The sequence below is a fragment of the Actinomadura hibisca NBRC 15177 genome, from assembly GCF_001552635.1.
GTDB lineage: Bacteria > Actinomycetota > Actinomycetes > Streptosporangiales > Streptosporangiaceae > Spirillospora > Spirillospora hibisca.
Genome location: NZ_BCRO01000108.1, coordinates 1 through 41,099, shown reverse-complemented (window position 1 = coordinate 41,099; position 41,099 = coordinate 1). Strand labels below are relative to the sequence as shown.

Annotated in this window: 38 protein-coding genes; 12 read left to right on the top strand and 26 right to left on the bottom strand. The window is 73.7% G+C overall.

Translation table 11 applies throughout. The features are described 5' to 3' along the window. Positions 1–295 precede the first annotated feature (295 nt). The 3 genes from ftsL to mraZ form a co-directional block, all read right to left on the bottom strand. Complete coding sequence (gene ftsL / locus AH6_RS46875) at positions 296–1,297, bottom strand: cell division protein FtsL (RefSeq protein ID WP_157431951.1); 1,002 nt, start codon at positions 1,295–1,297, stop codon at positions 296–298. Continuing rightward, positions 1,294–2,271 (bottom strand): 16S rRNA (cytosine(1402)-N(4))-methyltransferase RsmH, encoded by a 978-nt coding sequence (gene rsmH / locus AH6_RS37290; RefSeq protein WP_067490010.1) that lies wholly within the window; start codon positions 2,269–2,271, stop codon positions 1,294–1,296. The genes ftsL and rsmH overlap by 4 nt, the downstream gene beginning before the upstream one ends. Before the next feature lie 254 nt (positions 2,272–2,525). Next, positions 2,526–2,957, bottom strand: coding sequence for a division/cell wall cluster transcriptional repressor MraZ (gene mraZ / locus AH6_RS37285; RefSeq protein ID WP_067490028.1), 432 nt, complete (start codon positions 2,955–2,957; stop codon positions 2,526–2,528). 414 nt (positions 2,958–3,371) lie between these two features. Between mraZ and AH6_RS37280 the strand changes: the two genes are divergently transcribed. The 3 genes from AH6_RS37280 to AH6_RS37270 all read left to right on the top strand — a co-directional run bounded on the left by AH6_RS37280 (position 3,372) and on the right by AH6_RS37270 (position 8,250). Then, positions 3,372–4,352: an AAA family ATPase gene (locus AH6_RS37280; protein WP_067490007.1), complete on the top strand. Its 981-nt coding sequence runs from the start codon at positions 3,372–3,374 to the stop codon at positions 4,350–4,352. Between the two features lie 68 nt (positions 4,353–4,420). Further along, positions 4,421–5,689 carry a DUF58 domain-containing protein gene (locus AH6_RS37275; RefSeq protein ID WP_067490004.1) on the top strand — a complete coding sequence of 423 codons (1,269 nt, stop codon included), beginning with the start codon at positions 4,421–4,423 and terminating at the stop codon, positions 5,687–5,689. Beyond that, a complete protein-coding gene (locus AH6_RS37270; protein WP_083983836.1) occupies positions 5,686–8,250 on the top strand; it encodes a transglutaminase TgpA family protein in 2,565 nt (854 codons plus the stop codon). The genes AH6_RS37275 and AH6_RS37270 overlap by 4 nt, the downstream gene beginning before the upstream one ends. Before the next feature lie 314 nt (positions 8,251–8,564). Here the strand turns inward: AH6_RS37270 and AH6_RS37265 are convergent, their stop codons facing one another. The 6 genes from AH6_RS37265 to AH6_RS37240 form a co-directional block, all read right to left on the bottom strand. Beyond that, positions 8,565–8,957: an SCO2097 family morphological protein gene (locus AH6_RS37265; RefSeq protein ID WP_067490001.1), complete on the bottom strand. Its 393-nt coding sequence runs from the start codon at positions 8,955–8,957 to the stop codon at positions 8,565–8,567. Positions 8,958–9,091: 134 nt separating this feature from the next. After that, positions 9,092–10,450 carry a DNA polymerase IV gene (locus AH6_RS37260; RefSeq protein ID WP_083983835.1) on the bottom strand — a complete coding sequence of 453 codons (1,359 nt, stop codon included), beginning with the start codon at positions 10,448–10,450 and terminating at the stop codon, positions 9,092–9,094. Then, the gene (locus AH6_RS37255) at positions 10,447–11,253 is read right to left on the bottom strand and encodes a methyltransferase domain-containing protein (protein ID WP_083983834.1); all 807 of its coding nucleotides are present in this window, start codon (positions 11,251–11,253) and stop codon (positions 10,447–10,449) included. The genes AH6_RS37260 and AH6_RS37255 overlap by 4 nt, the downstream gene beginning before the upstream one ends. A 24-nt stretch (positions 11,254–11,277) precedes the next feature. Beyond that, a complete protein-coding gene (gene nusB, locus AH6_RS37250; protein ID WP_067489998.1) occupies positions 11,278–11,694 on the bottom strand; it encodes a transcription antitermination factor NusB in 417 nt (138 codons plus the stop codon). Continuing rightward, positions 11,694–12,251, bottom strand: a complete 558-nt coding sequence (gene efp / locus AH6_RS37245) for an elongation factor P (RefSeq protein WP_067489995.1) — start codon at positions 12,249–12,251, stop codon at positions 11,694–11,696. Before efp ends, nusB begins: the two co-directional genes overlap by 1 nt. Before the next feature lie 28 nt (positions 12,252–12,279). Beyond that, positions 12,280–13,359: a M24 family metallopeptidase gene (locus AH6_RS37240; protein WP_067489992.1), complete on the bottom strand. Its 1,080-nt coding sequence runs from the start codon at positions 13,357–13,359 to the stop codon at positions 12,280–12,282. A gap of 156 nt (positions 13,360–13,515) precedes the next feature. On the opposite strand from AH6_RS37240, the gene AH6_RS37235 reads away from it, so the two are divergent. After that, entirely contained in the window at positions 13,516–15,000 is a 1,485-nt protein-coding gene (locus tag AH6_RS37235) for a flavin monoamine oxidase family protein (protein WP_067489989.1), read from the top strand. A 55-nt stretch (positions 15,001–15,055) separates the two neighbouring features. Here the strand turns inward: AH6_RS37235 and AH6_RS37230 are convergent, their stop codons facing one another. The 3 genes from AH6_RS37230 to AH6_RS37220 form a co-directional block, all read right to left on the bottom strand. Beyond that, the gene (locus tag AH6_RS37230; RefSeq protein WP_067489986.1) at positions 15,056–16,102 is read right to left on the bottom strand and encodes an LLM class F420-dependent oxidoreductase; all 1,047 of its coding nucleotides are present in this window, start codon (positions 16,100–16,102) and stop codon (positions 15,056–15,058) included. Between the two features lie 80 nt (positions 16,103–16,182). After that, entirely contained in the window at positions 16,183–16,845 is a 663-nt protein-coding gene (locus AH6_RS37225; protein ID WP_067489983.1) for an enoyl-CoA hydratase-related protein, read from the bottom strand. 69 nt (positions 16,846–16,914) lie between these two features. After that, a complete protein-coding gene (locus AH6_RS37220; RefSeq protein WP_067489980.1) occupies positions 16,915–17,358 on the bottom strand; it encodes a PaaI family thioesterase in 444 nt (147 codons plus the stop codon). Positions 17,359–17,454: 96 nt separating this feature from the next. Here AH6_RS37220 and AH6_RS37215 point away from each other — a divergent pair, with 96 nt between their 5' ends. Next, complete coding sequence (locus AH6_RS37215; RefSeq protein ID WP_067489977.1) at positions 17,455–18,030, top strand: TetR/AcrR family transcriptional regulator; 576 nt, start codon at positions 17,455–17,457, stop codon at positions 18,028–18,030. 97 nt (positions 18,031–18,127) lie between these two features. Here the strand turns inward: AH6_RS37215 and aroQ are convergent, their stop codons facing one another. The 5 genes from aroQ to AH6_RS37190 all read right to left on the bottom strand — a co-directional run bounded on the left by aroQ (position 18,128) and on the right by AH6_RS37190 (position 22,768). Next, positions 18,128–18,586, bottom strand: a complete 459-nt coding sequence (gene aroQ / locus AH6_RS37210) for a type II 3-dehydroquinate dehydratase (protein WP_067489974.1) — start codon at positions 18,584–18,586, stop codon at positions 18,128–18,130. After that, positions 18,583–19,659: a 3-dehydroquinate synthase gene (gene aroB, locus AH6_RS37205; RefSeq protein WP_067489971.1), complete on the bottom strand. Its 1,077-nt coding sequence runs from the start codon at positions 19,657–19,659 to the stop codon at positions 18,583–18,585. Before aroB ends, aroQ begins: the two co-directional genes overlap by 4 nt. Next, entirely contained in the window at positions 19,656–20,180 is a 525-nt protein-coding gene (locus tag AH6_RS37200) for a shikimate kinase (protein WP_067489968.1), read from the bottom strand. Before AH6_RS37200 ends, aroB begins: the two co-directional genes overlap by 4 nt. An 8-nt stretch (positions 20,181–20,188) precedes the next feature. Beyond that, the gene (gene aroC, locus AH6_RS37195) at positions 20,189–21,367 is read right to left on the bottom strand and encodes a chorismate synthase (RefSeq protein WP_067489965.1); all 1,179 of its coding nucleotides are present in this window, start codon (positions 21,365–21,367) and stop codon (positions 20,189–20,191) included. 84 nt (positions 21,368–21,451) lie between these two features. After that, a complete protein-coding gene (locus AH6_RS37190; RefSeq protein ID WP_067489962.1) occupies positions 21,452–22,768 on the bottom strand; it encodes an FAD-binding oxidoreductase in 1,317 nt (438 codons plus the stop codon). A 130-nt stretch (positions 22,769–22,898) separates the two neighbouring features. Here AH6_RS37190 and AH6_RS37185 point away from each other — a divergent pair, with 130 nt between their 5' ends. Together AH6_RS37185 and AH6_RS37180 are read left to right on the top strand one after the other, a co-directional pair. Next, a complete protein-coding gene (locus AH6_RS37185) occupies positions 22,899–26,177 on the top strand; it encodes an ATP-binding protein (RefSeq protein ID WP_067489959.1) in 3,279 nt (1,092 codons plus the stop codon). Beyond that, a complete protein-coding gene (locus AH6_RS37180; RefSeq protein ID WP_067489956.1) occupies positions 26,174–27,187 on the top strand; it encodes a DUF2332 domain-containing protein in 1,014 nt (337 codons plus the stop codon). Before AH6_RS37185 ends, AH6_RS37180 begins: the two co-directional genes overlap by 4 nt. Positions 27,188–27,213: 26 nt before the next feature. On the opposite strand, the gene AH6_RS37175 is transcribed toward AH6_RS37180, so the two are convergent. The 8 genes from AH6_RS37175 to AH6_RS37140 all read right to left on the bottom strand — a co-directional run bounded on the left by AH6_RS37175 (position 27,214) and on the right by AH6_RS37140 (position 36,211). Next, positions 27,214–30,234: a glycine--tRNA ligase gene (locus AH6_RS37175; RefSeq protein WP_245679635.1), complete on the bottom strand. Its 3,021-nt coding sequence runs from the start codon at positions 30,232–30,234 to the stop codon at positions 27,214–27,216. 49 nt (positions 30,235–30,283) lie between these two features. After that, positions 30,284–31,051, bottom strand: a complete 768-nt coding sequence (locus AH6_RS37170; protein ID WP_067489953.1) for a phytanoyl-CoA dioxygenase family protein — start codon at positions 31,049–31,051, stop codon at positions 30,284–30,286. 56 nt (positions 31,052–31,107) lie between these two features. Beyond that, positions 31,108–31,803, bottom strand: a complete 696-nt coding sequence (locus AH6_RS37165; RefSeq protein WP_067489950.1) for an SseB family protein — start codon at positions 31,801–31,803, stop codon at positions 31,108–31,110. A gap of 73 nt (positions 31,804–31,876) precedes the next feature. Then, a complete protein-coding gene (bar, locus tag AH6_RS37160; RefSeq protein ID WP_067489947.1) occupies positions 31,877–32,983 on the bottom strand; it encodes a barbiturase in 1,107 nt (368 codons plus the stop codon). A gap of 106 nt (positions 32,984–33,089) precedes the next feature. Continuing rightward, entirely contained in the window at positions 33,090–34,202 is a 1,113-nt protein-coding gene (locus tag AH6_RS37155) for a CU044_5270 family protein (RefSeq protein ID WP_157431950.1), read from the bottom strand. Beyond that, positions 34,199–34,741, bottom strand: coding sequence for an RNA polymerase sigma factor (locus tag AH6_RS37150; RefSeq protein ID WP_245679634.1), 543 nt, complete (start codon positions 34,739–34,741; stop codon positions 34,199–34,201). Before AH6_RS37150 ends, AH6_RS37155 begins: the two co-directional genes overlap by 4 nt. Positions 34,742–34,814: 73 nt before the next feature. Next, positions 34,815–35,978 (bottom strand): pyridoxal phosphate-dependent aminotransferase, encoded by a 1,164-nt coding sequence (locus AH6_RS37145; protein ID WP_067489940.1) that lies wholly within the window; start codon positions 35,976–35,978, stop codon positions 34,815–34,817. 56 nt (positions 35,979–36,034) lie between these two features. Continuing rightward, positions 36,035–36,211: a DUF397 domain-containing protein gene (locus AH6_RS37140; RefSeq protein ID WP_083983837.1), complete on the bottom strand. Its 177-nt coding sequence runs from the start codon at positions 36,209–36,211 to the stop codon at positions 36,035–36,037. A 197-nt stretch (positions 36,212–36,408) separates the two neighbouring features. Between AH6_RS37140 and cutA the strand changes: the two genes are divergently transcribed. Further along, the gene (gene cutA, locus AH6_RS37135; RefSeq protein WP_067489934.1) at positions 36,409–36,744 is read left to right on the top strand and encodes a divalent-cation tolerance protein CutA; all 336 of its coding nucleotides are present in this window, start codon (positions 36,409–36,411) and stop codon (positions 36,742–36,744) included. Here the strand turns inward: cutA and AH6_RS44405 are convergent. Next, positions 36,707–38,017, bottom strand: coding sequence for an NsdA family TPR-like regulatory protein (locus AH6_RS44405; protein ID WP_157431949.1), 1,311 nt, complete (start codon positions 38,015–38,017; stop codon positions 36,707–36,709). The two genes, cutA and AH6_RS44405, sit on opposite strands and share 38 nt — an antisense overlap. A 223-nt stretch (positions 38,018–38,240) precedes the next feature. Here AH6_RS44405 and AH6_RS37120 point away from each other — a divergent pair, with 223 nt between their 5' ends. The 4 genes from AH6_RS37120 to AH6_RS37110 all read left to right on the top strand — a co-directional run bounded on the left by AH6_RS37120 (position 38,241) and on the right by AH6_RS37110 (position 40,847). After that, complete coding sequence (locus AH6_RS37120; protein WP_169807965.1) at positions 38,241–38,636, top strand: ATP-binding protein; 396 nt, start codon at positions 38,241–38,243, stop codon at positions 38,634–38,636. Positions 38,637–38,722: 86 nt separating this feature from the next. Continuing rightward, positions 38,723–38,848: a hypothetical protein gene (locus AH6_RS46870; protein ID WP_281180303.1), complete on the top strand. Its 126-nt coding sequence runs from the start codon at positions 38,723–38,725 to the stop codon at positions 38,846–38,848. A gap of 17 nt (positions 38,849–38,865) precedes the next feature. Continuing rightward, on the top strand, positions 38,866–40,080 hold the full coding sequence (locus AH6_RS37115) for a protein-L-isoaspartate O-methyltransferase family protein (RefSeq protein WP_083983833.1): 1,215 nt from the start codon (positions 38,866–38,868) through the stop codon (positions 40,078–40,080). Positions 40,081–40,490: 410 nt separating this feature from the next. Continuing rightward, on the top strand, positions 40,491–40,847 hold the full coding sequence (locus tag AH6_RS37110; RefSeq protein ID WP_067489923.1) for an ATP-binding protein: 357 nt from the start codon (positions 40,491–40,493) through the stop codon (positions 40,845–40,847). Positions 40,848–41,099: the final 252 nt, after the last annotated feature.

The window sequence follows — 41,099 nt, the reverse complement described above, 5'->3', positions numbered from 1 at the left end:
ATCTGGCGCGCGCCCCTTGTCGCGGGCGGAGCGGTCCTGGTCGCCGCGCGGCGGCGGGACCGTTCCGTTACGGGCCGGCCGCCGGGCGGCCGAACCGCCCGGCGACCGGGAGGGGTTGCCCGTCTGACGCCCGGACGCGCGCGCCGCCCCCGGGCCGTTCCTGTCGTCGCGCCCCGCCGCGCCCCGGGGCCCCCGCCCCTGGGGGCCGCGCCTACGACCGGGCGGCGGGCCCGCCGGCCGTTTCGTCACGGTGCACCTCTCTCACTTCCGCCGGCCTCCGGACGCGTGCGCAGCCTCACGGCCCTCCGGCCCCCACTCCGCCGCCCGGCGCGGCGGGCACGCCGTCACCGGGCACCACGACGCCGGGGACCCCGACCACGCCGGCCGCGCCCGCGGCGGCGGCCGCCGAGTGCGGCACCGGCCGCACCGCGCCGCCGGGGGTGGCCTCGCCGGTCAGCGGGTCGAGGAACGCCAGGTGCTCGGAGGGCCGCATCCCGATCGCCTCCGCCTTGCGGCGCAGCTGGTCGGGGGCCTCCTCCTCGGCGTTCTGGCGCTGGTACGCCTGGCGCTGCTGCTCCAGGAGCTGGGTGCTGCGCTGGAGCTGGGTCATGCGGATGGCGTCCTGCGCCAGCACGGTGTTGAGCAGCAGCAGGCTGACCAGCGCGCCGCCCAGCAGCCCGCAGATCAGCAGTACGAACGGGGTGCGCGGCGCGGGGGCCTGCCGGACGCGCGCGCGGGCGTAGGCGGTCGCGCGGGCGCGGCCCGTCTCGCGCTTCGCCTTGCTCGCGGCCGGGGCCTTCGCCGGGGTCGCGACCTTGGCCGTCGTCTTGGCCGTCGTCTTGGCCGCGGGCTTGGTCGACGCCTTGGCCGCGGTCTTGGGCTTGGCGGGCGCGGCGGCCTTCGCGGCGGGCTTGACGGTTCGGGTGGCCCTGGCCGGTCGCGGCGCCGGCTTGGCGGCGGGCCGCGGCGCCGGGACGCTCTTGGCCGTGGCCTTCTTCTTGGCGGGCTTCGCAGGCTTCGCCGCCTTGGCCGTCCCGCCCTTGGCGGCGCCCGGCTTGGCGGTCCTGGCGGCCTTGACCTTGGCCTCGGGGCGGCGCGGCTCGGGCGCGGGGACGTCCCCGCGCTTGGCGGGCCGGTCCTTGCGGGACTGCTTGGCCTGCCGCTTGGGCCGCCGCTCGTCCGGCCCGGCCTGCTCCTCCGCGTCGGGAGGGTCGTTCCGGGTGCGGCGCTCGCGGCGGGGCTGCGGGGCGGGCGGCGTCTTCTTCCGCGGCCCCGATCGGCGTGTCGTCGTCGTCATCTGGCCTCCCGGACCCGCTCGGCGGCGCGCAGCCGCACCGACCCGGCCCGTGGGTTGGTCTCGGTCTCCGCGCCGGAGGGCAGTTCCGCGCCGCGGGTCAGCAGCCGGAAGCGCGGCTGGTGCTCGGGCAGCGGAACGGGCAGTTCGGGCGGCGTGGTGTCGGCGGTCAGCGCGGCCAGGGCCTGCTTGGTGATGCGGTCCTCCAGCGAGTGGTAGGACAGCACGACGATCCGGCCGCCGACCGGCAGCGCGTCCAGCGCGGCCGGCAGCGCGCGGCGCCAGATCTCCAGCTCGCCGTTGACCTCGATGCGCAGCGCCTGGAAGGTGCGCTTGGCGGGGTTGCCGCCGGTGCGGCGGGTCGCGGCGGGGATGGCGGTGCGCACCAGGTCGGCCAGGCGCGCGGTGGAGTCGAGCGGGGCGCGCTCACGCTCGCGCACGATGGCGGCGGCGATCCGCTGGGCGAACCGCTCCTCGCCGTACTCGCGCAGGATGCGGGCCAGCTCGGCGGGCGGGTAGCCGTTGACCACCTCGGCGGCGGTCAGCCGCTGGGTACGGTCCATCCGCATGTCGAGCGGGGCGTCGTAGGAGTAGGCGAAGCCGCGCTCGCCCTCGTCGAGCTGCGGGGACGACACCCCGAGGTCGAACAGGGCGGCGTCCACGGCGGGGACGCCGAGCCGGTCGAGCACCGCGGGCAGCTCGTCGTAGACGGCGTGCTCCAGCGTCACCCGGTCGCCGAACCGGGCCAGCCGCCGCGCCGACCGCTCCAGGGCGGTGGTGTCGCGGTCCAGGCCGATCAGGCGCAGCTCCGGGTGGGCCGCCAGCATCGCCTCGGCGTGGCCGCCCATGCCGAGCGTGCCGTCGAGGTAGACCGGCGCCCGGCCGGTGACCCGCACCGCCGGCGCCAGAAGTTCCAGGACGCGGTCGAGCATGACCGGAACATGTCCGGCCTCGGCCGCGTGGTCGCCCACGGTCATGGTTCACCCCCTCGTGCCGTCACCGCTCGCGGACTGTGTGGCATCGGTGTGGCATCGTCGGCCCGCCCTGCTTCGGCACCCCCGGCGGCCTCGCCCGGCCAGGTCCCCATCCGCTGCCCTGAGGAAGTTTCACCGCGCGGTACGCGGGGGGTCGCCGTCTGGCGCCGGGGAAGCTGCGCCAGAGGGCCGGAGAGCGGCTGGAGACCTGGCCGAACGTGGGCCTTGTGCCGGTCAGCGGACCGACCAGTGGAATATCAGAGGATTCCGGGCAACACCTCCTCGGAGATGTCGGAGAAGGCCTGCTCCTCCTGCTCCAGGTAGGTCTCCCAGGCCTTGGTGTCCCAGATCTCCAGGCGCGTGTTCGCACCGATGACGGTGCAGTCGCGGGAGAGGTCGGCGTAGGTGCGCAGCGGCGGCGGGATCGTGATGCGCCCCTGCTTGTCGGGGACCTCGTCGGAGGCGCTGGCGAAGAAGACGCGGCTGTAGGCGCGGACCGCCCGCTCGGTGACCGGCGCGGCACGCAGAGCCTCGGTGATGCGCTGGAACTCCGCCATGGGGAAGACGTACAGGCAGCGCTCCTGGCCCTTCGTGATCACCAATCCCCCCGACAGCTCCTCGCGGTACTTCGCCGGCAGGAACAGTCGTCCCTTGTCGTCCAGGCGCGGCGTATGGGTGCCGAGGAACACCGGCCCCACCTCCCGCGCCGCATGAGGCGCTCCTGCTCCCCACGGCGCCCCACTCTACTCCACTCTTCCCCACCGTCAACTAGGAAAACGCGCCCCGCGCGCCGCTTTCGCGAACAAAACCGCAGGTCATGAAGGGTGGTGTGAAGTGGGGCGCGACGGACCCCTCCCGCGTGCCGCAAGGGGGTCGAAGCGCCCGGCGGAGCCCGCCGGGGCGGGGTGGGAAGGGGGTGCTCGGGCGGGAACGCGGCGGTGTGGAGCGAAGTGGCGGGTTCGCCGTGGCTGTGCGGACGACCCCGGTGCAGCACAATAAGCACCCGTTCCCCATGAACATCGCGACGGTGGTCCCGACGACGTACTGTCGTTGGGACGGGCGCACGGTCGCCGCGCCGGCCGGACGGCTGAGGAGGATTGCCAGTGGCAGTGGGCACGCACGGCGGACGGGCCTCGGGGCTCGACGGGCTGGCGCAGGTCGCCAACAAGATCCGCGACGCGGTCGAGTCGGTCGTGGAGGGCAAGCCCCACGCGGTGCGCCTGGCGCTGACGGTGCTGCTGTCGGAGGGGCACCTGCTGATCGAGGACGTGCCGGGCGTCGGCAAGACGATGCTGGCCAAGGCGCTGGCCCGGTCCATCGACTGCTCGGTGCGCCGCGTGCAGTTCACCCCCGACCTGCTGCCCAGCGACATCACCGGCGTCAGCGCCTACAACCAGGAGCTGCGCGAGTTCGAGTTCAAGCCGGGCCCGGTGTTCGCCAACCTGCTGGTCGGCGACGAGATCAACCGGGCCTCCCCCAAGACCCAGTCGGCGCTGCTGGAGTGCATGGAGGAGCGCCAGGTCACCGTGGACGGCACCAGCTACCGGCTGGAGCGGCCGTTCATGGTGGTGGCCACCCAGAACCCGGTGGAGATGGAGGGGACCTACCCGCTGCCCGAGGCGCAGCGCGACCGGTTCACCGCGCGCATCTCCATGGGCTACCCCGACCCGGCCGCCGAGCTGGAGATGCTGGACGTGCACGGGCGGTCCTCCCCGCTGGACCGGCTGGCCCCGGTCGCCGACGCCGCCGACGTGCGGGCGCTGGTGGAGGTCGTGCGCGACCAGCACGTGGCGCCGGCGGTGCGGCAGTACGTGATCGACCTGGTCACCGCCACCCGCAACCACCCCGAGCTGCGGCTCGGCGCCTCCCCGCGCGCGACCCTGCACCTGGTGCGGGCGGCGCGCGCGTACGCGGCGCTCGACGACCGCGACTATGTGCTGCCCGACGACGTACAGGACCTGGCCGTCCCCGTGCTGGCGCACCGGCTGCTGCCGACCGCCGAGGCGCAGGTGGAGCGCCGCCGTCCCGAGCACGTGGTCACCGAGCTGGTGCACCGCCTGCCGGTGCCCTCGCCCCGCCAGTGAGCCCGCCGCCCGGCGGGACCGCCGCGGCGGTCCCCGGGCGTCCCCTCCCCTCCTTCCGGAAGTGAGCCTTGAGAAGAGCGCTGTCCGGCCTGACCACCCGGGGGCGGTCCTTCGTGGCCGCCGGCACGACCGCCGTGGTGTGCGCCTTCATCCTCGGCGAGCGCGACCTGCTGCGCGCCGGGGTGCTGGTGCTGGTGCTGCCGCTGCTGTGCACGCTGGCGGTGTCGCGGACCCGCTACCGGCTGGCGTGCGCGCGGCGGCTGGACCCGTCGCGGCTGCCGGTGGGCCACGAGGCGCGCGCCGACCTGCGGCTGGAGAACGTGTCGCGGCTGCCGAGCGGGCTTTTGATGGTGGAGGACCAGGTGCCCTACGCCCTCGGCGGCCGGGCCCGGTTCGTGCTGGACCGCGTCGAGCCGCGCGGCTCGCGCGAGCTGAGCTACCGCATCCGCTCCGACGTGCGCGGCCGGTACCGGGTGGGGCCGCTGGTGGTGCGGCTGGCCGACCCGTTCGGGATGGTGGAGCTGGTGCGCTCCTTCAGCCTGTCCGACACCCTGACGGTGACCCCGGAGATCGTGCCGCTGCCGCCGAGCCGCCTCGCCGGGGCGTGGACCGGCGGCGGCGACAGCGTGGCCCGCACGGTGGCGTCGGCGGGCGAGGACGACATCGCGCCGCGCGAGTACCGGCACGGCGACGACCTGCGGCGGGTGCACTGGCGCTCCACCGCGCGGCGCGGCGAGCTGATGGTGCGGCGCGAGGAGCAGCACTGGCAGAGCAGCGGCTCGTTGTTCCTGGACACCCGGCGCGGCGCGCACTGGGGCGAGGGGCCGGCCGGGTCGTTCGAGCAGGCGGTGTCGGTGGCGGCCTCGATCGGGGTGCACCTCGGCCGGGCCGGGATGGGTCTGCGGCTGGTCACCGACGCCGGTGAGGCGCTGCCGTCGGCGGTGGCGCTGGAGGGCGCGTTCGAGGGGCTGCTGCTGGACGCGCTGGCGGTCGCCAGGCCGTCGGCGGGCGGTTCGCTGACGCCGGGCCTGGCGGCGCTGCGCGGCGGGACCGGGAACGGCCGCGAGGGCGACGGGCTGGTCGTCGCGGTGTTCGGGACGCTGACGGCCGAGGAGGCGCGGGCGGTGGCGGCGGCGCGGCGCGGCACCGCCACCTACGTCGCGGTGCTGGTCGAGCCCGAAGGGGTCGGCGGCGCGGACGGCGGCGCGGACGCGACCTCGCGCGTGATGCGCGCGGCGGGCTGGCGGGTGCTGACGGTTCCGTCGGCCGCCGGGCTCGCGGGCGCGTGGGCCTCGGCCGACCAGGCCGGCGAGGACTTCGTCAGGGGTGGCAGATGAGGATTCGGCTGACGGTCATGGCGGGGCTGGCGACGCTGGCCGGAGCCGTGGGGCTCTACCCGCTGTTCGCCGGGCGGGCCTGGTTCTGGGCGGGGCTGGGCGCGGTGCTCAGCGTCGCGGCCGGCGGCCTGGTGGCGCGGCGGTTCCGCGTCCCGGCGGCGCTGAACGCGGTCGCCGGGCTGCTGGCGCTGCTGCTGTACCTGACGGTGGTGCACGCCTCCGGCGAGGCGCTGCTCGGCGTGGTGCCGACCGCCGGTTCGCTGCAACGGCTGGCGACCCTGGCGGGCGAGGGCTGGGACGCGGCCAACAACTACGCCGCGCCGGTGCCGCTGGTGCCGGGGATCATGCTGCTGGCCGCCGCCGGGATCGGCCTGGTGGCGCTGCTGGTCGACCTGCTGGCGGTGCGGCTGCGCCGCACGGCCCCGGCGGGGCTGCCGCTGCTGGCGATGTACAGCGTCCCGGCGGCGGTGCGCGAGGACAGCGTGAGCTGGGCGGCGTTCGCGGTCGGCGCGCTGGGCTTCCTGGCGCTGCTGATGACCGACGCGCGCGAGCAGGTGGGCGGCTGGGGCCGGGTGGTGTTCACCCCCCGCTGGTCGGACGGGGTGCCGCTGGCGGGCGCGGCCGAGGAGGACGGCACCGACGGCGCGGGCGGGTCCGGCGGGCGGCGGGAGCGGCCCGACGTGGGCGCGCTGGCCGCCAGCGGCCGCCGGATCGGGATGGCGGCGGTCGCGGTCGCGGTGCTGCTGCCCATGGCGATCCCCGGCGTGCAGCCGCGCGGCCTGTTCGGGCTGGGCGGCGGTGGCGGGGGCGGCGGCGGCTCGCAGACCGTCACCACGCCCGATCCGCTGGTCAGCCTGAAGCGCGAGCTGACCCGGCCCGACGACGCGGTCGTGCTGACCTACCGCACCGACGCCCGCGAGCGGCCCGACTACCTGCGGCTGTACGCGCTGGACCGGTTCGACGGCGACCGCTGGTCCTACTACTCACTGCAGAGCACCGCCAAGGACCGGCTGACCGACCGGGAGCTGCCGCCGCCGCCCGGCCTGGGCCCGGTGCGGACCCAGCGGGTGACCACCCGGGTGAAGGTCTCGCGGCAGGTGCGCAACATGACCTTCCTGCCGGTGCCGTACGCGCCCGCCCGCGTGTCGATCAAGGGCGACTGGCGGGTGGACGAGGCGTCGCGCATGGTCTACTCGCTGCGCGACTCGGCGGGCGGCCGCTCCTACACCGTCACCAGCCTCCAGGCGATGCCCACCGCCCAGCAGCTGGCCGCGGGCGTCGGCTACCCGGTCGACGTCCTGCGCCGCTACACCGCCCTCCCGCGCACGGTGCCGCCCGAGGTGACCAAGCTGGCGCACGACATCACCTCCGGCGCGCTGAGCGCGCACCGCAAGGCGGTGCTGCTGCAACGGTGGTTCACCCGCGACGGCGGCTTCACCTACGACCTGTCGGCCCCGCCGCCGCAGCGCGGCAACGACCTGACCGGCTTCCTGCTGCGCGACAAGCGCGGCTACTGCGAGCAGTTCGCCGCCGCGATGGCGCTGATGGCGCGGGTGCTGAACATCCCGGCGCGGGTCGCGATGGGCTACACGCCCGGCACCCAGACCAGCCCCGGCGTGTGGACGGTGCGCTCCCGCGACGCGCACGCCTGGCCCGAGCTGTACTTCGAGGGCACCGGATGGGTGCGGTTCGAGCCGACGCCGGCGGGCGCGGCCGGGCAGGGCACGGCGGTGACCCCGCCCTACTCCGAGCCCGCCTCCGACCCGGTGACCTCGCGCGGCGAGCAGACCCCGTCCGCCCCCACGCCGTCGGCGAGCTCGTCGGCGTCGGCGGGGCCGGGCACGGCGGCGCAGCGCGGCCTGGACCAGCCGGACCCCGGCACCGGCGCCGACGGCGCCGAGGAGGAGGACGGCGGCGTGCCCACCGGCTGGATCGCCGGGACCGTGCTGGTGCTGGCGCTGCTGGCGGCCCCGATGGTGGCACGGGTGCTGACCCGGCGGCGGCGCTGGGCGGCGGTGCCGCCTCCTGGTTCGCAGGTCGCGGGCGGCCGGGGCGACGGCGACGGGCCGGGCGGCGACGGGCCGTCCCCGGCCAGCGCGGGCGGGACCGGCGCGGCGCACGCCGCGCACGCCGCGTGGCGGGAGATGCGCTCCGACGCGCTCGACCACGGGCTGGCCTGGCGGTCCAGCGACACCCCGCGGGCGACCGTGCGGCAGCTCGCCCAGGTGCTGGAGCCGGACGCCGAGACCGCGCAGGCGCTCGGGCGCATCGCCAGGGCCGAGGAGATGGCGCGCTACTCCCCCGTCCCGGCGGACGCCCCGCCGGAGGCGCTGCGGGCCGACGTGCGCAGGGTGCGGGAGGCGTTCGCGGCGTCGGTGAGCCGCCCGGCGCGGCTGCGGGCGCGGTTGCTGCCGCCGTCCACGGTCGCCTCGACGCGGTCGGCGACGCGGGAGGCGCTGCACGAGGCCGCCGTGCGGGTCGCGGCGGTGACCGGCCGGGCACGCCAGGTCCGCGAGCGGGTCGCCGAGCGGGTGCGAGACCGGCTGCCCGGCGGACGCTGACCCGCCGGAAGGGCGGCGGAGAAGGACGCCGGTCCGCCGGAAAGGGCCAGCGCTGACCCGCCGAGCGCTGACCCACCGTAAAGCACGGCCGACGCTGACCTGCCGCAAGGAGCGCGGGCCCGCCGGGAGGGCACCGAAAAAGGGCGCGGGAAAAGGGCGCGGGCCCGCTGGGAAGGGCGGGCGTTGGCCCGCTGAGCGCTGGCCCGCCGGAAGGGGGCCGGCCCGGCGCAAAGCATGATCGCCCGCACGGTCGGCGCCGTGCGGGCGGTCAGAAGATCACGAAGCTCGGGGCGGGGCCCCGTGCCGGCCGGGGGTCACTCGCCCTCGGTGCGGCGGCGCCAGCGGTCCTCCATGCGCTCCATGAACCCCGAGCGCGCGGGCCTGCCGCCCGGGGCCGGACCGGCGGCCGGCTCGGCGCCGATGCCGGTCATGCGCTTCCAGCTCGTCAGCGCCCACACGCAGCAGGCCACCATCAGCAGGAAGCCGGCCACGCTGATGGCGACGGTGACGGTGCCGGCGTTCATGACGAGGCCGGCCATCAGCGCGCAGACGCCCACCACGAAGCCCAGAGCGGCCTTGACGATCCGGCGCTTGTAGTGCACCTGCGGATTGGTGGAGCGGACCGCGTGCGCGAACTTCGGATCCTCGGCGTACAACGCGGACTCGATCTGTTCGAGCATGCGCTGCTCGTGCTCAGAGAGCGGCACGGCGCCTCCCAACGACAGCCCCGCGACGGGGTATCCGGTGCAGGACGAGAACCTCAACGGTGATATGCCCAGAATACGAGGCCGGACGAGCGTACGAAAGCGAACGGCCAACCGCGGACCCCATGCCGGTCATCTCACCGCCTTGTCTCATCGTCCCTGTCCCCGCTGACGGGCCCGTCATGCCGGTTCCGGGGACCGGTTTCGGACCCGGTTTCCGGCCCGCCGTCCCGGCCGGCCGAACGGCCGGTGCCGCGCGTGCGCCCGGCGTCGTCCCGGCCGACCAGCGCGGCCGGACGGACCGTGCCGGCGCCGAACCGGTGCGCCACCTGGTCCATCGCCCGCTCGGCCTCGCGCCATCCGGTCTCCGGCTCGTCGAAGGCCAGCTGGCGCGGCGCGCTCCCGGCGGGCTCCAGGTTCTCCACGCGGACCCCGACCAGCCGGAGTCGTACCCGTTCCAGCCCGGACGCCTCGTACAGCTCGCACGCTGTGACATAGATCACACGGGCGAGGTCGGTGGACTCGGGCAGCGTGCGCGCCCTGGTGATCGTCCTGAACTCGGCGTCGCGCAGCTTGACGCTCACCGTCCGCCCGGCGGCGCCGGCCGCGCGCAGCCGCGCCCCGACCTTCTCGGCCAGCCGCAGCAGCTCGCGGCGGATCACCTCGGGGTCGGCGATGTCGGTGTCGAAGGTCTCCTCGGCGCCGATGCTCTTGTCGGGGGTGTGCGGGACGACCTCGCGCGGGTCGCGGCCCCACGACAGTTCGTACAGGTGGGAGCCGTGCGCGTTGCCCAGCTCGCGCTGGAGGGTGGCCAGCGGGGTCTGGGCGAGCTGGCCCACGGTGCGCAGCCCGAGGCGCGTCAGGGTCTGCTCGGTGCGCTCCCCGACGCCCCACAGCGCGCCGACCGGCAGCGGGTGCAGGAAGCCGGTGATCCCGTCGGCAGGCACCACCAGCAGCCCGTCGGGCTTGCAGCGGGTGGAGGCGAGCTTGGCGACGAACTTGTTGGCGGCGACCCCGACCGAGCAGGTGATGCCCTGCTGCTCGCGGACCTGCGCGCGCACGCGCTGGGCGATCGCGGCGGGGCTGCCGAACAGACGGCGCGCGCCCGCCACGTCGAGGAACGCCTCGTCCAGCGACAGCGGCTCCACCAGCGGGGTGACCGAGCGGAAGATCTCGAAGACGGCCGCCGACACCCGCCGGTACTTGGCGTGGTCGCCGGGCAGCACCACCGCCCGCGGGCAGAGCCGCCGCGCGCGGGTCATCGGCATCGCCGAGTGCACCCCGTAGGCGCGGGCCTCGTAGGAGGCGGCGGCCACCACCCCGCGCGGGCCCGCCCCGCCCACCAGGACGGGGCGGCCGCGCAGTTCGGGGCGGTCCAGCAGCTCGACGCTGACGAAGAACGCGTCCATGTCGACGTGCAGGATCGGGCAGCCGGTGTCGTCGGCCGGCGGACCGGGCTGCGGGCCGGGCCGGTGGAGCTGCTGCTTGCGGCTCACCGCCGGTCGGCGACCAGGTGCAGCTGGGTGGCCAGCTCGCGCAGCACCGGGTGGGTGGCCGCGGCCGACTCCAGCGCGATCAGCGCCTCGGCCGAGTCGGCGTCGGCGTCCACCAGCGCGCCCGGCACCAGGTCGGCGAAGATCCGCACGCCGTGCAGCTCGCGCGGGGCGAGGCCCGCGCCGGTGGCCAGGTCCGTCAGCGTCTCGCGGGTGAAGCGCCGGGGCGTGCGGTCGTGGTCGCCCCAGCGCCCGTCGGGGTCGGCCAGCACGCGCCGCGCGTCGCCGAAGTGCCCGCCGGCGGCGCGGTGCAGCGCGGCGGCGATCTGCCCGGCGACCAGCAGGCTGACCGAGCCGCCGGGCCGGACCGCGGCGGTCAGCGCGACCATGGCCGCCGCCGGGTCCTCGACGTACTCCAGCACGCTGTGGCACAACACCAGGTCGGCGGCGTCGGCGCCGAGCAGGTCGGGCAGGTCGACGGCGTCGCCCTGGACGGCGCGCACGGTGACGCCGGACTCGGCGGCGCGGCGCTCCAGCGCGGCCAGCGCGTCGGGGCTGGAGTCGACCACCGTCACCCGGTGGCCGAGCTCGGCCAGCGGCACGGCGAAGCCGCCGGTGCCGCCGCCGACGTCGACGACGTCGCCGGGCCCGTCCTCGGGCGCGATGCGCTCCAGGACCGTGCGCAGCGCCTCCCACAGGACCGCGCTGCGGACCCTGCTGCTGCCGCGCTGCCGCCTGCCGTGCTGGCCCGCCTGCCGGCCCGCTTGCTGGGCGGCCACGGCCACCCCCTTCACCTCACCGCTCATGTCCGTCCCACCCTAGACCCGGCACTACAGCGACAGGGAGGGCTTGAGCTGCTGGAGCCGGGCCAGCAGCCCGTTGACGAACCGGGGCGACTCGTCGGTGGACAGCTCGGTGGCCAGCTTGACCGCCTCGGTGACCGCGACGCCGTCGGGCACGTCGTCCACCCACAGCAGCTCGAACGCGCCCATCCGCAGGATGTTGCGGTCGACCGCCGGCATGCGCTCCAGCGTCCAGCCGGTGGCGTAGGTGGCGATCAGCTCGTCGATGCGCTCGGCGTGCTCCTGGACGCCCTCCACGATCCGCACCGAGTGGGCGAACTCGGCGAGCTCGTCCTGGTTGGGCCGGCCGCGCTGGGCGAGCACGTCGGTCGGCCGCTCCTCGCGCAGCTCGGCGGCGAACAGGATGTCCAGGGCGAGCTTGCGCGCCTTGGTGCGTGCGCTCATCAGGCGCGGCCGAGATAATCGCCGGAGCGGGTGTCGACCTTGACCTTCTCGCCGGTGGTGATGAACAGCGGCACCTGGATCTGCGCGCCGGTCTCCAGGGTGGCGGGCTTGCTGCCGCCGGTGGAGCGGTCGCCCTGCAGGCCCGGCTCGGTCTCGGTGATCTGGAGCACGACGGCGGCGGGCAGCTCGACGTAGAGGGGGTTCTCCTCGTTGAAGGCGATGACCGCGTTCTGCTCGGGCAGCATGTAGTCGGCGGCGCGGCCCACGACGGCGGCCGGGATGTGCGGCTGGTCGTAGGTCTCGGTGTCCATGAACACGAAGTCCTCGCCCTCGCGGTAGAGGTACTGCATGTCGCGCTTGTCGACGCTGGCGATCTCCACCTTGGTGCCGGCGTTGAAGGTCTTGTCCACGGTCTTGCCGGAGAGCACGTTCTTGATCTTGGTGCGGACGAAGGCGGGGCCCTTGCCGGGCTTGACGTGCTGGAACTCCAGGACCGTCCAGAGCTGGCCCTCGATCTTCAGCGTCATGCCGTTCTTCAGGTCGTTCGTCGTCGCCACGTGTTTCTCCCGGTCGAGAAGCCGCCCGTCACAGGACGAGCAGCTCCTTGGTCGTCTTGGTGAGGAGTTCCGGCCCGGCCGCGCGGACCACCAGGGTGTCCTCGATGCGCACTCCGCCCCGGCCGGTCAGGTAGACGCCCGGCTCGGCGGTGATCGGAACTCGGTCCCTCAGCTTACCGGTCCTGTCGTACCCCATGAGCGGAGCCTCGTGGATCTCCAGGCCGACGCCGTGCCCGAGGCCGTGGGGGAAGTCGTCGCCGTGCCCGGCGGCCTTGATGAGGTCGCGGGCGGCGGCGTCCACGGCGGCGGTGTCGGCGCCGGGGACCGCGGCGTCGATCGCGGCCTGCTGGGCGCGCCGCACCAGCTCGTAGATCTCGCGCTGCCACGCGGCGGGCTCGCCGATCGCGACGGTGCGGGTCATGTCGGCGTGGTAGCCGCCGTAGCGGGCGCCGAAGTCCATGGTGACCAGGTCGCCCGCGGCGACGGCGCGCCCGCCGGGGTGGTGGTGCGGGATCGCGCCGTTGGGGCCGGAGGCGACGATCGACGCGAACGCGACGCCCTCGGCGCCGAAGTCGACCATGTGGCGCTCCAGCGCGACGGCGATCTCGCGTTCGGTGAGGCCGGGGCGCAGGGTGGGCAGCACGGCGTCGAAGGCGCGGTCGGTGATCGCGCACGCCTCGGCCAGCAGCGTGATCTCGTGCTCGTCCTTGACCCGGCGCAGTTCCTCCACGGGATGGCCGAGCGGCATGAAGGCGATGCCGCCGTCCATGGCGGCGAGCGCGGCGTGCTTCTCGACGGTGAGGTCGTGGGCCTCGAAGCCGAGGCGGGCGACGCCGGCGTCGGCGGCCAGGGTGACCAGCGACTCGGCGGTGGGCCGGGCCACGATCACCTCCAGCTCGGGGCAGACCTGGGCGGCCATGCCGCCGTAGCGGGCGTCGGTGGCCAGCACGGCGGGCCCGTCGGCGCGCACCAGCAGTGCGGCGTTGGAGCTGTCCAGGCCGGTCAGGTAGCGGACGTTGACCAGCCGCGTGACCAGCAGCGCGTCGGCCCCGTTGTCGGCGACCAGCGCGGCCAGGCGGTCCCGGCGCGCTTCGTGTGTCTCCCCCATGGACCGGACCCTAGCCCATCGCGGCGGGGCGGGTGATCTCGGAGCGGTCACGGAACATGAGGAAGTCTCGACTTCGCCGGGGCGCGCCCGTACGTTGTCCGCGCATGTGATCAGGCCCCCCGCTCCCGGACCGCCGTCCGACCCCAGGAGGACCCCTTGACCGCTGTCAGCCGCCGCCGTCTGCTGGGCACCGGCGCCCTCACCGCCGCGGCGGGCGCCGCCATGGCGGCCTCCCCGGCCGCCGCCTCCGCCCGGGGCCGCGCCGCCGCCGCGAGCGCCGACGTCGTGGTCGTCGGCGCGGGCCTGTCGGGCCTGACCGCCGCCCGCGACCTGGTCGCCGCCGGGCGCTCGGTGATCGTCCTGGAGGCCCGCGACCGGCCGGGCGGCCGGGTGTACGGCCTGCCGCTCGGCGACGGCACCACCAGCGAGGGCGGCGCGGAGTTCATCGGCCCCACCCAGGACCGCATCGCCGCCCTGACCGCCGACATGGGCGTGGCGACGTTCCCGACCCACAACGCCGGCAAGAACGTCTACTACCGCAACGGCAAGCGCTCGCTCTACGCCACCGACGGCATCCTCGGCGCGGTCCCGCCCGACTGGGGCGTGGTGGACCTCCAGATCGCGCTGACCTCGCTCAACAGCATGGCCAAGGAGGTGCCGGTCGGCGAGCCGTGGAAGGCGGCCAAGGCCGAGGAGTGGGACTCCCAGACCTTCCACACCTGGTCGCGCACGCACTCGCTGAGCAGCGGGGCGCGGTTCCTGATGGACGCCTTCGTCAGCTCCACCCTGTCGGTGCGCTCGCGCGACGTGTCGCTGCTGTACGTGCTGCACTACATCGCGGCGGCGGGCAACGCGGGCAGCCCCGGCAACGTGGACCGGCTCATCAACACCAAGGGCGGCGCGCAGGAGACGCGGTTCGCCGGCGGTTCCGAGCAGGTGCCGATCCGGCTGGCGGCCAGGCTGGGCGACCGTGTGCGCTACAACGCGCCGGTGCGCAGCGTCGTCACCGGCGACGGCGGCGTGACGGTCACCGCCGACGGGATCACGGTGACGGCCAGGCGCGTGGTGGTCGCGATGTCCCCCGCGATCGCCGGGAAGATCGAGTTCACGCCGGGACTGCCCGCGAGCCGCGCCCAGCTCATGCAGCGCTACCCGATGGGGTCGATCGCCAAGTTCGTGGCCGTCTACGAGACGCCGTTCTGGCGGGCCGACGGGCTGACCGGGCAGGCGGTGTCCGACAGCGGCGCGATCGACGCGACCTTCGACAACAGCCCGGCCGACGGCTCGCGCGGCATCCTGATGGGCTTCCTCAACCAGACCAACATCCGGCGGCTGGACGCGGCCCCGCCCGAGCAGGTGCGGGCGGCGGGGCTGGACGCGTTCGGCAAGCTGTTCGGGAGCAAGGCCCTGTCCCCGGTGCGCACGGCGTTCCAGCGCTGGGACAACGAGGTGTGGAGCGGCGGCGGCCCGGTCGGGATCGCGCCGCCCGGCGTGCTGAGCGACTTCGGGACGGCGCTGCGCGCCCCGTGCGGCCCGGTGCACTGGGCCGGGACCGAGACGTCGGACTTCTGGACGGGCTACATGGACGGCGCGGTGCGCTCGGGCGAACGCGTCGCCAGGGAGGTGCACGCGGCCCTGTGAACGGCCGAGGCCCGCGCCCCCGTAGCGGGGCGCGGGCCTTGCGGGATCAGGCCGGTCAGACGTCGGCGGCCATCTCCTTGACCTTCTCGATCAGCGCGAGCTTGGCCTTGTGGTCCTGCGCGATCGGGGTCACGTTCAGGGTGGTGACGCCCGACTCCTTCATGGCGGCGAGGCGCTCGCGGACGTGGCCCTCGGAGCCGATGAGCGACATCTTCTCCAGCAGCTCGTAGGGGACCTTGGCGGCCGCCTCGTCCTTCTTGCCGGCGAGGTAGAGGTCCTGGATCTCCTCCGCCTCCTTCTCCCAGCCGTAGCGGCGGCACAGGTCGTTGTAGAAGTTCTTGCCCTTGGCGCCCATGCCGCCGATGTACAGGGCGGCCATCGGGCGGCCGAACTCCAGGTAGCCCTGCACGTCGTCGCCGATGGCGAGCGCGGCCTGGCCGACCACGTCCAGCTCGCCGAGCGAGGCGTCGCGCTTGGCCTTGCCCGCCGCCAGCGACGGGCCCCACACGTCGGCGGCCTTCTCCGGCAGGTAGAAGATCGGCTCCCAGCCGTTGGCGATCTCGGCGGTCAGCTCGACGTTCTTGGGGCCGATCGCGGCCACCAGCACCGGGATGTCGGCGCGCACCGGGTGGTTGATGATCTTCAGCGGCTTGCCCAGGCCGGTGCCCTGGCCCTCGGGCAGCGGCATGGTGTAGTACTTGCCCTGGTGCTGGAGGCGCTCGCGCTTCCAGACCTTGCGGCAGATCTCGATGACCTCGCGGGTGCGGCCGAGCGGGGCGTGGTAGGGCACGCCGTGGAAGCCCTCGATGACCTGCGGGCCCGAGGCGCCGATGCCCAGCGTGAAGCGGCCCTCGGAGACGTAGTCCAGGCCCGCCGCCGTCATGGCGAGCAGGGTGGGCGTCCGCGAGTAGATCGGCAGGATGCCGGAGGCGATCTCCAGCTTCTCGGTCTTGGCCGCGATGTAGCCCATCTGGCTCACCGCGTCGAAGCTGTAGGCCTCGGCGACGTAGACGATGTCGAGGCCGGCCTTCTCGTAGTCGGCCAGCTCGCTGACGGTCTCCTTGAAACCGCCCGAGTAGCTGAGCGCCATGCCGATGCGCATCCGGCGTCCCTTCCGTAAAACCGAATCTGATTCCAGTTGACCGTAACCTAGCGCTCACCGGGCCCGCGGCCCAGTCCCGGTCAGAAGACCGGGCCGCGCAGCGTCTCGATGACCGGCCGGTACATGTCGCCGCGGATCTTGCCGACGACCTTTCCCTGCTTGGGCGCCAGCGACGCGGCCAGCTCGATCGCGGCGGGCAGCACCTCGGCCTCGGGCGCGGTGCGCGCCACGATCCCGGCCGCCCGCGCCTGCTCGGCGGTGTAGCGGCGGCCGCTGATCATGGCCTCGTGCGCCACGTGCGGGGTCAGCCGCGCCTGGATGAGCGCGCTCATGCCGGGGGTGAAGCTCATGCCGAGGTCCACCTCGGGCAGGCACAGGTAGCCCCGGTCGGTGCGCATCACCGCGAAGTCGTGGGCGAGGGCGAGCATCATGCCGCCGGCGAAGGCGTGCCCGTTCAGCGCCGCGACGGTCGGCGCGGGCAGCTCCAGCAGCCGCGCGTACAGGGCGTTGACGCTCTTCAGGTACTCCTCGAAGCGGTCCTGGTTGGCGTTCACCCACTCCAGGTCCAGGCCGTTGGAGTAGAACTTGCCGGTGCCGACGGTGACCAGCGCGGCCGGGCCGTCGTGCGCGGCGACCTCGTCCAGCACCTTGTCCACCGCCGCCAGGAAGTCGGGGTGGAAGCGGTTCTCGCCATCGTCGTACCGCAGGACGAACACGTCGCCGTCGCGCTGCAGGTCGATCACTTCGGTCTCCTTGTCCGGGGCACGGGCGGGCCGCCTGTCCGGGCCCGCCCGCCGAGCCTACCGAGCGTGCTACTGGCCGGTAACCGGCGGGAACACCATGCAGGTGCTGGTGCCGTGCGCGATCAGCTTGCCGTTCTCGTCGGTGATGCGCCCCTCGGTGGTGGCGACCTTGCGGCCCAGGTGCACCACCGAGCCCTCGCAGCGCAGCCCCACGCCCTCGACGGGGACGGCGCGCACGAAGTTCACCTTCAGCTCCAGTGTGGTGTACCCGGCGCCCTCGGGCAGGGAGGTGTGCACCGCGCAGCCCATGGCCGAGTCCAGCAGCGTGGACAGGATGCCGCCGTGCACCGTGCCGAGCGGGTTGCGGTGCTTGGGGTCGGTGGTGAGCCCGAACACCACCCGGCCCGGCTCCAGGCTCTCGACGGTCATGCCGAGCAGGGCGCCGACGCCGATCCCCTGCTCCGTGCCCATGGTGAGCAGCTCCTTGAGCTGCTCCAGCCCTGCGGTGGACATCCGTGCCTCCTTGCGACGACCGTCCAGCACAGCGTTGCTATGACGATCGTCATAGTCAAGCCGCAAAGCTTATGATGAATGTCATAATCGGTGCCCATGGGGACCGACAGCCGGGAACGCATGGTGCGCAGCGCCGCCTATCTCTTCCGCGAGCGCGGGTACTCGGGCACGGGCTTCCGGGACGTGATCGCGCACAGCGGCGCGCCGCGCGGCTCGATCTACCACCACTTCCCCGGCGGCAAGGTGCAGCTGGCCGAGGAGGCGGTGCGCTACGCCGGGGAGTTCCTCAACATGGGCATCGAGGCGGCCACGCAGGGCGAGGACGCGGCCTCGGCGGTGGACGCGTTCGTGGGCTGGTGGCGGCAGGTGCTGATCAGGAGCGAGTTCCGGGCGGGCTGCCCGGTGGTGGCGGTCACGGTGGAGTCCCACGACGACGCGCCGCAGCTGTCGAAGGCGGCGGCGGCGGTGTTCGACCGGTGGGAGGACACCTTGGCCACCGGCCTGGGCAACGCGGGGGTGCCCGACGAGCGGGCGGCGCGGCTGGCACGGCTGATCGTCGCGGCCGTGGAGGGGGCGACGGTGTTGTGCCGCGCGCACCGGGACGTGCGGCCGCTGGACGACGTGGTGGCCGAGCTGAAGGAACTGACGCGGGCGGCGGCGGAGTCGGGCTGAGCCCAGCGAAGGCGGCAGGCGGCGCGCGACGGTAGACGACAGGCGGAAAGCAGCGGGCGGCGGACGTCGCCGACGTCCGCCGCCCGAAGTACCTGGCTCAGCGCCCGGCGGCGGCGCTCTCCTCGGCGAGCAGCTCCGCGACCGCCTGCAACGCCAGCACGTAGGACATCGTGCCGAACCCGGCGATCGTGCCGGTCGCCACGCCCGCCACCACCGAGTTGTGCCGGAACTCCTCCCGCGCGGCCGGGTTGGAGATGTGCACCTCCACCAGCGGCGCGGTGCGCTGGGCGAGGGCGTCGCGCAGCGCGTAGGAGTAGTGGGTGAACGCGGCCGGGTTCAGCACGACCGGCAGCCGCTCGTCGGCGGCCTCGTGCACCCAGCGGAGCATCTCGGCCTCGTCGTCGGTCTGCCGGACCTCAACCGACAGGTCGAGCCCGCGGCCCGCGTCGCGGCACAGCGCGACCAGGTCGTCGAAGGTCGCCGCGCCGTAGACGTCGGGCTCGCGGGTGCCCAGCCTGCGCAGGTTGGGGCCGTTCAGCACCAGCACGCGGTTCACTTGGCGACCTCCCGGTAGGCGGCGGCGAGCAGGTCCTCGTCGGGGCCCTCCAGGCGGCCGGGCGCGGCCACCCCGTCCAGCACGACGAAGCGCAGCGTCGCGCCCCGCGACTTCTTGTCGATGGTCATGGTCTTGCGCAGTGCGGGCCACGCCTCCCCCGCGTAGGAGGTCGGCAGGCCCACCGAGGCCAGGATCGCGCGGTGCCGGTCCACGACCCCGGCGGGCAGCCGCCCGGCGCGGCGGGCCAGCTCGGCGGCGTAGACCATGCCGATCGCGACGGCGTGGCCGTGCCGGAACCGGTAGTCCTCGGCCTTCTCGATCGCGTGCGCGAGGGTGTGGCCGTAGTTGAGGATCTCGCGCAGGCCCGATTCCTTGAGGTCGGCCGACACCACCTGGGCCTTCACCCGGACGGCGCGCTCGACCAGCTCGCGGGTGTGCGGGCCGTCGGGGCGGGCCGCGCCCTCGGGGTCGGCCTCCACCAGGTCCAGGATGACGGGGTCGGCGATGAACCCGGCCTTGATCACCTCGGCGAGGCCGCTGATGTAGTCCTCCTGCGGCATCGTCAGCAGCGTGGACAGCTCGCACAACACCCCGGCGGGCGGGTGGAACGCGCCGACCAGGTTCTTGCCCTCGGGGATGTTGACGCCGGTCTTGCCGCCCACGGCGGCGTCGACCATGCCGAGCAGCGTCGTCGGCACCAGCACGGCCTTCACGCCGCGCAGCCAGGACGCGGCGGCGAAGCCCGCCAGGTCGGTGGTCGCGCCGCCGCCGACGCCGACCACGACGTCGGAGCGCGTCATGCCCAGCTCGGCGAACCGCGACCACAACCCGGCCAGCACGCCGACCTCCTTGGCCGCCTCGCCGTCGGGGACCGGCAGCGCGTGCACCGCGTACCCGGCCTGCTCCAGCGCCCCGCACACCGGGCGGGCGATCTCCGGCAGGCCCTCGGCGTGCACCACCGCGACGGTGCGCGCGCCCGGCCCCAGCAGGCCGGGCAGCTCGCCGAGCACCCCGGCGCCGATCACCACGTCGTAGGGGTCGGCCCCGCCGACGTGCACGCGGGCGTGGCTCATGCCGTCTCCTCCGGCGCGTGCGCCGCCAGGTGCGCCGCGATCTCCTCGACGATCTCGTCCGGCCCGCGGCCGTCGGTCGCCACGTGCAGCACGCCGAGCCGCTCGTAGATCGGCAGCCGCTCCTCCAGCAGCTTGCGGAGCTGGCTGCGCGGGTTCAGCACCAGCAGCGGCCGCGCCGACGCGAGCCCGACGCGCTTGACCGCCTCCGACAGCCCGACCTGGAGGTAGACGACGGTGTGCCCGGCCAGCAGCTCCTGCGTCTCGGGGGCGAGCACCGCGCCGCCGCCGAGCGCCAGCACGCCGTCGTGCTCGGCCAGCGCGGCGGCGACGGCGGCGCGCTCCAGCTCGCGGAACCGTTCCTCGCCGTCGTCGATGAAGATCTCGCCGATCGGCTTCCCGGCGGCGGCCTCGGTGTCGGCGTCGGTGTCGCGCAGCGCGACGCCGAGCCGGGCGGCCAGCGCCGCGCCGACGGTGGACTTCCCGGAGCCGGGCGGCCCGATGAGCACTGCCTGGGGGCGCATCGCGGTCCTCACTTGATCGTCAGCGCGGACAGGTAACCCTGGACGTTGCGCGCGGTCTCCTCGGCGGAGTCGCCGCCGAACTTCTCCAGCGCGGCGTCGGCCAGCACCAGCGCGACCATCGCCTCGGCGACCACCCCGGCGGCCGGGACGGCGGTGACGTCGCTGCGCTGGTTGATGGCCTTGGCGGGCTCGCCGGTGGTCACGTCGATGGTGTCCAGGCGGCGCGGCACCGTGGAGATCGGCTTCATCGCCGCGCGCACCCGCAGCACCTCGCCGGTGGTCATGCCGCCCTCGACGCCGCCGGCGCGGTTGGTGCGCCGCCGCACGCCCCCGGGGGTGTTGTCGATCTCGTCGTGCGCGCGGGAGCCGGGGCGGCGCGCGGTGGTGAACCCGTCGCCCAGCTCCACGCCCTTGATCGCCTGGATGCCCATGAGGATGCCCGCGAGCCGGGCGTCCAGCCGCCGGTCCCAGTGCACGTGGCTGCCGAGGCCGGGCGGCAGGCCGTAGGCCAGCACCTCGACGACGCCGCCGATGGTGTCGCCGGCCTTCTTGAGGTCGTCGACGTGCGCGACCATGGCTTCGGAGGCGTCGGCGTCGAAGCAGCGCACCGGGCTGTGGTCCACCGCGGCCAGGTCGCCGGGGCCGGGCAGCACGCCCTCGGGGGCCTCGACCTCGCCGAGCACGATCACGTGGCTGAGCACGTCCACGTCCAGGACCTGCTTCAGGAACGCCTTGGCGAAGGTGCCGAGCGCGACGCGGGCGGCGGTCTCGCGGGCGCTGGCGCGCTCCAGGATCGGCCGGGCGTCGGTGAAGCCGTACTTCTGCATCCCGACCAGGTCGGCGTGGCCGGGCCGGGGCTGCGACAGCGGCGCGTTGCGCGCCTGGGCGGCCAGCACGTGGGGGTCGACGGGGTCGGCCGACATGACCGTCTCCCACTTGGGCCACTCGGTGTTGCCCACCTCGACGGCGACCGGCCCGCCCAGGGTGGTCCCGTGCCGGACCCCGCCCAGGATCGTGACCTCGTCCTGCTCGAACTTCATCCGGGCGCCCCGGCCGTGGCCGAGCCGCCGCCGGCGCAACTCCTCGGCGATGTCGGCCGAGGTCACACGGACTCCGGCGGGAAGGCCCTCCACGATCGCGGTGAGGGCCGGGCCATGGGACTCCCCCGCGGTCAACCAGCGCAGCATGGCTCGATCCTATTAACTCCGGGCACCCGCCCGTGTCCCGAGTCCAGCCTCTGAGACCGGCCGGACCCGGGACGGGCCGGGAGATCATCCCGGGATGGGGTAGTTGGCGCGGAAGACGCCGTGGGGGTCGTGGGAGCGCTTGACGTCGCGCAGGCGCTCCAGCGTGCCGGCGGTGAAGGCTGCGGCGGCCGTCTCTCCCGGGGCCAGGAAGGTGTAGGGCTTGCGGCCGCTGGTCTGGGACAGGAGGGCGGTGGCGATCTCGTCCTGCCGCTCGCGCACGGCGGTCTCGGCGTCGCGGTCGGGGGCCGCGCCGAGCATGTAGAGGGCGTGCGGTTCGGTGAGGGGGCCGGTCGCGCCGCCGTTGTCGGCGGGGCGGGACAGCGCGCCGCCCAAGTGGCGGAGCTGGACGGTGAGCAGCGGGTCGATGGGGCGCTCCAGGAGGGTGGCGGCGGTCCGGTCGTCCACGCCGGTCAGGAGTTCGGCGCGGGAGCGGCCGGGGGCGGGGTCGGTGGGCTCGGCGGTGATGGTGCCGAGGTCGGCGATCGGGAGGACGGCGCGCGTGTCGGAGTTCGGGGCGGCGGCCTTCTCGAAGGGGCGCAGCAGGTCCTCGGCGGTGGCGGCGTCGCCCAGGAAGGTGCTGTCCACCACCACCGTCGGGGGCGCGCCGGGGATCTGGAGCAGTTCGTACCAGACGGTCAGCTCGTCGGGCGCGGTCGCGGTGACCTCGCGGTAGGCGTCCAGGAGGGCGGGGGCGTGGTCGGCGCTCCACACCATGCGGCCGCCGTACAGGACGGGCGCGGGGTGCAGGTCGAACTCGATCGCGGTGACCAGGGCGTAGTCGCCGCCGCCTCCGCGCAGCGCCCAGAACAGGTCGGGGTCGGAGTCGGCGGTCACGCGGGCTGGGGTGCCGTCGGCGTCCACGACGTCGAAGGCGCGGACGTGGTCGGCGGCCCAGCCGTGTTTGCGGCCGAACCAGCTCAGGCCGCCGCCGAGGGTGTAGCCGGTGACCGACACGACCGGGGAGCTGCCCGCCAGGCCGAGCAGCCCGTGCGGGCTCGTCTCCTTCAGGACCTGGCCCCACTTCACGCCTGCTCCGGCGCGGGCGGTGCGGGCCTGCGGGTCGATGGTCAGCTCGTCCAGCCGTCCGGTGCGCAGCAGGATGAGGCCGTCGGTCGTGCCGCTCGCGCCGTGGCCGCTGGGCTGGGCGGTGACGGTCAGGCCCGCCAGGCGGGCGTGCCGGACGAGGGCGGCGACGTCGGCGGCGTGCGCGGCCTCCACGACGGCGCGGACCGGCTGGTCCACCGTCAGGTTCCAGGGCCGCCGGGCCCGGTCGAAGCCGTGGTCGCCGGGGGCCAGCACGGTCCCGTCGATGATCTTGCGCAGTTCGTTCGCGATGTCCATGGTCCGTTCCTTCCGTTCGGTGTGATCACTTTCGCGGACGGCGGTTGGAATCGGGCTGGAATCGGGTTGGGATCGGGCTGGGGTCGGGTCCTACGCTGTGACCTGGGTTTTCCGGAGCGAAGGGTGACAGATGGCGGCAGAGCTGACGTTCCGGCTGTTCGGGCCGCTGGAGGTGGCCGACGCGTCGGGGCGGGTGCTCGACCTCGGGGTCCGCAAGCAGCGCGCGCTGACCGCGATGCTGGCGGCCGAGCCGGGCCGGGTGGTGTCGCTGGACCGGCTGGTGGAGGAGCTCTGGTCGGGCGAGCCGCCCGCCGGGGCCACCCGCACCCTCCAGGCGTACGTCGCGCACCTGCGCAGGGTGCTGGAGCCGGACCGGGCCCCGCGCACGCCGCCGCGCGTGCTGCTGACCCGCGAGCCCGGCTACCTGCTGGCGGTCGCGCCGGGGCGGGTGGACCTGGAGCGGTTCGCGGCCGGGGCCGCCGAGGGGCGGCAGGCGCTGGCGCGGGGCGCGCACCGCGAGGCGGTCGGCGCGCTGGACCGGACGCTGGCGCTGTGGCGCGGCGAGCCGCTGGGCGAGTTCGCCGACCAGGAGTTCGCGCGGCCGCTGGTGGCGCGGCTGGCGGAGCTGCGGGCGGTGGCGCTGGAGGACCTGTTCGAGGCGCGGCTGGCGGTGGACGAGGCGGCCGTGACGGTGCCGGGCCTGGAGTCGCTGGTCGCCGAGCACCCGTACCGGGAGCGGGCGTGGCGGCTGCTGGTGCTGGCGCTGTACCGGGCCGGGCGGCAGGCCGACGCGGTGGGCGCGCTGCGCCGGGTTCGCGAGCGGCTGTCGGGCGAGCTGGGGTTGGAGCCGGGCCCGGAGCTGCGCGAGCTGGAGAGCGCGGTGTTCGCGCAGGACCCGGGGCTGGGCGTGCCGCCGCCGGTGGCCGTCGCGCCGCCGGAGCCCGTCCGGCCGGTGCCCGGAGAGCGGCTGGTCGGCCGGGACGCCGAACTGGAGGTGGTGGAACGGCGGCTGGCCGGGGCCCGGCGGGGCGAGGGCGGGGTGTTGCTGATCTCGGGCGAGGCCGGGGTCGGCAAGTCGCGGCTGACGCGGTCGGCCGCCGGGCTGGCCGCCGCGCGCGGGTTCCGGCTGGCGTGGGGGCGCTGCCCGGACGGCACCTGCCCCGCGTTCTGGCCGTGGACGCAGATCCTGCGGGAGGTCACCGGCGACGCGGTCCCGCTGTCCGGCGGCGCCCGCGACGGGAGCCCGCCCGATCCGGGTCTTCCGGACGCGGGTGCGGCGTTGTTCGAGCTGTACGAGCGCGTGACGGCCGCGCTCACGGCGGGCGGCCCGCTGATGATCGTGCTGGACGACCTGCACTGGGCCGACGTGTCGTCGTTGCGCCTGCTGTCCCACCTGGCCGACGCGGTCACCGGCCGCCCGGTGCTGGTGGCCGCGACGCTGCGCCCCGAGCCGGGCGCGCGTCCGGCGGCGCTGCGCGAGACGCTGGGCGCGCTGGCCCGGCAGCCGCACGCCGAGCGGATCGAGCTGGCCCCGTTCACCGCCGCGCAGGTCGCCGACTACCTGCGCACGCGCGGCGCGGACGCCGGGCCCGAGCGGGTCGCGGCGCTGCTGGAGCGCACCGGCGGCAACCCGTTCTACCTGGGCGAGGTGTTGCGGCTGGGCGACCTGCCCGACGCGGGCGGGCGGCGGGTGCCCGGCGGCGCGCGCGACGTGATCGAGCAGCGCGTCGCCCGGCTGCCGGAGGAGACCGGCGCGCTGCTGCGGGCCGCCGCCGTCGCGGGCCGCGAGATCGACGCGGAGGTCGTCGCGGCGGTGGCGGACCTGCCCGTGGCGGACGTCCTGTCGGCGCTCGACCCGGCCGTGGCGACCGGCCTGCTGGTCGAGCCCCCGGACGGCCCGGACTACGTGTTCGCGCACGCCCTCGTCCAGGACGCGCTGTACGCGGGCCTGGGCCGGGCGAGGCGCGCCCGCCTGCACCTGCGCGTCGGCCACGCCCTGGAGCCCCGCCCCGACGTCCCGCCCGCCGTGCTGGCGCACCACTTCGCGCTGGCCGCGAAGGTCGGCGGCGCGGCCAGGGCCGCCGCGCACGCCGCCCGCGCCGCGCGCGACGCCGCCGACCGCCTCGCCTGCGCCGAGGCCGTGGCGCTGCTGGAACTCGCGCTGGCCCACACCCCGCCCGGCGACGACGCCGCCCGCTGCCACCTGCTGACCGAGCTGGGGCAGGCGCGGCGCGTCGTCGGCGAGCCCGAGGCCGCCTACCGCGCGCTGGAGGAGGCGATCGAGCTGGCCGAGCGCACCGGCGACCGGCCCGCGCTGATCGCCGCCGTCGCGGTGTTCGGCGGCCCGGCCCTGTGGAACTGGTGGCCCTACGGCACGGTGGACGGCCGCCTGGTGGCGGTGGTGGAGAAGCTGCTGGCCGAGCCGCTGCCCGACGCCGACCGGGCGCTGCTGCTCGGCGTCAAGGGCGTCGCGCTGGTCTACGGGCCGCGCCGCCGCGAGGGCGAGGACGCGGCCGCCGAGGCGGTGGAGCTGGCCCGCCGGACCGGCGACCCGGCGCTGCGCGCCCGCGTGCTGGCCAACTACCTGCTCGCGGCGTTCGCGCCGGGCCGCAACGCCGCGCGGCTGCGGGCGGCCGAGGAGATGCTGGAGCTGCCCGGGTTGCAGCGCGGCGCGGAGATGGTGGCGCGGGTGTCGCTGATGGCGTGCCTGCTGCGCGCGGGCGACCTGGCGCGCTGGGACCGCGAGCTGGCGCGCTGCGAACGGCTGCTGGAGGTGGGGCGGCCCGAGCTGGAGGGCATGGTCCGCATCGCCCAGACGGCCCGCGCCACGCTCGACGGCCGCTGGGCCGAGGCCGAGGACCTGCTCGGCCGCCACACCGTGATGCGGTTCGGGTCGGCGCTGTGGGGCCGGGAGTTCCGGACGCTGGTCACCCTGTTCGCGATCCGGCGCGGGCAGGGCCGGGGGGCCGAGCTGCTGGACGACCTGGTCGCCACCGCCGAGGATCCCGCGCAGTCGCCGCTGCGGCCGGTGGCGGTGCTGGCGGCCGTGGAGGCGGGACGGCCCGGCCTCGCGCGCGAGCTGATCGGCCGCTGGGGGCACGAGGTCGCCGACGACTGGGTGGGCGACTTCCTGGTCCCGGTCTGGGGCCTGGTCGCCGCGCGCCTCGGCACGCCCGACCCCGCCGCCCTCTACGAGCGGCTCGCGCCCCACGCCGACCTGCTGGTGGTGGGGGGCATGGGCAGCGCCTGCCTGGGCTCGGCCCACCAGGTGCTGGCCGAGCTGGCGCACCGCCTGGGCGACTCCGTCCGGGCGCACGCGCACGCCCGCGCGGCGCTCGACGTCCACCGACGGCTGGGCCTGGCGTACTGGGTCGAGCGGAGCGAACTGCTGATCAAGGAGCTGGCATGACCGATCCCTTCGACGTCCTGCGCTTCCAGGCCCGTTACTGCGCCGACACCGGCGCGCCCATGTACGCCGAGCTGCTCGCGCGCGCCGCCGACGACTACCGGGCGGGCGGGCCGGTCGCGCGGCTGCTGCGCGGACGCGACGAGAGGGCGCTCGCGCTCCGGCTGCTGGGGACGGTGCACCGCCTCGTCCTGGAAGGCCGCGTCCCCGAGCTGGCCGCGCACTACCCGACCGTCGGAGGCACCGCCGATCCCCTGGCCGCCTGGCCCGCGTTCCGCGCGGTACTGGTCGAGCACGAGGACGAGATCCGCGCCGGGCTGGCCGACCCGCCGCAGACCAACGAGGTCGGCCGCGCCGCCGCGCTCGCCGGTGGCCTGCTCACCGTCGCCGCCGAGACCGGCCTGCCGGTGCGGCTGCTGGAGCTGGGCGCGAGCGCGGGCCTCAACCTGCGGGCCGACCACTTCCGCTACAACGACGCCTACGGGCCCACCGACTCGCCGGTGACGCTGCCCGAGGCGTGGCGCGGCGGAACGCCTCCGGTGGACGCCGGTCTGCGGATCGTGGAACGGCTCGGCTGCGACCTCACGCCGCTGGACCCCGCCGACCCGGCCGCGCGCCTGCGCCTGCTGTCGTACGTATGGCCTGACCAGCCCGAACGCGCCCGGCGGCTGCGCGCCGCGCTGGAGCTGGCCGCGCGGGTCCCGGCCACGGTCGTCCGCCAGGGCGCGGGCGATTTCGTGGCCGGGCTGGAGCCGCGCGAGGGCGTCGTCACGGTCGTGTGGCACTCGGTGATGTGGATGTACCTGCCCGCCGAGGAGCAGGCGCGGGTCACCGCGAGCCTGGAGGCCGCCGGGGCCGCCGCCACCGCGACGGCCCCGCTCGCGCACCTGGCGTTCGAGGTGTGGGGGACGGACCTGCTGTACCCGCTCACCCTGCGCCTGTGGCCCGGCGACGGCCGGACGCGGGTGCTGGGCGAGGGGGCGGCGCACGGCGTCCCGATGACCTGGTTCTGAGCGACCTGCTTCTGAGTGACCCGGTTCTAAGGGGTCTCCCGCCAGTCCAGCACGCCGCCGACCAGCTCCCGGATGGACGCGAGCAGGCCCAGCCGGTTGGCGCGCAGGGCCGGGTCCTCGGCCATCACCATCACCTCGTCGAAGTACAGGTCGATGGGGTGGGCCAGCGGGAACGCGGCCTCGGTGAACTCCGGCAGGCCCACCCGCACCGGCAGGGCGGCGCACACGCCGGTGAACGCCTCGTGCAGCCGGTGCTCGGCCCGCTCGGTGAACAGCGCCGGGTCGTAGCCGGGCACAGCGTCGTCGGGCAGGATGCGCAACACCCGCTGCAACGCGGCGGTGAGCCGCTGGAAGCGCGCGTCCCCGACCAGTTTGCCCAGGTCGGCGGCGGCCTGCTCGGCGTAGGCGGGCGACCCGGCGTGCGGCAGGACGGCGCGCACCACCGCGACGGGGTGGCCCTCGTCCAGCAGGCTCTGTTCGAGGCGGCGGGCCACGAACCGCCCCGCCTCCGCCAGGGCCTCCGGCGGCACCGGGACGGGCTGGTGCCGCGCCGCGATCGCCAACCCCTCCCCCACCGTGATCGGCGCGAGCCGGGGGTGGGCGCGCAGGATCGCGGTCAGGGCGAGCGCGGCGCGGCGCAGCCCGAACGGGTCCGAGCCGCCGGTCGGGGCCGACCCGACCGCGAACAGCCCGGCCAGCAGGTCCAGCCGGTCGGCGACCGCCAGCACCGCCCCCACCGCGCCGGACGGCGGCGCGTCGCCGGAGGAGCGGGGCAGCTCCATCTCGTACAGCGCCTCGGCGACGGCCGGGGCCTCGCCCGCGCGGCGCGCGTACTCGCGGGCCATGGTCCCGGCCAGCCCGGACAGCTCGATCACCATCGCCGAGGCGAGGTCGAAGCGGGCCAACTCCCCGGCGCGGCTCAGCGTCTCGCGCTCGGCGTCGGTCAGCTCCAGCCGCCCCGCCAGCTCTTCGGCGATCGCGTCCACGCGGACCGAGCGGTCGGCCATCGAGCCGAGCCGGTCGGCGAAGGTGAGCCGGTCCAGGCCGCGCTTCATCTCCTCGGGGGTGCGCCGCAGGTCCTGGGCGAAGAAGAACGACGCGTCCTCGTAGCGGGCGCGCAGCACCGCCTCGTTGCCCGCGCGGACGGCGTCGTGGTCGCAGGTCCCGTCGGCGAAGGTGACGAAGTGGGGCAACAGGGTCCCGTCGGCCGACCGCACCGGCAGGTAGCGCTGGTGCTTGCGCATGACGGTGGTGAGGATCTGCGGCGGCAGCTCCAGGTAGGCGGGGTCGAACGAGCCGAGGACGCCGACAGGCTCCTCCACCAGGTTGACGATCTCGTCGATCAGCGCGCTCTCGGCGGCGGCGTCCACCGTGCCACCCACCTGCCCGGCCAGCGCGCGGGCGTCGGTGACGATCCGGTCGCGGCGGCGCGCGGCCGACGGCTCGACGCCCGCCGCGCGCAGCGTGGCGACCAGGGCGGCGGCGTCGGGGACGGTCAGCGGGGCGCGGTCGCGGTCGTAGGTGGTGCGGCCCGCCGTCATCGTCGCGACGGTGACGGGGATCTCGTGCTCGTCCAGCAGCGCGACCAGCCAGCGGATCGGCCGCGCGAACGACAGGCCCGGCGCGTTCCACCGCATGTTCTTGTCGGCGCGCAGCCCCGTCACGATCTCCGGCACCAGCTCCGCCAGCACGCGCGCCGCCGGACGGCCGGTGACGCGGCGGGTGAACCCGGCGTACTCCCCGCTGCCCACCGTGACCGTCCCGACCTCGGCCGGGTCGATCCCCTGGGCGCGCGCGAACCCCAGTAGCGCCTTGGTGGGCGCGCCGCCGGCGTCGTAGGCGGCGGTGAGCCGGGGCCCTTTGACGACCTGCTCGGTGTCGGGCTCGCGCGGCGCGACGCCGGTGACCACCGCGATGATCCGGCGCGGCGTCCCGTAGCACTCGATCTCCGACGCGCCGGTGTAGAGCCCGGCCGCCGTCAGCCCTTCCGTCAGGCGCTGGGCGACGTGCTGGGCGGTGCGCTCGACCTCGCGCGACGGCAGCTCCTCCACCCCGATCTCCAGCGCGAACGTGCCGGGCGCGCTGATCTCGGGCAGGTCGGCGGGCTCGACGGCCGGGACGGCGCGGACGGCGGCGTCCCCCAGCGGATGCCCCAGCTCGGCGCGGCGCTCCACCCACAGCTCGGCGACCTGGTGGGCCAGGCCCCGCATCCGGGCGAACGCGCGGGCCCGCTCGGTGGTGCCGATCGCGCCGCGCGCGTCCAGCACGTTGAACGCCTGCGAGCACTTGAGCACGTAGGAGTGGGCGGGCACCGGCAGCCGCGCCGCCAGCATGCGCCGCGCCTCGCCGAGGTAGGTCTCGAACAGGCCCCGGACGGCGTCGATGTCGGCCTCGTCCAGGTAGTAGCGGCTCATCTCGTACTCGGCCTGCCCGAACGCCTCCCCGTAGGGCACGCCCGGCGCGTAGGCGATGTCCTTGAAGTGCGCGACCCGCTGGAGCGCCATCATGATGCGCTCCATCCCGTAGGTGATCTCGACCGCGACGGGATCGAGCGTCAGCCCGCCCGCCTGCTGGAAGTAGGTGAACTGGGTGATCTCCAGCCCGTCCAGCCACACCTCCCAGCCCAGCCCCCACGCGCCGAGCGCCGGGGAGGCCCAGTCGTCCTCCACGAACCGCACGTCGTGCGCGGCGAGGTCCACGCCGAGGGCCGCGAGGCTGTCCAGGTAGAGGCGCTGGGCGTCGCCGGACTCGGGCTTCAGGACCACCTGGAACTGGGTGTGGGTCTGGAGCCGGTTGGGGTTGTCGCCGTAGCGGGAGTCGTCGGGCCGCACGCTCGGCTCGACGTAGGCGACGCGCCACGGTTCGGGGCCGAGCACGCGCAGCGCGGTGGCGGGGTTGAGGGTGCCCGCCCCGACCTCGGTGTTCATCGGCTGGGTGATCAGGCAGCCGCGCGCCGCCCAGAACGCGGTGAGGCGGAGCAGGGCGTCCTGCATGGTCAACGTGGTCGGGGCTGGCACGGTCGAGGTCGGGACGGTCGAGGTCGGCACGGTCGGGCTCTTTCCTGCGAAGGGGATCTGGGGCTCAGCGTAGGCGCGGTCAGCGCCCCAGACCTCGCAGGATGGCCGTCTCGACGGGCGAGCGTTCGGCCTCGGACCGGTCGAGGCGCGGCTGCTCGGCGGGCAGCAGCGGCGGCTGGGCCATGAAGCGCGGCTCGGTGCCGCGGTGCGGCTGCGCGGCGTGCAGCAGGAACGGGTGGCACAGATAGACGTCGCCCGCGCGGCCGGTGGCGAGGGCGACGGGGCGGTGCTCGGTGGCGGCGTCGGCCCGTTCGGCGATCTCCATGGCGTCGAGGCCGTCCTCGCCGTGCGGTTCCAGCAGGCGCGCCACGTCCAGGTGGGAGCCGACGCGGACGCGGGTGGGCGCGTCGTGCTCCCCCACGTCGGAGAACAGGAAGAGCATCAGCAGCCAGCGGCCCTTGGAGGAGACGTTGGCGCGGTAGGCCATGAAGTCGGCCGGGTCGTCACCGGGGAAGCTGACGTCGATGTGCCAGCCCGCGTCGCCCGGGTCGTCTTCACTGGGGAAGCGCACCGGGAACGTGCCGAGGCCGCCCTGCGGCTGCCAGCGGCCCTTGCCCACCAGGGCGTCGAACGCCTCGTGCAGGCGCGGGGTGTTGGCGGCGGCGCGGAACGGCGGCTGGGCGTAGTGCCCGAGCCGCACGACCGGTTGCGTCCAGGTGGCGGGGTCGTCGGCGTCGCATCCGGTGTCGCACCACAGGATCGTGCGGCACGCGTCCACCAGGTCGTCCGGCACGGCGCGGTCGACGCGCACGAACCCGTTGTCGATGAAGTCGTCGGCCAGGCCCATCGCCCCAGCCTGGCGAACCCGGCCGGTTTCGGCCAGCCGTTTTCCCCGGCGCGCAGTCAGCGCCGGTGGACGTTCAGCTCCACGCCGCCGACGATCCGACCGCGCAGCACCTCGGCGAGCCGGTCCGACACCCGCTGCACCGTGACGCGCTCGTCGTGGCCGGGCACGATCGCGAACCGCACCGCCAGCTCGGCGTCCACGCCCTTGGCCGTCCGCACGCCGGTCACGCCGGGCTCGGAGCCGAACGCGGCCTCGATCGCGGCCAGCACCTCGGGGTCCTCGTGCGGCGGCGGGACGGCGCGGCCCTCGGCCAGCAGGTGCAGCCGGATGCCGTCCACCGCGAACGGCACGGGCCCGGCCACGTCCACCACCAGGGCGTGCGCGCCCTCATCCAGCGCCGCCAGGCACGCCTGCCGCGAGTGCACCGCGACGGGGCGCGCGTCGGGCCGCCACGCCCGCATCGTCTCGGTGGAGGTGAAGCCGAGCACGCCGCGGCGGCCGTCCTCGCCGACCAGCGTCGGCAGCGCCATGTCGCTGGACTTCTCTCGGCGCAGCTCGCCGGGCGCGACCTGCTCCTCCTCGGTCAGCACCGCGACCACCGGCACCAGCAGGCGGGTGTCGGCCAGCTCGCGCAGCACGGTGTGCTCGCCGACGCGGCCGGCCGCGTATCCGGCCAGCGCCTCGCGCAGCCGCGGGTCGGCCCCGCCGTCGTCGTCGGGGAACTGGGGCTGGGGAATGGTCTTTCCGGACACGCCTGGAAGGCTATAGCCTCCGGCGACCGCACCGGGTGCTTAACGGGATACTCTGCGCGACCGCCGGGGCGGCTCAGCCGAGGTCGGCGATCGCGGCGACGGTGCCGCCGCCGGAGGGGCCCTGGTGCACCGCCGCGACCGACACGAAGACGGCCGGGTCGCCGGTGACCGAGGCGGCGACGCCGCCGACGCACGCCTTGATCTGGCGGTGCCAGTGCACGTCGGAGTCGTCGAGCATGATGTTGCGGCGGCCCCGGACGGTGCCGGAGGGGTCGGCCTCGCACTTGACGAACACGTTGACCAGGCGGCCGTCGAGATCGTCGGGGTGCGGGCGGTCGGGCAGGTCGAGCCCGGTGCCGCGGATCGCGTCCCAGATGCCGTCGGCGTCCAGTGCGTCCTTCATCACACCGTGCCCGGCGCGGTAGCGGCCGCCGATGCCGCGCACGTTGCCGACGACCACGATCTGAGCGCGGTCCAGCTCCACCCCGGACGAGCAGGAGGCCACCGACGAGTAGAGCGCCAGGTCGTGGTGGATCTGCTCGGCCTCCGGCGGCCCGATCTCGCCTAGCGCGACGGCGATGCCGAGGGCGGTGGTGGAGTTGGAGATGTCCATCGACTTGAGCGTGTCGTCGGTGACGACGGTGCGGCCGCGCCGCCGGGCGTCGTTGATGGTGTCCAGGGTGAGCAGCGGGGTCTTGGTCTGGACGTAGTGGACGTCGGCGGGGTCGGCTATCCCGGCGGCCTCCATTGCCTTGCGGACTCCAGCGGCGACGGTCTCGACCATGGCGGGCCGGCCGATGTCCTCGGGCCGGACGACCTCGCTCATCGCCACGCCGACCGACAGCCGGGGCTCGTCGGTGCGCGGCGCGGACGCGGGGTCCACGGTGGCGAAGACGGTGGCGTGCGGGCTGAGCACCCCGTCGGTGCCACCCGACCAGACCAGCGGGACCTGCCGCACCTCGTCCTCGCTCCGGGTGCCCTTGGCCACCAGCACCTCGCGGAAGGCGCGGTCGGCGAGCAGCCGGGTGTAGTCGTTGACGCCGCCGTTGCCCTCGGTCTTGCCGACGACCGCCAGGACCCGGTCGGCCGCCAGCACGCCGTCGTCGATGAGCCGGGCGAGGCCGGAGGCGTCGGTCACGCTCTCGATGGGGATCTTGCGGACTTCGATCGGATCGGGCACCGGGCTGCTCCTCGGCCGTCGTCGGGTCGTCCGCCGAAGGTAGACCGGCGGGCGGCCGCCGTTCACGGGCGAAATCCGCCCAAGCCGCACCGCCGGTTCGGCAACCTCAGGGGCGCGCGCCCGGCTTCCGGGTCCAGCCGGAGTCCTCGTGGACGACCGACAGCAGCAGCGCGCCGCCCACCGCGCGCGCCTCGTAGGCCAGCAGTTCCCCGGTGTCCGGCGAGACGATCAGCCGGGATTCAGCGAGGTAGGCCCCGGACACGTGCCGGGAGCCCTTCTCCGCGGCCATGAGGATCGCGACGCCGGGGCGGCCCTGCTGGTCCTTGACGCGCCCGCCCGTCCGCAGGCCGCGCTGCTTGGCGAGCACCTGGTAGAGCGCGCCGCGCACGGCGGGCGGGACCGGCCCGGCCAGCAGGTCCTGGGCGATGACCCAGACGTACTGGGCGAAGGTGCCGTTGAGGGGGTCCTTGGGGTCCTTGACGTCGGCGGTGTACCGGCGGCGCAGCTCGGCCTCCAGCCCGGCGGCGTTCCCGGGGAGCTTGGCCAGCTCGGCGAAGGTGACCTGCTTGTTGCCGATGGTCAGGCGCATCGGCTCCCGGTAGTCGTTCACCTTGCGCTTGCGGGACCACGGCTCCAGCTCGGGCGACCCCATCCGCTGCCACGCGGCCTTGTCGGCGGGCGTGGCGAACCGGTCCTCACGGTCGATGCCGACGACCGACCGGGTGGGGTCGCCCTTGTCGCGGGCGAGCCAGTGCTCCTGGGTGTGGACGGTGTAGGCGGTGAAGGGCAGGGGCGTGCGGGAGCGGTTCTTGGTCCCCTTCTTCGCAAGGACGCCGACGCGCGCGGTGATGCGCTCGCGGTCGTACCAGTAGCGGCCGGTGGTGGCCGAGGCCTGCGCGGCCTTCTGGGCGCTGGCCAGCAGGACCGACCGGGCGTCGAGGACGTCGGACGGCCCCTGGACGGCGACCGGGCCCGTGTCGCCGCCGTCATTGAGCACCACGGCACCGCCGACGGCGACGGCCCCCGCCGCGAGCCCGGCCACCAGCAGCATGGGCCGCCGGGACCGGGCCGCCTTGCCGGGCGCGGCGGACATCGCACGCGAGAGATCGGCGTCACGCCGCCGCGCGAACGCGTCGTCGGCCATCTCGTCGACCGCGACCGGGCGCAGGTCGGCGAAGGCGCTTTCGGACGAGTTCTTCATCATCGCTCCAGAAGTCATCGGGCCGCCTCCCGGACGACCGCAGGGGTGGCGGGACGCGGGGCGGGGCCCGCCTCCAGAGCACGGGCGAGCCGCTTGCGGGCGCGGTGCAGGCGGACGAAGAAGGCCGCCGCCGAGCAGCCGACGACCTTGGCGGCCTGGCGCGGCTCCAGCCCGTGCCAGGTGACGAGCGCGAGGGTCTCCAGGTCGCGTTCGGGGAGGGCGGCGATGGCGGCCAGTGCCGCGTCGCGCTCCACGACGTGGTCGGCGACGTCCCAGGCGGCCAGATCGGCGGGCCCGCTCAGGACCTTGATGCGCTCGGCCAGATCCCGGCCGCGCCGCCCACCGGCGCGCTGCTTGTGGAGCAGGTTGCGGGCGACGCCGAGGAGCCAGGGCAGGGCAGGGTCGCCGACGTCGCCGAACCGCCGCCAGGCGATGAGGAAGGTCTCGCTGACGATGTCCTCGGCGGTGTGGGGCTCGGCGTGGGTGAGGGCGTAGGCCATCACCCGCCGGTAGTGGGTGTCGTACAGCTGGGTGAAGCGTGTTTCGGGGTCATCCACGAAGGCCCCTTCGGGGTCGGGGGGAGGTTTCGTGAAGTAGTCCCGGAAGGGGCCCGCCGTTTACACCCGGGTTTCAGGAGAGACGGGCGAGCCGCTGGACGGCTTCGTCGATGACGTGGTCCTGCTTGCAGAAGGCGAACCGGACGAAGGGGGCTCCGGCCTGGGGGTGCTGGTAGAAGACCTGGGTGGGGATGGCGACGACTCCGGCCTTGTCGGGGAGGGCGCGGGCCAGCTCCATGCCGTCGGCGAATCCCAGGGGGCGGATGTCGGCCTGCACGAAGTAGGTGCCCTGGGGGCGGAAGGTGGTGAACCCGGCGGCTTCCAGCCCGGTGATGAGCCGGTCGCGCTTGCCTTGCAGGGACTTGCGGAGTTCCTCGACCCACCCGAGCTCGTTCCGGAGGGCGTAAGCGGTGGCCTGCTGCCAGGGCCCGCCGACGGCGTAGGTGACGAACTGCTTGACGGTCTGGACGGCACGGACGAAGGGGGCGGGCCCGGTGACCCAGCCGGTCTTCCAGCCGGTCACGGAGAAGGTCTTGCCGACCGAGGAGACGGTGACGGTGCGCTCCCGCATCCCGTCCAACGTCGCCAGCGGGACATGCTCGGCGTCGTCGAAGGTGAGGTACTCGTACACCTCGTCGGTCAGGGCGATGAGGTCATGCTCCCGGCAGACATCCGCGATGACCTCCAGCTCAGCCCGGGTGAAAACAGTGCCAGCCGGATTATGCGGCGAGTTCACCAGGATCATCCGAGTGCTCGGCCCTACGGCGGCCCGCAGCTCGTCGGGGTCGAAGGTGAAGCGCCCACCTTCTGGCCGCAGCAGTACAGGGACGAGGGTCGCCCCGGCCAACGCAACCGTCGCGGCGTAAGAGTCGTAGGTGGGCTCGAAGGCGATGACTTCGTCCCCAGGGCCAGCGAACGCGAGCACCGACGCCGCGATGCCCTCGGTGGCGCCGACGGTGATGTAGACCTCGGTGGCGGGGTCATAGACCAGCCCGTAACGGTCGCGCTTCTGCTCGGCGACGGCCTCGCGCAGCGCGGGGAGACCGGGCCCAGGCGGATACTGGTTGCCACCACTGCGGATGGCTTCGACGGCGACGTCGAGCATGGCGGCCGGCCCGTCCTCGTCGGGGAACCCCTGCCCGAGGTTGATGGCACCGGTCTGCGTGGCCAGCGCCGACATCTCGGCGAAGATGGTGGTACCGAATCCGCGCATCCGCGCGACCAGAGGGTCGTCCATCCCAGCACCCTAGCCGGACGGGGAGAAGGACTGAGGGCACGGCGGAGCCCCGGAACTCAGGACTCCTTCAAGCGCTTGACCAGGACTGCCAGGACGCCACGCTCGAACACCAGATGACCGCTCTCAGGAGCCTTCGAGTCTCTGATCCCGACAACCGGCCCGCGACCGGCGAGCTCGACGCAGTGATCACCCTGGGAACTGCTGTAGCTGGACTTCCGCCACTTCGACGTCATCTCTTCCACCTCTCTTCCAGCTCTCGGATCTGAGGTGCACCCCACCATCTGCGCGCCGCCGGACTGCCGGTATCGGCCGACAAGGACGCCTACAAACCCAGGGGTGCAGAAGGGCAGCCAGGACGGAGCAACTAGCTAGAGCTTCTCCGGGTTCCGCGGGGCCTGCCACAGCCTTCCGGCGCGGCTAGGGTCGAAGCATGACCCAGACGCTCGAAGTTCACGTGACCGCAGGCAGCCGTGAAGAGGCCGAGAAGGTCGTGGAGACCGCCGTCAAGGGCCGTTTCGCGGCCTGCGCCCAGATCAGCGGTCCGATCACGTCCTCGTACTGGTGGAAGGGGGAGTTGGCGCACGACGAAGAGTTCCTGGTCGTCATGAAGACGACCGAAGACCGCCTCGACGCCCTCACCACGGCCGTCAAGGAGGCTCATTCCTATGAGACCCCCGAAATCGTGGCTGTGCCGATCGTCGGGGGCCTCGGCGACTACATCCGATGGATCAAAGAAGAGACGACGGAGCCGTCGTCGGCCTCGTAACGGTGTACTCCTGACTGAACCCGCGGGTTGCCGGGGACTTCGAGCTGGCGAACTCCTCGACAACCTGGTCAAGACGGTCCCACCCGAGTGGGGCCGCCATGGCTACAGTCGCGTCGAGCGCCTGGCGGGCGAACCTGACTGCCTCGGTCTCGTCTCCGAGGCGGAAGATCGCCAGCGCCATGTCCGCCTGCACGACGCAGAGTTTCTTGGTCTCCGTACCCGGACCGAGGAAGGCCGAGACTCGCTCACTTGCCCCTACTGCCCGGTTCTCCTCCCTGATTCGTGAATAGACGGACAGTGTCATGGAGGCGAAGCGGGCCGGGTCCAGGAAGCACGTCCACGGCCGCCGCCTGATGTCGGCTTCCTCGTAGACCTGCTCGGCCTCTCGGATGGCCTTGAGCGCGGTCTTCTTGTCGCCTGCGAGGGCGCTTTCCTCGCCGAGGCGTGCCAGGAGCCACGCTCGGGTGGCGAGGTCGCTTTCTCCTAGGCGTTCCAGCGCGTTCTGGGCCAGCGTCATCCCCACGATCGGGTTGTTGCCGGTCATGTAGGTCTGGTAGCCGGTCATGCAAGCGGCCGTCGCCGGGTCGTCTCCGGCTCTGGACGCGTAGCCGACAAGGCGAGCTGATTCCGCTGCTCTGCGAGCATCGCCCAACTCCCAGGCGAACCAGGAGTCGAGCACTGCGGATTCCCCTGCGGCCACTGCGAGCCGTTGGCGGAGGGTGTCAGAGCGGATTGCTTCCAGAAGAGCACTGATCTCTCCTAGATGAGTCTGCAGGGCCGCGTAAAGCTGGACGGCCGGCATGTGTTCTTCGAGGCGATGGAACCCCTTCGTTCGTGCTTCCAGGTGCCTGACCATCTCTTCGTCCGGCCGGTTGTGCCCATTGAGCACCCTCATAAGACGTTCAGCGGGATCGAGAGCAGGAATCCCAGTTACCGCAGCCGCGGCGAGGCCAAGAAGTGTTCTTCGGTCCACGCGCTGATCAAGCCTCCCAACTGTCCACGCAAGTGCGAGGGGATCGACAGCAAGCTGAGCCTCCGCCGGTTCCAGGGGTCCCGGCTCGGTCAGCTCGTGACGGCGCTTCTCCCAGACCCGGCGGTACAGCTCCGCGTACCTGGCTCCGACAGGTTCTCCTCCCTCGTGCGCCCGGATGCGACGGGCCATGTTGACAAGAGACGGCAGGTGCTTGCGGGTTCGCGGGTCGGCGACGTCGCACATCTCCTTCGCAAGCTCCTCCTGCGTCAGCAGAAGGCGGTTGCGAAGGATGCCGATCATCTCCGACGACGCCGGGAGGCTTCCATCTTGACCCATACCTGAGTGGTCCGCCCTCCGTGACCTGCGCGGCATCCGGTTACATCCGGTTGCATCCGACTACATCCGGCCATTCTGCTGCTGACAAGGCCCTCTGTGCAGGTGTTCTCTGTAGGCCCGACCCCGAAACCGACACCAAGGTCCACCAAGGTCCACACCGCGCCAGAGGACACAGACGATGACAGCGATGACGACGGAGACCCGGCATCTCCTGATGAGGAGTGAATTCCCGGCGGTGCCCACCGCCGTCGGCGTTGTGCGCAGGATCGCCGAACGCAAGCTGGAGATCTGGCGAGTCCACCCGCGCGTCGTGGAGAACATCGGCTTGGTGGTCTCCGAGCTGGTGACCAACGTCGTCAACGAGAACACCCCCTCCTTCAAGCTGACTCTCGCCGAGGACGTTCCAGGCTCCATCACGGTGGAGGTCTGGGACTCGTCCCCTGCTGAGCCGCGCCGTAAGGAGCCGAGCCTCCACGATGAAGGAGGGAGGGGGCTCGTCATCGTGGAGGCTCTGGCCTGTCACTACGGCGTTCGCCCGGACCCGAAGGGCAAGACGGTTTTCGCCGTGGTCGAAACCCGATGACCCCGTCCGGCCGGTGGTCAAGAACCCGGCGACCCCGCAGTCGGCCGGACGGTTCCATCAGTAGGTCCCATCTACAGGAGGTCGTGATGGCCAAGCACGGTGGCAAGGGAGACAGCGACGGCAAGGGCAGCGACGGCGACAGCCCGCAGGGCGGCGGCCACGGTGGCAAGGGCGACGACACCAAGGGCAACAGCGGCGACGGCAAGCGGTAGCAGAAGGAGTTCGTGAAGTGAATGAGGTCCCTGGCCTGATCTCGGGCAAGGACGTACACGACCTGATCCACCTCCTGGCAGGCCAGGGCGACCTCACCCGGTCTGAGTGGAGGCAGGCGTTCATCGACGTCCCGCGCGAGTTGTTCGTGCCGGATCGTGCATGGGCCATCCCGGATCACGACGCCCCGGCCTTCTCCATCGACAAGCGCGCCCGGCCGGAGCAGTGGCGTTGGGCGGTCTACTCGGACGCCTCGATCGTCACCCAGGTCGATGATGGCCAGGGGGACCCTGCCAGTGGGCAAGGTTGGTTCACCTCCTCGGTATCGGCTCCCGGCGTCGTCGCCCAGTTCGGTGAACTGCTGGAACCGATGCCCGGTGATCGCGTTCTGGAGGTCGGGACCGGATCGGGATGGACGGCTTGCCTGCTGGGGCGCATCGTCGGCCCGCATGGCCGTGTCGTTTCCATCGAGGTGGACGAGGACTTGGCCCTAGCCGCGGAAGCACGGCTCGCTGCCCTTGGCGCTATCAACGTCGATGTGCTGAGCGCAGATGCACTCGACTTCAACTCGCTTGAAGAGTTCGATCGGCTCCATGTGACGGCCGGTGTCGCCGACGTCCCGTGGAACCTCTTGGCCGCGCTGCGGCTGGGAGGCAGGGCGGTCATGCCCTGGTGCCCTGCGTGGGGGCAGGGACACAAGATCGCTCTCACCCGGCTCGGCAATGAAGCGGTGGGACGACTCACCACTTCGGCCGGCTACATGATGCTTCGTTCCCAGCGTCCAGAATCAGGGACGTTGGAGTCCTTCCTCCACCACCAGGAGGACGCCGAGCAGTACTCCACCACGATCAACCCGAAGATGGTCGGTCGGCCTGGCGACGCGCCGGGCTGGGAGACCTATGGCGGCGGTGTCATGATCACTGCCCTGGCGCCGGGGATTCGGTACGACCTGTGCGAGGCGGAAGACGGTTCCGGTGAGGCCACGCTGTGGCTGCGGGAGACCTACCCCGGCTCTCGGGAGTACGGCTCGTGGGCAACCGTCGAGTTCGTCCCCGACGCCAACGAATACGAGGTCACAAGCTACGGCGACCGAGACCTTTGGCAGGAGGTATCGGAAGCCTGGCTCCGTTGGTGCACGATCGGGCAACCCGAGCGCAGCCGCTTCGGCCTGACGGTCTCGGCGGAAGGCCAGACGGTCTGGCTCGACAAGCCCTCACAGATCGTCGGGGAGTAGTCCCTAGAACTCCCTCCGGGCGGCAAGTAGACCAAGCCACTGAAGTTCCCGTGTGGTCCGACAAGGGACTCCTGAAGTCCCGCCACCTAGGGGCATTCGCCCCGTCGCACCTTGGTCGAAGTGCACCACCGCCCGGAGGGCTTCCTCTCATCGCGAACGACGTGCGCCTAATAGCGAAGCTTTTTAGCAGTTGAGGGTGGACCAGATGAAGGTGGTGTGAGGTCTTCCAACAACAGCGAAGTTCCTAGCAGGAACAGGGGGCTGCGGCATCTCGACTCCTGATAACCGAGGACGACCGGCGACATACACAAAGTCGCGGCAACGGCTCTGACCAGCATGCTTTGCGCCGCTCAGCATCCCCTCCACAAGAGAGGCTCTGCCATAGAAACCGACTACCCGAGGGGATCGACATGTTCTCGCTGGTGATCGAAACCGACGCCGCCCGCCTTCACTCCGCTCGCGCCTGGGTCGCGGACGTCTTCACCGAGTGGGACATCGACTCCTACGTGGCCCGCCTCGCCCTCTCGGAACTCCTGAGCAACGTCGCCAAGCACACGACGTGCGACAAAGCCGTGGTGCGGCTCTACAAGACCGAGGCCGGCCCCGTCCTGGAAGTGGCCGACAACTCCCCCGTGCTGCCGCAGTTCAAAGAGTTCGACCTGACGGCCGAGTCCGGCAGGGGCCTGGCGATCCTGCAAACCTTGACCAGACAAGTCGGCTGGAAAGCCGCCGACGGCGGCGGGAAGTGCGTCTACGTGCTCCTGTAACCCAGCAGCGCTCGACCTCAGCCACCGGGGACGGGGGCATCAACCGCGCGGGCTGGAGTTGCTGGCCGGGTGCGGAAAACCCGCACGGGTCGGGGTTGTTGGTCGGGTGCGGGGCGCGGGGCTGGGGTAGGTGGTCGAGTGAAGAAAACCCGCACGGGCTGGGGTTGGTGGGCACCTGGATCAACCCCGCGCGGGCTGGGGTTGCTGGTCGGGTGTAGGGCGCGGGGCTGGGGTTGGGTGGGTCCCTGCAGA

Bases quoted from the DNA above. Each gene is read 5' to 3' on its own strand.
- AH6_RS37190 (WP_067489962.1), bottom strand. From the start codon at position 22,768: ATGGACATCGCGAACGAACTGCGCAAGATCATCGACGGGACCGTGCTG.
- AH6_RS37200 (WP_067489968.1), bottom strand. From the start codon at position 20,180: ATGCGCCCCCAGGCAGTGCTCATCGGGCCGCCCGGCTCCGGGAAGTCC.
- AH6_RS37155 (WP_157431950.1), bottom strand. From the start codon at position 34,202: ATGACTTCTGGAGCGATGATGAAGAACTCGTCCGAAAGCGCCTTCGCC.
- AH6_RS37220 (WP_067489980.1), bottom strand. From the start codon at position 17,358: ATGTCCACCGCAGGGCTGGAGCAGCTCAAGGAGCTGCTCACCATGGGC.
- AH6_RS37170 (WP_067489953.1), bottom strand. From the start codon at position 31,051: ATGGGCCTGGCCGACGACTTCATCGACAACGGGTTCGTGCGCGTCGAC.
- nusB (WP_067489998.1), bottom strand. From the start codon at position 11,694: ATGAGCGCACGCACCAAGGCGCGCAAGCTCGCCCTGGACATCCTGTTC.
- AH6_RS37180 (WP_067489956.1), top strand. From the start codon at position 26,174: ATGACCGATCCCTTCGACGTCCTGCGCTTCCAGGCCCGTTACTGCGCC.
- AH6_RS37140 (WP_083983837.1), bottom strand. From the start codon at position 36,211: ATGACGTCGAAGTGGCGGAAGTCCAGCTACAGCAGTTCCCAGGGTGAT.
- rsmH (WP_067490010.1), bottom strand. From the start codon at position 2,271: ATGACCGTGGGCGACCACGCGGCCGAGGCCGGACATGTTCCGGTCATG.
- AH6_RS46870 (WP_281180303.1), top strand. From the start codon at position 38,723: ATGGCCAAGCACGGTGGCAAGGGAGACAGCGACGGCAAGGGCAGCGAC.
- AH6_RS37145 (WP_067489940.1), bottom strand. From the start codon at position 35,978: ATGGACGACCCTCTGGTCGCGCGGATGCGCGGATTCGGTACCACCATC.
- AH6_RS37120 (WP_169807965.1), top strand. From the start codon at position 38,241: ATGACGACGGAGACCCGGCATCTCCTGATGAGGAGTGAATTCCCGGCG.
- AH6_RS37230 (WP_067489986.1), bottom strand. From the start codon at position 16,102: ATGCGCATCGGCATGGCGCTCAGCTACTCGGGCGGTTTCAAGGAGACC.
- AH6_RS37270 (WP_083983836.1), top strand. From the start codon at position 5,686: ATGAGGATTCGGCTGACGGTCATGGCGGGGCTGGCGACGCTGGCCGGA.
- AH6_RS37110 (WP_067489923.1), top strand. From the start codon at position 40,491: ATGTTCTCGCTGGTGATCGAAACCGACGCCGCCCGCCTTCACTCCGCT.
- AH6_RS37215 (WP_067489977.1), top strand. From the start codon at position 17,455: ATGGGGACCGACAGCCGGGAACGCATGGTGCGCAGCGCCGCCTATCTC.
- AH6_RS44405 (WP_157431949.1), bottom strand. From the start codon at position 38,017: ATGATCGGCATCCTTCGCAACCGCCTTCTGCTGACGCAGGAGGAGCTT.
- aroB (WP_067489971.1), bottom strand. From the start codon at position 19,659: ATGAGCCACGCCCGCGTGCACGTCGGCGGGGCCGACCCCTACGACGTG.
- cutA (WP_067489934.1), top strand. From the start codon at position 36,409: ATGACCCAGACGCTCGAAGTTCACGTGACCGCAGGCAGCCGTGAAGAG.
- AH6_RS37240 (WP_067489992.1), bottom strand. From the start codon at position 13,359: ATGGGGGAGACACACGAAGCGCGCCGGGACCGCCTGGCCGCGCTGGTC.
- AH6_RS37255 (WP_083983834.1), bottom strand. From the start codon at position 11,253: ATGAGCGGTGAGGTGAAGGGGGTGGCCGTGGCCGCCCAGCAAGCGGGC.
- AH6_RS37185 (WP_067489959.1), top strand. From the start codon at position 22,899: ATGGCGGCAGAGCTGACGTTCCGGCTGTTCGGGCCGCTGGAGGTGGCC.
- ftsL (WP_157431951.1), bottom strand. From the start codon at position 1,297: ATGACGACGACGACACGCCGATCGGGGCCGCGGAAGAAGACGCCGCCC.
- aroC (WP_067489965.1), bottom strand. From the start codon at position 21,367: ATGCTGCGCTGGTTGACCGCGGGGGAGTCCCATGGCCCGGCCCTCACC.